This is a genomic window from Gemmatimonas sp., assembly GCF_027531815.1.
GTDB lineage: Bacteria > Gemmatimonadota > Gemmatimonadetes > Gemmatimonadales > Gemmatimonadaceae > Gemmatimonas.
Map to the genome: position 1 here is coordinate 283,677 of NZ_JAPZSK010000004.1, position 56,720 is coordinate 340,396.

Here is a 56,720-nt window from a genome sequence, read left to right on the forward strand (position 1 = left end):
GTCGTAGCCGGTGTGCCGCTCGCCATCGAGGCGTTCCGGCAGCTCGACTCCGGCATCACTGTCCGCATCGAGGCCGAAGATGGCACGCGTATTGGTGCGGGCGGCACCGTCCTGGCGCTCACCGGCCACGCGCGCGGCATGCTCTCGGCCGAGCGCACGGCGCTCAACTACCTGCAGCGCCTGTCGGGGATTGCCACGTTGACGCGTCGCTTCGTCGAGGCGGTGCAGGGCACGGGAGCACGGATTCTCGACACCCGCAAGACGACGCCCGGATGGCGCACGCTCGAGAAGTACGCCGTCCGCGCGGGCGGTGGCACGAACCACCGTCTCGATCTGCGCAGCGGCGTGCTGATCAAGGACAACCATCTGGCGGCCATCGGGGGCGATATCGCCATGGCGGTGCTGCGCGCGCGTCAGCTCGCGATGCCGGGCACCCCCGTTCAGGTCGAATGCGACACCCTGCTGCAGGTCGAGGCGGCCGTCGCCGCCGGTGCCGACGGGGTGCTGCTCGACAACATGACGCTGGACGCGTTGCGCGAGGCGGTGGGAATCTGCCAGGGGCGCGTCATCACGGAAGCCTCCGGTGGGGTGACGCTCGACACCGTGCGCGCCATCGCCGAAACGGGGGTGCAGTGCATCTCCGTGGGCGCGCTGACGCATTCGGCGCCGGCACTCGACCTCGGCCTCGACTTCGACGGGCTCTGACCACGCGCGCCACTGTCACCACTGCCCCCATGCCTGTTCGCCTCCCGCCTCTCACCGAACGCCCTGCCCGCCTGTTGCTCGAGGGCATCGTGGACTACGCCGGCCTCTTTCCTCCCGCCGGGCTGGGGATGACGAAGGCCGTGCGCAACTTCGCGCATTATCGCGCCGGCGGCACCGGCTGGATGCTCGGGCGCTTCGTCTGTCCCGCGGCGCGGTTGCCCGAGTTCTCCGCGGCGGCCGATCCCCTGTTGCCGCGTGATGCGGGCGCCATCCCGTGGCGCCTCACGGTCACCGGCAGCGGACACGTGGAGGCGGATCTCGAGGCCATGCGGGCCTTCAACGAACGGCACCGTGTCTGCTTCGACGAGTGCGGGGCGACGGCCGACAGCTACGAGGTGCGGGTGTCCGGTGTCGAGGAGATCGTCGCGCTCCATCAGCAGGTGCCGGCCACGCTCACCACGTGGATGGAAGTCCCGCTCGACGAGCAGTGCGGGCAGTATGTGGAAGCCATCGCGCGCACCGGTCGCCGTGCCAAGATGCGAGCGGGCGGCGTGACGCCGGACGCCTTTCCGTCATCGGCCAGTATCGTGACCTTTCTCCGGGCACTCCTCACCTGCAATGTGGTCGCCAAGGCCACGGCCGGCTTGCACCATCCCTTGCGCGGCGTGCATCGGCTGACCTACGAACCCGACGCGCCCACCGGCCGCATGTTCGGCTTTCTCAACGTCCTCCTGGCCGCCGCCGTCATGGCGGACGGGGCTCGCGATGTCGTCGTGCAGCAGGTACTCGAGGAGACCAACCCGGCCGCCCTGCAGGTCAATGACACGCATCTCGCCTGGCATGGCCCCGACGACGCGGTAACCATCACGCGCGCCACGCTGCAGCAGGTACGCGAGCGCATGATCGCCAGCATCGGCTCCTGCTCCTTCACCGAACCGGTGGACGAGAGTCGCGCCCTCGGATGGGTGTGACGTGACCTCCAACTCCGCCGGGATCGGCATGACCTCAGGACACCACGGCTTCGCCAGCAGTTGGGTGGCGTCGGCCAACGGCCACACCGACTTTCCGCTGCAGAACCTCCCCTTTGGCGTCTTTCGCCGCGCCGGCACCACGGAACTGCCGCGTGTGGGCGTTGCCATTGGCGACGAGATCCTCGACGTGTCGGCGTGTCTGGCCGCCGGATGCTGCGATGAGGCCGAGCCGCTGGCCCGGGAAGCGATGCGCGCCTGTGCGTCGCCGGCGCTCAACGCCCTCATGGCCATGGGCACGGCAGCCCGCCGCGCTCTGCGCCGGGCGCTGCTCGACCTGCTGGACGTGAACACCGCCGGACATCGTCAGCTCACCGCACGGCATGCCCTCGTGCCGCAACGGGACGCCGAGCTCCTGCTGCCGGTACAGGTCGGCGACTACACCGACTTCTACGCCTCGGTGCATCATGCGACCAATGTGGGCAGCATGTTCCGCCCCGATCAGCCGCTGCTGCCGAACTACAAGTGGATCCCCATCGGCTATCACGGCCGGGCCTCGAGTCTGGTGCCGTCCGGTACCCCCGTGGTGCGACCGCGTGGACAGCGCAAAGGGCCGTCGGACGCCGAACCCACCGTGGGCCCCTCACGCTCACTCGATTATGAACTGGAGCTCGGTGCCTTCGTGGGCACCGGCAACCCGCTCGGGAGCGGCATCGACGTCCACCAGGCCGAGGACCATTTGTGGGGCCTGTGCCTGCTCAACGACTGGTCGGCGCGTGACCTGCAGGCCTGGGAGTACCAGCCACTGGGCCCCTTCCTGGCCAAGAACTTCGCCAGCACACTCGGGGCCTGGGTGGTGACGCTCGAGGCCCTCGAGCCCTTTCGCGCCCCACTGGCTGCACGGGCCGCACATGATCCCGCGCCGTTGCCGTACCTCGCCAGCGAGCACGATCGCCTGTACGGGGGCTTTGCGATCACGGTGGAGGCGTGGCTGCGCACGGCGCGCATGCGCGCCGCCGGCGAACCGTCGCACCGCCTTTCCCACGGAACCTCGCTCGATCTGTACTGGAGTTTCGGGCAGATGCTGGCGCACCATGCCAGCAGCGGCTGCAACATGCGACCCGGGGATCTGCTGGGCAGTGGCACGATTTCCGGCCCCGCGCGCGACAGCCGCGGGTGCCTGCTCGAGTTGACCTGGCGCGGGGCCGAGCCCATCACCCTCCCCAACGGTGAGACGCGCGCCTTCCTCGAGGATGGCGACGAACTGACGCTCACTGCGTTCGCGGAGCGCGACGGGGTGCCCCGTATCGGCTTCGGGCAGTGCAGCGGTGAGGTTCGCGCCGCCCTCGCGTGAGGTCGAGCGGCTGATTCGCGGGATGCCAGGCCCCGAGGGACCGGCGGAACGCGACTCCTGCACCAGGCATTAGTCTCGTATGCCGTCCGACTTGATGTTCGCCCGCTCGCAAATGGCGATGTCGCTGGCCTTCCACATCGTCTTTGCCGTGGTGGGCATCGGCATGCCGGCCCTCATGGTCATTGCCGAGTGGCGGTGGCTTCGCACGCGCGACACCGTGATGCTGGAATTGGCCAAACGCTGGGCCAAGGGTACCGCCATCCTCTTTGCCGTGGGCGCCGTGTCCGGCACCGTGCTCAGTTTCGAGTTGGGGCTGCTCTGGCCCACCTTCATGGAGCACGCCGGCGCCGTGATCGGCATGCCGTTCTCCCTCGAGGGGTTCGCGTTCTTCACCGAAGCCATCTTCCTCGGCATCTACCTGTACGCGTGGAAGCGGATTCCCCCGCGGGCCCATCTCGCCGCCGGCGTGGTGGTGGCCGTGAGCGGCGCACTCAGCGGGGCGTTCGTGGTGTGCGCCAACGCCTGGATGAACGCGCCGGCCGGCTTCACAATGGTGAACGGTGAGGTCACGAGCGTCGATCCCATCGCCGCCATGTTCAACGCGGCGGCGCCTGCCCAGATCGTGCACATGACGCTCGCCGCATTCGCCGCCACGGGCTTCGCGGTCGCCGGCATTCACGCCTATGCACTCTGGCGTGGCACGCTGCATCGGGCCTTCCATCGCGCCGCGCTGCAGATCGCGCTCATGATCGGCCTGCCGACGGCGCTCCTTCAGCCGCTCAGCGGCGACTGGAGTGCCCGTGGCGTCGCCGAGCGCCAGCCGGTGAAGCTCGCCGCCATGGAGGGACACCTGCGGACCGGGCCGGCGGCGTTCGTGATCGGGGGGTGGCCCAATCCCGAAACCCTCGAGCACCGCGGGGCCATCGAGATTCCCGGGGCTCTCTCGTGGCTGCTGCACGGCGATCCCGCCGCGGTCGTGCCTGGGATCGACAGTGCGCCGGCCGATGAGCGGCCGCCGCTCGCCATTGTGCACCTCGCCTTTCAGATCATGGTGGGCTGCGGGACGCTCATGGCGCTGCTCGCGCTGTGGGGCGCCTGGCGCTGGTGGCAGCGGCGCGGCGGTGGTGGGGTCGCGCTGCCCGACGATCGGCGTTTCCTCCTGGCCATCATGCTGGCCGCACCCTTGGGGTTCATTGCGCTCGAAGCCGGGTGGACTGTCACCGAGGTGGGACGGCAGCCGTGGATCGTGCAGGGCATCCTGCGCACCGCCGATGCCGTGACGCCCATGCCGGGACTCGGAGTGACCTTTGCCCTCTTCACCGTGCTGTATATCGGGCTGGCGATTGCCGTGGTGTTCCTGCTCTGGCGGCAGATCCTCAAGACGGGCGTCACCCCTGTGCCGTTGGGCGTCACGAGCGAGCTCCCGTTGCCCTCGCGACTCTCGGGCACGCATCCCACCCCACGTTCGTAATGAACCCGGCGGAACTCACCTGGACGCTGCCGCACATTGTCGCCGGGGTCATGGTGCTCTCCCTCAACGCCTATGTGCTGCTGGGCGGAGCGGACTTCGGCGGCGGGGTCTGGGACTTCTTCGCGCGCGGCCACCGACGCGACGAACAGCGGGCGCTGATCGCCGAGGCGATCGGTCCCATCTGGGAGGCCAATCATGTGTGGCTCATCCTCGTGGTGGTGCTGCTCTTCACCTGCTTTCCCAAGGCCTTTGCGCATCTGGCCACCGAACTCCACGTGCCCATTACCATCATGCTGGTGGGCGTCGTGTTGCGTGGGTCGGCCTTCACCTTCCGCACGTACGACAGCAAGCGCGATGCGGTCCAGCGCCGCTGGGGGCGTATCTTCTCCATCGCCAGCCTGCTCACGCCCGTTGTCCTCGGCGTCTGTCTCGGCGCTGTGGCGGGAGGACTGGTCCCCATGCGTCCGGCATCGCAAGCCGCCACACTGACCTTCATGGACCGCTTCGTGAACCCCTGGTTCATGTCGCCGTTTCCGTGGGCCGTCGGCTTGCTGACCTTGCTGCTCTTCGCCTTTCTGGCCGCCGCCTATCTCACCGTGGAGGCACCGGAAGGCCCGCTGCGGGATCTCTTCTGTCGCCGCGCGCAGCAATCACAGGTGGCGCTGCTCATCACGGCGGTCGCAACGCTGGTGGTGGCACGGGCCGAGGACCCCCAGCTGTTCGCCGGGCTCACGCGCGGAAGCACGGCGCTGGCCATGCTCGGTACCACCGCGCTGGCCGCCGCCACCACGCTCTGGGCGCTTGCGACGCGTCGCTTCCAGCTGGCGCGCCTTGCCGCCGCCGCCCAGGCGAGCTTCATCCTCTGGGGCTGGGCATGGACGCAGTTTCCCTGGCTCCTCCCTCCCGATCGCACCATCACCGCGCTCGCCGCGCCTCGCATCACGCTGCAGCTCACGCTCGGGGCCTTGTGCGTTGGCACCGCCATCCTGCTGCCGAGCTTCGTGTATCTGTTCCGCGTCTTCAAGAGTGGCGAAACGGTCTTCGGCGCTGATCAGCCCTGAGCCCCCGGCACGACGGGCCTTACCGGAACTCCGGTTGCGGCCGTAACTTGCGGCCCATGCGCCCAGACCTCATTCGCGTGGTCCTCGTCGACGACCACCAGATCGTCCGCTCGGGACTCAAAGCCGTTCTCGCTACCGCCAAGGACATCATCGTGGTAGGCGAAGGCGGGAGCGGCAAGGATGCGCTGGTCCTCGCCGAACGGCTCGATCCGCACGTGATCGTCATGGATCTCTCCATGCCCGACATGGACGGCCTGACCGCCACCCGCGAACTGCAGAAGGCCAACGCCACGCGGACGCCGAGCCCCGACGAGCCAGCCACCCGACGTGTACTCGTCCTCACCATGCACACGGAAGACGAGCACCTCGTGGCGTTGCTGGAAGCCGGCGCCGGGGGGTATCTGCTCAAGTCGGTCGCCGATCGTGAACTCGTGGATGCCGTGCGTACCGTTGCCGCAGGCGATGTGTACGTGCAGCCCACCGCGGCACGTGCCCTCGCGCGCGGGCTGGCGAAGCGCGACGGCAACGCCGAGGAGCGAACACGCTTCGAGAAGCTCACCGACCGCGAGCAGGTGGTATTGCGCATGGTCGCCGAAGGGTACACGGCGCCGGAAATCGGTGAGCACCTCACCATTTCGCCCAAGACGGTCGACACGTACAAGCAGCGCATCGGCGAAAAGCTGGGCCTCACGCATCGCACCGACTACGTGAAATTCGCCCTCAAGCTGGGGTTGCTCAAGAACGACGCCTGATCGTCGCGCGCGCGGTCAGTCCGGAAGGCGGTCGACTGCGCGCTGCTGCGCGTCTCGGGTGAGACTCCACGCCGGGAGCGGCGGCACGGCGACATCCATCAGCGCATCACTCGACGCATAGCCGCGCTCGTCGCGCACGCGCGCGGCGATGCGGCGGCGCAGGTCGTCGATGCCCTCACCGGTCTTGCCGTCGAGTTCATCGCGATGGGCGCTGAAACGACGGCCGCTCTGCAGGCAGAACAGCTCCGTCAGGGCGATCTCGCGTGCGCACGCATCCACCCCGCGCTCGTCGATCAGCTGCTGCGTGCGTGAGATGGTGGTGCAGCGCGCGTACAGTTCGATGGCCATGTCGGCCAGGCGCTCCACCACCAGCTGCCGCTGCAGTATCTCCTTGCGGTGCGTCGTGATGGCCTGCTGCGTGGCCTTGGCGAGTTCGGCGACGTGCCGTTCCACATAGGTGGCATGCGTGCGCAGGGAGGCGTGCAGCGTGGCCTGGAAGCGATCACGTCGGCCGAACGCGCTGGCCACCTTGTCGGCCGCGTAGCCCGACACCAGTACCCAGTTCTGGATGGGGTTCTTGAGCGCACCGGCAAGCTCCTTGAGCTCCTCGGCCGGCCCTTGGATGCCGTTGAGTCCCACGAACAGACGCAGGATCTCGTTGGCGCCTTCGAAGATGCGATTGATGCGGGCATCACGCAGGTACCGCTCGTACGGCCATGGCTTCACGAAGCCTCGGCCCCCGGCCAGCTGCACCAGCTCGTCGGAGCTGCGCCACACCAGCTCACTCGCAAACACCTTCACGCAGGCGGCCTCCAGCGACGCGTCCACGGTCGTGCTGTCCAGCGCTGCAGCGAGTGCGCCCACCATCGCATCGGCGGCGTACGTCTCGCTGGCCATGGTGGCCATCTTGCGCTGCGTGATCTCGAAGCTCGCCAGCGGACCGCCGAACTGCGTGCGCGCCTCGGCGTAGCGGGTGAATTCTCCCAGCAGCTTCTTGCAGGCCGCCGTGCACCCCGATGCCAGTGACAGACGACCGGCATTGAGGGCATTCACCGCCACGCGGAAGCCCTTGCCCACCTCTCCGAGCACGTGGTCGTCGGGCACGAAGAGATCCTCGAACACGAGCTCCGCCTGCGTGGACCCACGGATGCCGAGCTTGCGGATCGTGCCATCGACGCGAAAGCCGGGCATGTCGGGACGCACGATGAAGGCGGTGGGACGCCGCACCGTTTCGCCGTTCCGCTCGAGCGGCGTCTGGGCAAAGGTGGCCACCACGCCAGCCCGCTGGCCGTTGCCAATCCAGTGCTTGCGCCCGTTGAGGACCCAGCCGGTGCCGTCGGGGTGCCGGTCGGCGCGTGTCACGATGTGCTGCGCATCCGATCCGGTTTCCGGTTCGGTCAGCGCATACGCGGCCAGCGTCTCGCCCCGCGCGAGCGCCGGCAGGTACCGCGCCTTCTGGGATTCGTTGCCGGCAATGACCAGCGCCTTGCTGCCCAGTCCGCAGTGCACGCCAATGAGTACCCCGAGCGACGCATCGATGGACGCCACGGCGCCGAACACCCGCGCATACGCGCTCGCCGACAGCCCCAGACCGCCGTACGCCGTGGGAATCGTGAGCGCCAGCAGCCCCGCGGCGGCAAAGCCCCGGATGACTTCTTCGTCGATCCCTTCCTGCTCATCGAAGCGCCGCGGGTCGATGAGCCCCGACGCGACCATCCCGTTCACCGCGTCCACCAGCCGATGCACCGTCCGCGCCTCCTCGGGATCGCGTACGTCCAGCGTGACCGGATACGGGAAGAGCAGCGATTCGTTGATGTCGCCGGCGAACAGATCACGCAGGAACGACGGCGTGGCAGCAGTGGTGGTCATGAGAAAGCCTGGAGGAATGCACACCGGGGCCGCCACATGCCGTGGCGGCCCCGGTGTGAAAGCTACTGCCTGGTACCGGGCCCGTGTGGGTCCGCGGCGGCGACCGCCTATTCGCGCCGTATCGGCACCGGCACGGGCAGCGTCACCGTGACGTTCACGCGCGTGGCCTTGCCCTGCGCCTGCCCGTTTGCGTTCAGCGCCTGCAGTGTCAGCGTGGCCGTGCCGAGCTGCAGCCCAGCCACCGACACCTGCGCTGTGGTCGTGACCGACTGCGCATTGGCCACCGCCGGATTGTCGCTGCGGATCTCGACGGTGCGGTTGCGCAGCACGTTCCCCTGGGCATCGCGCACCTCGATGGCAAAGGGCAGCGTCGCCCCCCGCGGGAGCGAGAAGGAGAGCGGGGCCACGATCGTGTCCACGGCAATCTGCTGAATGAGCAGCGACGCCTGAGCCGACCGATTCTCCGAGGTGGCGAAGATATTGACGACGCCAGCGGACACGGTGGTGACGAACCCGCTCTGGTTCACGCTGGCACGCGTGGGGTCGGAGCTGAGCCATTCCACGGGCCGATCGGTCACCTCCGTCCCCGCCGAGTCGGTGACCGTGGCCCGGAACTGCACCGTCTGCCCTTCGATCACGTTGGCCTGCAAGGGCGTGACCTGCACGGTGGCTACCGGGATGCGCGTCACCTGCAGCGTCACCGTGTCGGCGACGTTGTCGGCGCGGGCAATGATGCGCGCCGTACCGAGCGAGAGGCCGGTGACGATGCCGGCCTGCGTGACCTGGATGACCGTGGGGGTGTTCGTGCTCCACACCGGTGCCCGGCCGGTGATGGCCGTGTTGGCGGAGTCGAAGAGTGTGGCCTGGAAGGCGCGCGGGACCGCCAGCCGCAGCGAGCCGATACGCGGCGCAATCACCACCTGCGCAATGCGCGGATCGACCGCTTCTACGGTGGCGCTGCAGGTTACCGCCGGGAACTCGACCGACGACGCGGTGATGGTGGCGGTACCGGAGCGACGGGTGGTCGCGAAACCGGTCGCCGACACCGCGGCCACATTTTCATTGCTGCTCGACCATGCCACGGCGCGGCCGAGGGTGGGCACGATGTTGTTGGCGGTGTCGCGCAGCGTGAGCGTGGGCTGCACTCCCTGGCCCGTCGTCACCCGGAAACTGGTCGGCGACAACGAGCATGATCCAATCGGAATTTCCGTCACGATGACCTGCGCCTGGCCCAGCGTCTGGTCGGTCTCGGCGGTGATGACCACCGTGCCGGTACCGACGGCCGTGACGAGGCCCGCCTGGTCTACCGAGGCGATCGCCGTATTGCTCGACGTCCATCGGAAGGTGCGCCCCTGAATGATCAGGTTCGCGGCGTTGCGTGCCGTGGCCGCCAGCTGGCGCGTATTCGTGCGGCGCAGGGTGATTGCGGCCGGGTTGATGGTCACGGTGGCCGCCGCTTCCGGGGTTACGGTGACGGCCACGGCGGCGCTCTTGCCGTCGGCCACCGCCGACACGGTCGCCGTTCCCACCGACACGGCAATCACACTGCCTTCGGCCGTTACCGTGGCGACAGCCGTGTTGCTCGAGGAATAGTTGATCCGCTTGTCGGCGATGGTGTTGCCATCACAGTTGAACGCGGTGCCCACGATCGTCGCCGTGCCATTCACCGGCAGCGTCAGCGTTGCCGGCGCCACGCTGATCGTGCAGGCGCTGGGCGGCCGCAGATCGAGACAGGCGGCGGTGGTACCCAGCGTCGCCACCAGGGCGGCGGCGCCCAGCCGGCGGGCGCCACGGGAGAAGGACACAATGTGCGCTGCGACCCGCATGCAGGTCCGTCCTGGAACAAAGGAGGTGGAAAACGACGGTGCCGAAACGGCACACACCGGGAACTACTACACAAGACGCCCAGTCTCGGAACGCCGTAACCCTCACAATTGCGGCTCACCGGGCGCGTACGCTCCACTGCAACCTGACCAGACAGGCATTCCGCAGCAAGCGGCGTCAACGGCGCGCCGTAGCCATCCCTGGCTTCATCGGTCAACTTTCGCCCCCGATGCCGATTGCCCCTCTTTCCACCGGAACGAACTCTGCCCCCGCACGGGAGCGGGTAACCCATTGGGTGCTCGTGGGGGGCTGGGTCCTCGCCGCAGCGCTCCTGCGCGGGGTCCTCTCGGCGTGTGTGCCGCTGCTCCCCGACGAGACCTATTACTGGGAATGGTCCCGGCGCCTCGAGGCCGGCTACTTCGACCACCCGCCCGGCATCGCTGTGCTCATTCGTGCCGGAACCCTGCTGTTGGGCGACCGCTCTGCTGGTGTGCGGGCCGGACCGGCGCTGGCCGCACTTGCCACCCACATGGCGGCGGTCTTGTGCGCGTGGCACCTGGCCGGCCGCGGTGACGCGGGACGACTGGCCGCCCGTCGAGCGGCCATGCTGGTCACCCTGCTGCCCATCGCCACGCTGGGACTCGTGTTGGCCACCCCCGATGCCGCGCTCTTCACGACCGCCATGATTGCGCTGCTGGCCGTCGAACGGGCGCTGGCCACCCCGGTGCGCAGTTGGGCCAGCTTCCTCTGGTGGCTGCTGGCCGGGGTGGCCCTTGGTGGCGCCTTCGTGGCCAAGTACACGGCCGTACTGCTCCCCATGGGGCTCGTGATCGCCTGTCTGGTGCACCCGGCGCTGCGCCGGCGCTATGCCGATGCCGGGCCATGGGTGGCCGGAGCCGTCGCCCTTGCCCTGTTCGCCCCGGTGGTGGCGTGGAACCTGTTCAACAACTGGATTTCCTTCCGCTTCCAGTTGGGGCACGGATTCAACGCCGTGAGTCGCGGCAACCCCGTATCGCGCGAACTCGAGATGCTCGGTGCCCAGGCCGGGCTCGCCTCCCCCATCCTGTTCGGGCTCCTCACCATTGTCGTGTGGGTGGCGCTGCGAGACGGCTGGCGTACCCGCCGCACCGCCCAGCCCACCGACCTCTCGGCGCGGCGCTTCGCCCTGGCGGTGGTGGCGGTGGTGCCGCTCGGGTTCTTCGCGATCAGCGCCTGGCGGCGACCGGTGGAAGCCAATTGGCCGGCCATGATTTATCCCGCGGCCATGATGCTGCTGGCCACGAGCCCCCTGCCCGTGGCGCAGGGCGTGTGGTGGCGCCGCGGCGTCTGGCTCGCTGCGGGGCTGCTGGCCGTGGTGGCGGTGCAGGCGGCCACCCCCATCTTGCCCCTCGCGCCCAGGCGTGACCCCATTGCCCGCGCCCATGGCTGGCGCGCGCTCGCGGATTCCGTGGCCGCAGCGCGGCGGGATCCGTTCCTGAACGGCACGGTGGACCGCTGGGTCGCCGCCGATCGCTATCAGGACGCTTCGGAACTGGCCTTCCATCTCCCCGATCAGCCCACGGTGTTCTCGCTCAATCTCGGTGGGCGCACCAATCACTACGACGTGTGGCCAAACGCCTGGCAGCGCGTGCGCCCGGGCGACGGGCTGATCGTGGCCTTCGACGCCGATGCCAAGGGAGATTCCCTGGCCCGCGTGGTCGGTGGCTGGTTCAAGGCCATGCGGCCCGGCGCGCTGGTGCCGCTGCAACGCGAAGGTCGCACCGTAACCACCCGCCGGCTCTGGCTGTATCGCATCGCGCAAAACGTGCCCCGAACGAGTCCCACACACCCGGCGGTCCCGTGAACGGCGCCGTCTCCGCCGCGGCGCTCCTCGCGGTCGCCGCTGGCGGCGCGGTTGGATCGGTGGCGCGCTACCTCGCGACGCTCGCCCTCGTGCCGGCGACGGGCGCCTTCCCCGCCGGTACGCTGGTCGTGAACGTCGTGGGCTCGTTTCTCATTGGATGGTTCACCCGGTTCTTCACGGGTGACGCCACGCAGGACGTGGTTCGTCTGGCGCTTACCACCGGGTTCTGTGGCGGATTCACCACGTTCTCCACCTTCAGTGCCGAGACGCTGCAGCTGGTACAGCAGGGAAAGGGCGCCCGCGCCATTGCCTACGTGGCGCTCAGTCTCGCGCTCGGGCTGGGCGCGGCCGCCCTCGGTCTCGTGCTGGGACGCCCCCGTGCATGACGCCAACTCCCCCGACTTACCCCGAGCCTGATGCCATGACCGTCACGTCCATTCCCGCCGACCTGCTTGCGTGGTGCGATGCCAACGACGCGCGCGCGCGTGAGGAACTGTTCGCGTTCCTGCGCATTCCCTCGGTGTCGGCGCGCACCGAGCACGCCGGGGACTGTGTGGCCGCGGCGCAGTTCGTCGCCGACGCCCTGGCGCGGATCGGCTTCACCACCAGCATCGAACCCACGCCGGGACATCCCATCGTGCTCGGTGAATGGCGCGGCGCACCGGTCGGCGCGCCCACGCTGCTCATTTACGGCCACTACGACGTGCAGCCTGCGGAGCCGCTCGCGCTGTGGACCTCGCCGCCTTTCGAGCCCACGCTGCGTGACGGTCGCATCTACGCGCGCGGTGCCGTGGACGACAAGGGGCAGCTCTATCTCCACATCAAGGCGCTCGAAGCGCACCTCGCGACACGCGGCACGCTGCCCGTGAACGTGATTGTGCTCGCCGAGGGTGAGGAGGAAGTGGGGAGCGAGAACCTGGAGGCGTTTCTCGATCGTGAACGCACGCGTCTGGCCTGCGACGCCGTGGTGATTTCCGATAGCACGATGTTCGCGCCCGGCATCCCCAGCATACTCTCCAGCCTGCGCGGCATGGCGTATCTCGAGATTACCGTGCGCGGGGCCAGTGGCGATCTGCACAGCGGCATGTACGGCGGCGCCGTGGTGAACCCGGCCATGGCGCTCGCCCGCATGCTCAGCACCATGCACGATGCCGAGGGGCGGATTGCCATTCCGGGCTTCTATGACGACGTGCGCCCGTTCCCCGACCACGTGCGTGCGCAGATGCGCACCCTCCCCTTCCGCGACGAGCAGCTGATGCACGAGGTGGGGGTGACGGCGCTGAGCGGTGAGCCGGGCTACACCACGCTCGAGCGCCTCTGGACCCGTCCCACCTGCGAGGTCAACGGCCTGCTCAGCGGTTACACCGGTGAAGGCGCCAAGACGGTGCTCCCCGCCGTCAGCATGGCCAAGGTGAGCTTCCGTCTCGTGCCCGACCAGGATCCGCATCGCATCGCCGCGCTGGTGGAGCAGCATCTGGTGCAGGTGGCACCGGCGGGGGTCTCGGTGACAGTGGCGTATCTGCACGGGGGGCGCCCGTGGCGCGCCGACCTGCAGGGGCCCATCATCGACGCCGGTCGCGCCGCGCTGCAGGCAGCGTTTGGCCGTGAGCCTGTCGTCACGGGGGAAGGGGGGAGTATTCCCGTCGTGGGCGACTTCGAACGCATCCTGGGTGCGCCCGTCCTGCTCATGGGCTTCGGCCTGCCGGGAGAAAACGCGCATGCTCCCGACGAGTGGATGAGCGAGGAGAACTTCCGTCTCGGCATGCGCGCGGCGGTCGTGCTGTACGAAGCGTACGGCCAACGCCCTCGCTGAGGCTTCACCACCGCCTCCGCACACGCCCCCCGGAAACCGCGCGGTTTCCGGGGGGCGTGTGCGAACAGCTCGGACGACGGCGCCCAAGCGGTCAACTACAGTCCGTCGAGCAGTGAGTCGTTGTTGCTGGTGGCGGCAATACGCTTGATGAGCCATTCCATACCCGCCTGCGGTGGCAACTGGTGCAGACCGCGGCGCAGCAGGTGCACCTTATCGAGTTGATCCGGCCGGTACAGCTTCTCCTCGCGCCGGGTGCCACTGGTGGCGATGTCGAAGGCCGGGAAGATGCGTCGATCCGCCAGCGAGCGATCGAGCTTGATCTCGCAGTTGCCGGTGCCCTTGAACTCCTCGAAAATCACGTCGTCCATGCGCGAGCCGGTTTCCACCAGCGCCGTGGCAATGATCGTGAGTGATCCGCCCCCATGCTGCGGCGCAATCATGCGCGCCGAGCCGAAGAACGCCTTCGGTTTCTGCATCGCGGTGGCGTCGAGACCGCCGGACATGGTGCGTCCCGTGCCGCGATCGACCGTGTTGTGCGCGCGAGCCAGTCGGGTGATCGAGTCGAGTACGATCACCACATCCTTCCCCTGTTCTACCAGGCGGCGGGCGCGTTCAAGCGTCATCTCCGCCACTTCCACGTGCCGCTTGGGGGGCATGTCGAAGCTGGAGGCGACCACCTCGCCGTAGCCCCAGGTGATCATCTCGCTCACTTCCTCGGGACGTTCGTCCACGAGCAGGACCAGCAGCGCCGCCTGGGGATGGTTGATGGCCACCCCTTCGACAATGGCCTGCAGCAGCGTGGTCTTGCCGGCGCGAGCCGGGGCGACGATAAGTGCCCGCTGGCCGTAGCCGATCGGCGCGATGAGGTCGATGGCGCGACGCGTCAGCTCGGGGCCGGTCTTCGCCGGGCGTCCGGTCTCCAGCGTCAACTTCCGATCGGGGTAGCTGGCGATGAGCGTGTTGAAATCGGGGCGCTTTTCCAGCACCACCGGCGATCCATCGTTCAGTTGCTGCACTTCCACGACCACGTACCGTCCGCGCGGGTCGCGACCATAGGTGACCTCGAGCTTGTCCCCGCGACGCAGCTGGTGCAATCGCACCAGGGCAGGGGGCACGAAGGGATCGGTGGGGTCCGGCAGGTAGCTGTTGACCCCGCGGCGCAGGAACCCGCCGTCGCGTGAGGCGTCGAACCATCCGCCCATCGTGCCCTCGACCGCCACCGGGGTCTGCGGTGCCCGATCGTTGCCCCCTTCGACAGGGGCTCCACCACCACCACCACCACCACCACCACCACCACCACCGCCACCGCCGCGGCGGAATCGGTTGCGTCCGCGGCGGCCATTGCGACGGAAGCTCCCCTCGCCACCCTCGAACCGATCGGGGCGCTCGCCCCCCTGTTCGGTGGCCGGTCGCTCCACGCGCTCCGGCCGCTCCGCCGGCGGTGCGCCGGACCGGTCGGAACCCACCCGCTCACCCCGGTCGCGGTTGCGATGCCGCCCACGACGGCGGCCACCACGTTCGCGGCGATTGTCGAAGGGACGCTCCGGACGCTCCGTGCGCTCCGTGCGCTCCGGCCCATCCGTCCGATTGAAGGCGCGATCGTACCGGTTTTCCGTTTCGCGGCGGTCGTTGGTGACGCGTTCGGCCGGGTCGTATACCGGAGGCTGATAGCGCTCAACCCGCGGTTCCGCAGGCGGCTCCGCGCGGCTCTCGGTGGCGCGCTCCGGGCGAGACTCCGCGCGGGACTCCGCGCGACTCTCTGCACGCGGTGCCGCGGCCGCCTCGCTCCCACTGTCGGGGCGCGGACGGCGCTCGCGACGGGGCGCAGCGGCAGGCGCAACAGCAGGCGCAGCAGCAGGCGCAGCGGCGGGTACGGCCGGAGCGGCCTGCGGCGCCGCGGGGGCGGCACTACTGCCAACCTCGTCGGCCTTCCGCCGCGGGGTGCGCGGACGGCGCGGTTTGGCCGCATCGGCGCTGGGCACCTCGACGTCGGCCGGGGCGGCTGCGGCCGCCTTGGTGCTCTTCGAGCGCGGCTTGGGCGCGTCGAGGTAGGGATTGTCGTCTCCGGCGACTTCCGGAGTCGTCCGCGTGCGCGGGCGGCGAGCTGGGCGTTTCGGTTCGGTCATTCGACTACTGCGAGTGGTACTGGGTGCTCGCGTTCGAACGAACGGAGCACGGCTCCCCATGCGTCATGATTGGCGACGCCAGGAGGGGCCTGAAGGACAAACCCGGTGTGGGGCTCGTGGAGCGCGGAAGCGCAGAATGATGCGGGCTGCTGGGGGACGGATGTGCTGCCGTCGCACTGCCGGCGGCAACTGGCGCACGGGGATGCGTGCGTAGCGACGCCGGTACCGCTGGGGGGAACGCGCGGAGTGGTGACTCCGGTGTCTCTCGAAGATCGCCGATCGGAGCACCACGCAGGGCTCCGCTGACCGACTCGGCCACAACGCGTCATTCGGGCGCGGCAGCGTCGGGATGTCCTTCGAGTTCCTGTGAGTATTACGAGGCAGGGGCAATCGCGCAACCCTTTGGCCCGATGCGGAGTTGTATCGGCAGCCCCGATCGGCCCCATTCCGCCCCTCTCTACGTTTGTACCATGATTGCCCCTCTCCTCGACCTTCCCGCCGCACTCGCCGAGGCCGTCAACGCCTACGAGGCCTCCGGCAACGTGGGTGCCCTCATGGAACGGCTCCACCATGTGCGCGAGGGGGCCACCCCCGATGCGCTCGTGGCCGCCGCCGAACCCTGGCTGCACATGCCGGAGGTGGCCGGCCCGCTCTATGAACGGGTGGTCGACCACCAGCCCAACAACGCGCGCGCCCTCGTCATTCTTGCCAACGCCTATTGGCTCTCGGGGCGCGGCCCCGAGGTCGTGGGGGAACTGGCCTCGCGCGCCCTGGCCGCCGACCCCGACAATCGCGGGGCCTGGCACATGTGGGCACTCACCGAAGGCAACCAGCGCGACCGCACCATTCGCTGGGTGCAGGTCACGCAGCGGTTCCCCGATGACATGCTGGCCAAGGCGGCGCTCGCCGACAACGCCGCCTCGCTGGCGGCGGCCGAGCACGACCGGGAAGCGCTCGCGCTGGCCATCGGGGCCTACGAGGAGCTGTGGAACAACTCGCCCAACGCCCAACAGCGAGCCGCACTCGAGACCGCGCTCAACACGTTGCGCAACTACCAATTCTGAGTAGCCGATGACCGAGCCCACCACCGGCGGTCCGCCGCACGATCACGCCGCCGCGCGCCCGGCCCCCCCGGGGGAAAGCGCCGCCCTCACCGAGTTCCGGCAGTTCCGCGAGCGCATGAACACCCGCATCCTCGGCGAGAACAATCTCGTCATCAACCGGTTCTTCAATCTCGACGGCCGTGCCTACGAAGGCGGCGCGCTCGACGTGAAGACCAAGGAACTGCTCGGCCTCGTGGCCTCGCTCGTGCTGCGCTGCGACGACTGCATCACCTACCACGTCGTGCGCTGCGCCGAAGAAGGCGTGACGCGCGATGAGATGTTCGAGACGCTCAGCATCGGACTCATCGTGGGCGGCAGCATCGTCATTCCCCACCTGCGCCGCGCGGTGGATCGCTGGGATGACTGTGAGCGCCTGCGGGGCTAGGGCTTCGCAATCGTCTTCGGATTTCCATCCGACACGAACCGCGCCCACTTGCCCCCCACCTTGTCCATCTCGTTCAAGGTGGTCGTGAGGTTGGTTCCCCCCTGCAGGGGGACTCGTGGCAGCGCGCGGGGATTGAACTGGGGGTCGAACGGGCTGCGGGCCGGACCCCCAGCCACCTCGAACACCGCCTCGTGGGCGTACGACACCGTACGCTTCGCCTTCGTGTCATACCACGACCCCTTCAGCGTCAGGGCCCGATTCTTCGGCCACAGCCCGTAGGGCAGCGCCATGCCGCGTACCTGGTAGCCGGGCACCGCACTGTCGATCGCCAGCACGCCGCGCGCCAGCTGCTCCTGGACCACCGCGTCGCTGTACTTGCTGAGCTTCGCGTGCCAGAGCGTATGGTTGCACAGTTCGAAGCCCTGCTGATGGAGGAACTGCACTTTCTTGAAGCGCCACGCCGACTGCTGCCCCTGAATCCCCTTTTCGCCGAAGAAGGCGTGCCCGGCCTCCGCCGCGGGCAGCATGCAGAACAGTCCCTTGGGCTTCCAGTCGGGATGGGTGCGAATGAAGTCGAGCAGGATGCCCACCGCGCTGGTCGGGTCCACCACCAGCTGGCCATTGCGCTCGAGGTACCGGAACTGACTCGGTGAGGCGTCGTCGAAGGTGAACAGGACCGGCGTCTTTCCGGCGGGCACATCCAGTGTCTTGTCCAGGATCTCCGACAGGTTCACCGGCACGTAGCCGCGCCGGTGCAACTCGGCCAGCTCCGCCCGGAACCGCTCGCGCGACACCTTGTAGGTGCCGTCCTTCTCCACCACCTGATGCCACTCCACGATGGGGAACCGGCCGAGCTCGTTGGGCACGCGCGTCGCCGGCGGCGTGGCACTTTGTGGGGGGTGGGTCCGTAGGAGGGGATGAGCCGACGCCAGGGTCGGCGCCAGCACGGCCGCGGCAACCACCGCCGCGGCAACCACGGCCGCGCCACGGCGTGTCAGTATGTGGACGATACGAACGGTGCGGGGAACGGGAAACGGGCTGACCATGACAAGCGTGCGGCAGGTGCGGAGACCGGTGAGGCGATGAGCGAGCAACCTAACGAGTCGGTCTCCGCGCCGGTGACTGGTGCTGGCGATGCGGGGGGGCCCGCGCGCACCGCGGGGTGGCGGGTGTACTGGGAGGCCGTGCGCCCGCGCCTCAGCCGCCTCGCCTGGTACACGGCCGTGCTCGCCGTCGTGGGGGGGGTGGCCTCGACCTCCTGGTGGTGGTCGTGCGGATGGGAGCAGTGTCCCACGCCGGCACAGCTGCGCGCGTGGCGCCCGACCGAAGGCGGTGCCCTGCTGGCGCGCGACAGCGCGTTCGTGAGTGCACTCTCCCCGGTGCGCCGGGTCAACGTCCCGCTGGCCAGTGTGCCGTCACATGTCACCGCGGCGTTCATCGCGGTGGAGGATCGCCGGTTTCGTGCCCATCATGGTGTGGACTGGTATGGCGTGGGGCGCGCCATGGTGAGCAACCTGCGGGCCGGGGGCGTGCGCGAGGGGGCCAGCACCATCACCATGCAGCTCGCGCGCAACGTCTTCCTCGGCAACCGCGCCGCCGAACGCAGCTACGCCCGCAAGTTCCTCGAATGGCGCTATGCCACGTTGCTGGAGCAGGCACTCACCAAGGACGAGATCCTCGAGCGCTACCTCAATGCCATCTATCTGGGCAACGGTGTGTACGGGGTGGAAGCGGCCAGTCGCGATCTCTTCGGCAAGCGCATTGGCGCCGTGACGCTGGCGGAAGCGGCGCTGCTGGCGGGACTGCCCAAGGCGCCCACCAGCTACACGCCGCGCAACAGCCGGCGGCGCGCGCTGGCGCGGCGTGCCGTGGTGTTCGACGTGCTGGCCCGCGAGGGCATCGCCGGAGCGGACGAGCTGGCGCATGCACGCCGCGCACCGCTCACGCTGGCAAAAAAGGAATTCGTGCCGGCGCGCGCCGCGGATTCGTGGGCGGTTGAGGCCGCGCGTGTGGTCCTCGACTCGTTGCGCGCCGTGGGGGTGATTCCGCGCGCCCTCAACGATGCCCAGCTGCGGGTGTGGACCACGGTCGATCGGCGCGCCCAGCTCGCGGCCGAACGGGCCGTCGCCGCCGGTGCCGCCGCCATCGACAACGATCGGGAATGGGGCGGATTCAACGTGCGCGGGGCCAACCGCACGCAGGGCGCGCTCGTCGCGCTCGACCCAGCCACCGGTGCCATTCGCGCCATCGTCGGCGGGCGCCGGGTCGAACGCAAGGGATTCAACCGGGCGCTGCGTGCCCAGCGGCAGCCGGGCTCCACCTTCAAGCCGTTCGTGTATGCCGCTGCGCTGCAGCAGGGATTCACCGCCGCCAGCATGGTGGAGGATGCGCCGGTCGAAATCCAGGCGGGCAACGATGTCTGGCGTCCCGCCAATTACGGGCACGAGTACGCGGGGCGCATTACGCTGCGTGAGGCCCTCCGGCGCTCGGCCAATACGGCCACCGTGCGCGTGAGCCGCGAGGTCGGCATTTCGCGCATCGCCGCGCAGGCCGCGGCCCAAGGCATCCGCAGCGACCTGCCGCTCGTGCCAGCGCTGGCGCTCGGCGCGGCATCGGTGACACCACTCGAGCTCACGAGTGCCTACGCACCCTTCGCCAATGGCGGCGCGCGCGTGGCGCCGTTCCTCATCGAACGCATCGAGGATCCGTTCGGCGTCGTGCTCTGGCAGCGCACCTCCCCGCCGCCGGTGCAGGTCCTCTCGCCCGCTGATGCCTTCCTCGTCACGTCACTGCTGCAGACGGTGGTCGACCGCGGCACCGGACGCCCGGTGCGTGAAGCCGGCCTCGAGGGACCCATTGCCGGGAAGACGGGCACGACGAACGAGGGGGCCGACGTGTGGTTCGTTGGCTATACCCCCACGCTGCTGGCCGGCGTGTGGTTCGGAGCCGATCGCCCGCAGCCGCTGGGGTGGAACGCCAGTGGCGGTCGCCTGGCGGCGCCGACATGGGCCCGCTTCCTGCGCGAGGGCTGGCACAGCCCCACGCAAGACGCCGCGTGGGCGCCGCCCCCGGGCATCGAGACGCGCCAGGTGGACATCGGCACCGGGAAGCTGGCCAGCGATTGGTGCGGCCCCTCCCGTCGCGAGTACTTCAAGACGGGTACGGCACCCGTCACCTCGTGCGAAAGCGAGGTGCAGTGGTCCTTGCGCGATCTGCTCCCGCCGGACTGGCACGACGCCAATGCCGACGCCGATCGCCTCGCCGCCGAGCAGCTCGGCGACGCCGTCGAAACCGTCCTCGAGGCCACGCCCGCCGGCGAACGGCTGCGCGCGGTGTCCAGCGGCATCCTGCGAGTGGTGCGTCGCGCCACACGGGCCATGCCGCGGGAGCGTGCCCGAGATGAGACGGCGCCCCCTCAGCCCAGAACGCCCAACCAGCCGCTGCCGCCGCTGCCGCCCCGATAACCGGGGTGATCGTGATTCCGCGATCGACGCGCACGCGGCCGGTGTGCTACACCGATGTGTTTCCCAATGGCCGGCGCTGCGAGCCGCGATCGACCACGGCGACGGTGCAGGCCAGCATTCCCGAGTAGCGTGGAAGTGACCTGGCGGGCTGTAGGCAGGGCATGATCGGACGGAGTGCCTCGCGCGGACCGAATGCTCTGGCCAACGGGGCCGTGCAATGCCGTGCTGCGGCCACCGTTCCGACGCGGTTACGCACCGCTCACCGCACGAAACTGCCGGTCATCGTCACCGGTTGCCGCTTGGCGACGTGTGCTGCCGCTGGTCAGGGCCGCGCGGCATACTCCAACGCGTCATGACCGATCGCCACGCCCGACGTCTTCCGCCCCGTGGTCATTCCCCTGGTTCTGGAAGGCACAGGGAGCCCGGTGGTTGCTGTACTTCACGGGTGCGCTCGTCAGCGCCCTGGCGGCCGAGGAGCAAGGTGGCGACGCGATTCTCGCGACCATGCCGTTCCGGGTCGTGCGCGTCACGCTCGGGTTTCTCGTCAGCAGCGGCCTCGCGGTCGCCTTGCAGCGGCTGCCGAGCGTGCGCAGCCACCCGCACCGGTTCGTTGGGCTCGCGCTCCTCGGTGCAACCCTGGCCGGCACGGTGTGGTATCCGTCGTACCGCGTGGTGAGCCACCCATGGCCACCGGAGGGTACGGGGCTTCTCGATCTGGGGTGTGTTGTCCCGTGCCTGCTGGAGCACATCTGGCTGATGCTCACGTGGAGCATCCTGTTCCTCGCCGCCACCGAGCGCCGACCGAGGCCAACCGCCGTTGGGCGAAGGCCCCACGGTGGCGCTCCTCCAGCAGATCTTCGAGGTGGACCCGCTGGCGTGCCCGCGCTGCTACGGCGCGATAGGCATTGTTGCCTTCATCACCCAGACGTCGGTGATCGACCAGATCCTCGCCCACCTCGACGCCCGCCCTGCGCCGCCGGCCCACGCTGGCGCAGGGATCCCCCCATCAACGCGGGCCCGCCCGAGTCGAGACACGTCATGCGCCGCGCACCCGTCCACAAAAGGCACGCCGCCGCCCGTCAGGAGGCGCTGGCAAGGTCGGCGATCACGCTCTACGCTCGACGGAGAGTCGACCCACCTCGATTGAAGTCCTTATCCCGGTCGACCTGTGCGTGACCGTCAACACCGCCGTGGCACATCTCGCCGGTGCCCTTGGGACCCCGACCCTGCTCTGCCTTCCGTTCTCCCTCGACTTCCGGTGGGGCGTGAGCGGAACGCGTACGCTCTGGTACGACAGCCTGACCATCCTTCGCCAACAGGATGTATCAGCATGGGCTGGCGTGCTCACCGCGGTGTGGCACGCGGTGCAGCGGTTGCACGACGGCATCGATCACGCGTGACACCTCGTCGTCGGTAAGCGCCGGGTAGATGGGTAGGCACAGAATCTCGCGTGCCGCCTCGACGGCCACCGGCAGATGGCACGGGTCGGCGCTCGGCAGGTCGCGGTAGGCGGCGAAGTCGGTGATCAGCGGATAGAAGTACCGACGCGCGAGGATCTCCTGCGACTTCAGCATCTCGTACAGGCCGTCACGGGTCAGTGGGTAGGGTGACCGTACGCGAACGGGGAAGTACGAGTGGTTTGGAGCGTCCTGAGCCCCGTCGGGCAGACATTCGATCCCCGGCACATCGCGCAGCGCTTCGCGGTAGCGTCGGGCCACTGCGGCACGACGTGCGATGGCATCGTCGACGTATCGTAGCTGCAGCAGACCGAACGCGGCATGCACTTCGCTCATCTTGCCGTTGAGCCCGATCTCCTCAATGGTCGTTTCATTTTTCATGGCGAAGTTCTTGAGCTGGTCGATGCGCGCCTTCGTGGCAGCATCGGGCGCGATGATCGCGCCGCCCTCGAACGTGTTGAACACCTTCGTGGCGTGCAAGCTCAGGACCGACAGGGCACCGGCGTGGAGAATGCTCCGGCCCTGCATCCGCACTCCGAAAGCGTGCGCGGCATCGTAGAGCACCTTGAGCCGATGCCGATCGGCGACGGCCTGGATGGCGTCGATGGCGCACGGATTCCCGTAGCAGTGCACCGCCATGATCGCCGAGGTCCGCGGCGTGATGGCGGCTTCGATCAGATGGGGGTCGATGTTCAGCGTGCATGGCTCCACGTCGACGAACACCGGCTCGAGGTTCCGCTGCCGCAAAGCGTGGGCACCGGCCACGAAGGAGAACGGCGTGGTGATCACCTCACCATCGAGATCGAGGACCTGGACAGCCACCATCAGCGCCGTTGTGGCGTTGGTGAAGAGCGACAGGTGTGCCACCCCCAGGTACGTACACAGCGCAGCTTCGAGCTCCTGATGGAGTGGCCCGCCATTCGTGAGGATCCGACTGTCCCATATCCGCTGCAGATACGGAATGAACTCCTCGAGCGGGGGCAGCAGTGGTTGCGTGACCGTGAGGCGCGTCATCTTGCCGTGAGGCTCGACGGTGCCAGCGGGCCGTGCGCGAGTCGCACGAGATACCGACCGTATTCGGTCGCCTCGAGCGGTGCCGCGCAGGCGAGCAACGGATCGACGGTCATCCACCCGTGCCGGTAGGCGATCTCTTCGGGACAACGCATCTTCAGCCCCTGACGGCGTTCGAGCGTGGCCACGGACGAGCCGGCCTCGCAAAGTGAGTCGGAGGTGCCAGTGTCGAGCCAGGCCATACCGCGTCCCATGACCGGCATGCGCAGATCCCCACGCTCCATGTACACGCGAGTGAGGTCGGTGATTTCCACTTCGCCGAGGGCAGACGGTTGGATGTCGGCCGCGCGGTCCACCACGCTATTGTCGTAGAAATACAAGCCGGTCACCGCGTAGTTCGATCGCGGTACCGCCGGCTTCTCCTCGGGGCGCAGCACCCGGCCGCGCGCGTCCGGTTCCGTCACCCCGTCGCGCAGCGGATCGGTCACGTGATAGCCGAAGATCGTGGCCCCCTTGGAGCAGCGCGCGGCGCGCGCGAGCAGCTTGGTGAGCCCCTGCCCGTGGAAGATGTTGTCGCCGAGGACGAGCGCGACGGGGTCGTTCCCGATGACTTCACGGCTAAGCAAGAGGACCGATAGGGGATAACGCATCATCGGCGTGTGGTAGACCGGCAGGAGGTGCTTGCTGATCGCGCGCGTCACGGGGGCAGCCGAGCGCCCGATCTTCCGGGCTACTCATCCACAAGATCGCAGATGGCGCGCACGACGGATAGGTTGCCGCGCCCGGCGCAGGCCCCGATCAGGAAAGTGCCGCCGGGGCGGCCGCGCTCGAAGGCGGCCACCAGCGCGTCCACGTGGTCTTCCATCTACATCCAGTCGGGCCCGTTCTGCCCCCGGCCGTAGACCGGCAGCGGCTTCCCCTCGATGGCCTTGAGGATCATGAGGGGGATCAGCTTCTCGGGAAACTGATACGGCCCGTAGTTGTCGGAGCAGGTGGGGACGTCTGGCGGTGATTGCATCGGGACTCCCCTGGCGGTCATGACCTCGGTGCGCCGACGGCGGTCTGCGTGTGTTGGTCCGCCGGCACGTCTAGCGCAGCGCCCGCAGCTGGATGTGCTGCTCGATGTGCTCGAGAAACACGTGGGTGGGAAGTGACAGCTCCATGAGCGCCGCCCCAAAAGCGGCACATCGTGCACGGTGCGCGGCAGGATCGCGCCGCACCACGTCGACCTTCCGCACGAGCTCCACCGGATCGCCGCCGAAGAACAGGTCTCCAAAGGTGGCTTCGAGCGGGGTGCCACGATGAAAGGAGGAACTGAGCAGGAATCCGGCTCCTGCCTGAAGAGCACGTGACGTTCGATCGTGCAACATATCGTTCGATGCCGCGACGTCGAGAATGCCGTACGCACTCTGGTACTGGTACCCCGAGCGCTTGGCGGTATCCGCGGCAAAGAACTCGTGATTGGGGTTTCCCCGTGCCTGGAACCGCTCCCAGCCCCGACCGTATATGCGGATGGGCACCTCCGGCAGGGCATCGAGAATGAACGTCGCCGCCACGTTGCGATGCACGCGATCGAGTTCACGCGTCAGTCGCCACATGATGTCGGAGGCCTCGGGATCCGGATCAGTGCTCAGCATGCGTGCGCGCAGGGGCGCAGGCGCAAACACAAAAATGACATCATGGTGGTTGATGACATTGCCATCGCGGTATGCCTGATCGATCGCATCCGCAATACCATTCAGCAGCGCAGCCGTCGGGGCATCACAGCGCGCCCGCCACTCATGCCGGATCGATTCGGGATCCTGAATATTCTTGGCGAGTACGAAACATTCGCCATCGAACGGAGCCGTCTCAGAGGCCAGTTCGAAGAGGGTGGGGTAGATCCCCGCGATTGCTGGCCATTCTCGCTGCATGAGACGGTTCGCGGCATTGGCAAAGGACGCCGGGCCGTACAGGTGCAGGATGAACGCTGAAGACTGCTGATGGTTGAGTGGGTTGTAGCACGGATGATCGGCGTGCAGACACACGAGCGGAATGCGCAGCAGCTCCCAGAGCGTCTGCGTGAATCCGTCCGGCACGAGGGCACTTCCCACTCCCTGCCAGCAGAACGCCAAGTCGATCGGCGCATCCTGATGCATCTCCGCGACCGCCAGGATGGTCTGCACATCGAGAGGAATCACGTGCACGTCGTGTCCGAGCGAAGCAAGCCGCTGCTGCCACTCTCGACTGAAGTACGTGAACGGGTCGTTCTCACCTCCGGACCAGTTCAGAATTGCGATACGCATGGATACGGTGATCGGCGTGACATCCCGGAATCGCGCTAGGCGAACGATTGATGATCCGAGAAAAACAGGGTCGTGTCGTAGAGGCTCAGGCCGAAGTGGCGCAACGCCACGTACCGGTAGTCGTGCATCGTGAGCACGGTATCGAGAATCTCGAACATGTCCTGCGGATAGTGGTAGCACGTCACGGCAAGGTCCGGACGCGACGCCCGAATCAGACGCTCCGCCCCGCGCAGCACCCGACACTCGAAGCCTTCCACGTCCATCTTGAGAAGGGTGCAGTGCTCGACCACATCGTCGAGCCGCACACAGGACACCTGCCTCGGCGTGTCCGTCTCACCGAGGGTAATGGCATTGCTCCCGAACGGATTGTTCGTGTTCTCGAAGAACCCGATCGATCCCGATGATTCGCCGACCGCAGCCTGATGGACTCGAATGCGGGGATCCGCACTCGCCAACCGCTGCAAGTCCGCAAACTGCGTCTCGGTCGGCTCGAAAGCTTCGATGGCCTGAAACTGCCCCCCGACAACAGACATGAACTTCTCGACCGTGTCTCCGCCCGCTGCCCCGACATCCACGTAAATCGCGTCAGTCCCGGGCGTGAGACTCCACTGCGAGCTCATCGTGTTGAAGTACTGGTGCTCCGTGCCGATCGCGACGGCAAACAGCTCGCGGCGATCCCCCGTGGCGAGCGCCGCACACTTCGCTGCCAGCGTCCGTCGTGAGCGATCATCAGTGAACCGGGCCGCCACACACTCCATCCGCTCGCGACTCTGCCGTGCCCACCATTCCCGTTCCTCCCTCACCGGAACATACGTGTGGGGAAGGCCAAGGCGGTCGAGCGTGTCGAGGAAGTCAGTGACCTGTACGTTCGCGGAACGCTCGATGCCCGCGAGCGCCCAGAATTGATCGGGGGTCTCGAAAAACTGTACGAACGTGAGCGGTTCGCTCTCGGCGCGCCGGAGCGCGTCCTGCAAGGTGACCAGTGGGCATGGCTGCCCCCACAACAGCATGTGCGAGTGATCACGCACGAAGGTGTCGCTGATCACTCCGGCAACGCGCCCTCCGAACGCATGGAAGATCCGTGGCGCGAAGAAGCGGAAGAGCCACCCCGGATACCCGATGAAGTAGACGTCCCCGGGCCCGGCAGGCACCGCGACATGGCGGTACTCCTCCGTTCGTGCAACGAGATTTCTGGTCAGACTTCCTGTGGCGGACATGCGGTGGGGGCTGAGGACGGACGAACGCGCGACCGGTGCACTGGCTATCCGCCGTACACGATCAGCGGCTCCTCGTAGCGCGGATCATAGACGGTCTTGGCTGCCACGTCGGTACGGTACAGGCCCGGGACGCCGATATCGCAGAGACGACCGATCTTCACGGCGGGCGCCACGGCGACCCCCATTCTGAGGATGCAGTGGGCCCCGATCTCCGCCCGGCGCCCGATCGTCACACCGGTATCGATCCAACAGGAGGCCTTGAGGCGTACGCCATGGTCGATCACGGCTCCGGCATGCACGACGCTGTTGAATTCGACGACGCTCCCGCTGCCCACCACGACACCTGAACCGATGAATACGTTGGGCCCAACCTTCGCATCCGGCGCAACGATTGCCCCCGGCGCGGCGATGGTGGCGAGCTGGAAGCCACGGGCCATTGCATCGCGCATCAACTCGGCTCGCTTGAAGTTGCCGAATCGCTCATCAAAAGCAGCGAAGAGGACAGTCGTGGCCGGATCATGCGCGTCGAGGGGGCTGGTGTCGAAGGCATAATCGGCACGCTGAGGAATCTCGACGCCCATCACCGGCTCACCGGTGGCAGCAGCCCATGCACGGACCACGAGATCGAGCATGTCACCCGCGCCGGCAACGACCTTAGACGTCATGGTCGGTGTCGATGATATCGACATACCATCGCTCCACGAGTTTGTTGAACCCCTCGTAGTCACCCTGGTGGGCGACCGGTCCATCGGCATGCAATGCGGCTTGCACCTCTTCCATGATCTGGATGTCCTCGCCAACCACGAGCTTGCTGCCGTGCATCTTCGACGTCAGGACCGCGCTTGAATAGGCATACGGGGCCCGCTTCCTGGCGGTCATCCAGTAGATCTCCATGTCGGTGCGCCCGGGAGAGACGGGAACATGGTGCTCGATGCTGAATGAGTAGCCGCCATCGCCGGTGGAGATATGGAGATTGGGATACGCCAGCCAGTTGAAGTACGCGTCCTGATTCCCCCAGCGCTCGACATTGGCCTGCCAATCGTAGTGGACTTCCCCCTTGAAGGTCCCCTCAGGTCCACCGACGCTGAATTGCCGAAGCAGGGCACGGCGGGCCGCCCGATCCAAGTCCGGCGGCAGATCGCGACTCCCCTCGTGGTTCAGGCGTTCGTCGACCGCCGTACCGAATGACACGCTACGGGCCAGAGACTTCGCGTGCACGAAACCCACATGATTGGGATCGCGCAGGTTCTCGTAGCCGATTTTCCAGTTGAAATTCGCACGGAACGTGGTCGTCATGACCTCGCTGTCGTATGCGTTCGAGCTTGAGGCAAGCAGCTCGAGAAAGGCGGCATCGAACTGTTCTTCGATGGGGAGCGGATCGTCCGCAAGGTTGATGAACAGGACGTTGCCGACCGGTCGAAGGGCAAACTGACGCAGTCGCATGCCCTGTCGCTCCTGCTCGGGGTAGCGATACAGCTCATCGTGGAGCGGAATCTTCGAGGGTGCGCCTGTCGAGTCGTACTTCCAGCAATGATAGGGGCACACCAGCGGACGGTTCCCCGTCGGATCACACTGCAGTCGCGCACCGCGATGCAGGCACACGTTCTCGAAGGCTCTCAGCGCGCCGTCGAAATTCTGGATGACGATCGGAATGCCGGCGATCTTCCTCGTGAGGAAATCATTGGGCTTCGACACCATCGTGCGCAGACCGGCAAACACCCAGAGCGTCCGAAACAACTTGCGCTGCTCACGATCGAACACATCCTGCGACAGGTAGTGCCGAGGCACCATCCGAGATTTCATGTCCTGGTTCCCTCGCGATGTGCGATCAGGAGATTCGCCTGGCGGGATTGCCGAACACCGTGGCACCGGGCGGCACGTCGTTCAGCACGACACTTCCCGCACCGATGGTTGCCCCATCACCGATCCTGCGCCCCGGGAGAATGGTCGCATGTGGAAACACCGTCACGCCCGTACCGATCTCCGCCCCCCCACCAACGAAGCAGAAGCAGCTGATCTGCGAATAATCACCCACGACGACATCGTGGCCGAGTACGGACAGCGAGTGCAGCACCACGAAGTTGCCAAGGCGGCAATCGGGGCCGATGGTCACACGGCGTTCCATGAAGCATCCCTGCCCGATCGTGACGTTGCGGGCGATGTACGCTTCCGTCAGGATGTTGATGAAGTGTGCGCCTTTGGCCAGCAGGGGCAGCACATAGGTCGGACGAAACGAGGGCTGGCCGATGGCGCACACGAAGACGTCCTGCCGCCGGGGCACATACGTCAGTGGATCGCCGATGATTTCGCATCCGGTGACATACCCGTCGAGCACATCGCGACGACTGTCCAGAAAGCCGGCGATCCGCCATTCCTTGCCGTAGGCAGCATCATCAAGCATCTGACTGAGCGCAACACGACCGTATCCACCGGCCCCAACGATGCAGACTTCGGTCATCACGAGATGTCGCTCCGGATCATGAGACGGCGACCGCGCCGCCATCCATCACGAGCTCGGTGCCGGTGATCCAACGACTTGCGTCAGCCAGCAGGTAGATGGTGGCGTTGGCCACATCACCGGGTGTACCCACGCCAAGCGGATGACGCGCCGCCTGTGCAAGCAGGCGATCATCCCACAACGGGGTTTCCACGGCCGAGGGCACGAGGCAGTTTATGCGCATACGCCGCTTGGCTTGCTCAAGGGCGAGGCATCGCATCATGCCATGCAGGGCCGCCTTGCTCGCGGCATACGGTCCGACGCCTGCGGTTCCGGCGATGGCCGAGATCGAGGTGATGAAGACGATCGAACTCCCCGCGACCAGCGTCGAACGATAGAGCAGCCGCTGCGTCAGCATCACCGGCGCAACAAAATTGATGTCGAGCACTTCGCGCAACAGCTTCTCCGAGAGCATCTTCACCGGAGACAGCCGCTGCACCCCGGCCGCATGGACGACACCGTGAAGGGCCGGCATGCCCGCAACGAGCGCATCGAGTTCGGTCGCGACCGTCAGGTCGGCGCAGACCGGCAGATGCCCGGCACCGTCGAGTTCAGCGAAGGTCGCCTGCAGTCGGGCCTCGTTGCGACCGGTGATGACGAGCTGCGCGCCCATTCGCGAGCACGAGATGGCGATCTGCCGCCCGAGTCCCGAGGACGCCCCCGTGACCAAGACCGTCTTGCCTGCCAGCGAGAACGCGCGTGGTGATTCGAGTTCGGCCATCAGATGCTCATCCGTGAAGTCAGTCCCCCGTCGGCGATGAACAGCGAACGGGTCATCCAGCGACTGGCGTCCGAGAGCAGGAATACGGCCGCATGCGCCACATCGATCGGCTCACCCAAACCGAGAGGGGTGATATCGAGCAGCTCGTCGATCTTCGCGCCGTTTCTCCCGAGCGCGTCCAGAAGCGGTGTGCGCACGTAGCCGGGCGACAAGACGTTCGCCCGCATCTTGTGTTTGGCCACTTCGAGCGCAAGCGTGCGCGCCGCCCCGAGCAACGCGGCCTTGCTGGCGGAGTAGACGGCGGTGGCCACGGGCCCAACCTCCGAGGCGACGGCCCCCACAAAGACGATGGACGCTCCCTGCTGCAGCGATCGCTTGGCCAGTAGCGCCTTGGTGAGCAGAAGCGGGGCGTGCACGTTCAGTCCGAGGACATCGTCGAGATGCGCATGGGAGATCATGCGGAACGGGACCATCCTTGCGATACCGGCGGCGTGCACCACGCCATCCAGTGCCCCTGCTTCCGCGACCACACGATCGATGGCGCCGGTCTCGAGGAGATCGGCAGCAACAGCGCTGTGCCCCGATCCAGCGAGATGCCCCAGCGTGTCGTGGAGGCGCTCGCCATGACGGCCGGTGAGCACCACGGTGCCACCCATCTCGGCGCAACTGATCGCAATCTGACGGCCGATCCCCGACGAGGCGCCGGTAACGAGCAGGCGGCGCCCAGCCAGACTGAACGGGTTGAAGCTCATGCTTCGATCAGCTCGGGAAAGACGGCCCCTTCGATGTCAACAAGCGCAGTCCCCCATGACAGGCCGATCCCGAACCCGGACAGCAGCACCCGATTCTTCCGGGACGCCAGCTCCCCGCGAATCCGGGCCGTCATCGTGACCGGAATCGATGCGCCACTCGTATTGCCAAAGTCCTGCAGCGTGGACGGCACCTTCTCGGGCGGGAGGCCAAGCTTCTTCCGGATCGTCTCGTTGATCATCCGGTTGGCCTGGTGAAACACGAAGTAGTCGATCGAGTCGGGGCTCGTGCCCGCGTACTCCATCAGGCGCTTGACCGCCGGCGGTACGCGTTGGGTGGAGAAGCTCAGGACCGCGGCACCATCCAGCTGGAGATCATCAGGCCGACGCCACTCACCGTCTGCATCCTTGTACGGAATGAAGTGCTGGAGGCCGGCCGGCTCGCGGTGACCGCCGACCGGCAACATGATGGCGCGAAAGCCACTACCGTCACTGTTGAGGTCAAAAAAGATCGGTGGCGCGGACACATCGTACTCGAGCGCCGTGGCCGTTGCTGCATCGGAGAACAATGGCTCGCGAACGGATCCGGATCGATCGCCCACCAGCACCAGCGCCTTCTTGACAGTACCGGCGGCGATCATCGAGCCGACCAGATGCAGGGCGAACGGATAGGCCGAGCACCCGAGATTGACGTCGAAAGCGATAGTGGCATGAGACAAACCCAGCCGGTCCTGCAGGATGATCGCCGTGGACGGGATGAGATAATCGGGCGATTGCGTCACGACGATGAGGGCATCGATCTCGTCTCGCTGCCATTCCAGCGCCGCCAGAAGCCGCTCGGTCGCGTCGAAGGCGAGGTCGGAGAAGCACTGCCACTCGGGACACAACCGGCGCTCGTAGATCCCGATGTTTCGGGCGAGCCGCTCACGCTCCGCTTTCCTGGACGGCGGGCAATCGAGATTGCTGACCTTGTGCTTGGGTACACACGTGGCCATCCCGCGGTACCGGACGTTGCGCAGCGTCGAGAGGCCCATGGCCCTACCCGATCAGCGCAAAAAGGTCATTGATGGTCTTGCAGGACATCAGCGTCTCGCCGGTGATCGTCTTGCCGTACTCCATGTCGAACATCACGATCACGCCGAGCGCGGCGAGAGAGTCCCACTGTGACAGGTCGGCAAAGACCGTGTCCGGCGCGATCTCCACGGGTTCCTGGAAGTCCACGGCCGTGGTGAACTTTTCAATGAAGTCACCGATCGAAGCCATCACCACCTCACATCAGGGTAGAGCGTGCATCACCAAGGATCTGCGCAAGATACTACAGGGGGTATGGACCTGCCATGGAGCACGCCGCAGAGCGTCACCGGCCACTCGTTTCGACGTGCGCGCACCGGCGATGATGGACCAGGGCCTCCTTCGCCGCTGCCCCGAAACCGCCCCACGACCCCACGCCGAATACCTCCCGGCTGGAGACCGGCACCGCGATCCCGTTCTCGCGCAACACGTCGCGCCCACCCCGTGCACACGAGTCACCGCCCGTGATGCCGCAGATGATGCCGCGCCCGCGCCGTGAAGCGATCGGACTCGACGATCGGGAAGCCGATGCACGCCGATGTCGAATCGCCGTTGGCCACCCGCACCAACAGCGCGCCAAGTCCGGGGGCTCCCGCCAGTCGCCCGGAATCGATCGCCCCCGACGGCAGGTCCGTGCTCGCCACCTGACCGAACGCTCCTTGCTCCCCACGATGACCCGCGGCAGCGGCGGGAGTTGCCGGGAAAGATCGTCCCTGCCGGACTAGGCCGTGCGTTTGCGCATGAACAGGCTGTCGCTCCACGCGAACGCACAATCGAAGTGACCGGTCTCCAGCAGTTCATCGCCAACACGCGTGGGCCCGTCGCCGAAAGCCCACTGGTAATCGTCGAACACGATCCAGCCCCCCGGCATCACAAGCGGCTCCCACGCGTCCACATCGCGTCGCACCTGATCGTAGCGATGATTGGCATCCACGTGCAGCAGTGATACTGCACCCGTCAGTGACACTTCGCGCAGTTCGGGCACGGTGAGCAGGCCGCGTCGCCCAGCCGCTTGATATGAGCGCGCGGCATCGACGGCTTCCTCACGGATATAGCTCATGTTCGGCACTTCGCTCGCCAAGGCGAGAAACGCTTCGAACACGTGCTCCTGATCGTACGCGGACTGTGTCGCGTTCAACACGCCGGCGGCCGCCCCCTGATCCGTGATGCGCGCCCTCCCCCACGAATCCACACACACGGTGCTCCCCAGGCCATGCGCATGGGCCAGGCGCGCCAGCGCGTACGCGGAGCGCCCGTAGAACACGCCCAGCTCCACCACGTCGCCAGGCGGCGTGACCCGAGCGAGCGCACAGAGCGCCTCGAGCTTGGTCACGTCGCACTGCCCGTACGTGCGGAGAAAGCCGCGATGCAGCGACGCGTATTCGGCGACCGACAACGGCGGCGCCACCTTGCCATCCGGGGCGGGAAGACTGCTGGCCACATGGTCCGCCCGCTGCCGGCGCGCCCACGACAGACTTGGCGCGAACACCTGCCACTGCTGTTGCACGGGGTGTGCGCCACGGAAGGCGGCGCGTATCATGGCATCCATTTCGGCGAGACGCGCCAAGTGCGCCCACACCCCCACGTGCATCGTCACGAGGTGCGTCACGCCATGCGTGTGCATCGCCGCGCGCAGCGCGTCATCGAACCCGTCGTCCGACACGTACGGCAGGTGGATGGAAGCGTCGCATCCGTCGACCGGCTGCAGTGGCATGACCGAACTTGCCGCGACCACACGCATGCCGAGCATGCGGGCCGTGCGGACGATCGGCATTACGCTGTCGACATCGACCGGGAATACCAGCAGCGTCTGAGACATCGTGCAAACTACCGCGATGCGCGGTGAATCTTCAGGTGCATCACACCGCGCACCACGATCCGCACCGGCCACGTCAGGCCAATGGCTCGGCCTCGATCGGACAGGCAGGCAGGTCGACCACCTGCGACAAAGAGACGCTGGCCGACGCTGCGGAATCCTCCGGCGTGGTGGTGCGCGACGCGGGCACCGCCATGGGCGCGATCGCGAGGTCGGCCCGGGAGACGTGCGAGACATGCTGTTGTGTTCCGCTTGAACCGGCCCGACTACCGGGACCGGATCACGCGGCATCGGTGGGCAAGTGCCACCGATTGACATATTGGAGCAAATGGTCTAATATATTCCTGTGCGCCCCAAACTCTTCGATCCCGACGCCGTCATTGCCAGCGCGCTGCCCCTATTCTGGCGGCAGGGCTACGAGGGGACGCACATGCCCGAACTCCTGGACGCGATGGGGCTTGGCAAGGCGAGCTTCTATAACGCGTTCGCCTCCAAGCATGCGGTGTTCCTCACCGTCCTCGACCGCTATTTCCGCGCGGTCGATCTCGTACTCGCCAGAGCGCTCGAGGGCGTGAAGCATCGGGACGAAGCGGTTGCCCGCCTGCTGGACGCGATCTTGACCGTGGCACGCGATCCAGAAGGAAGGACAGTCGGCTGGCGCGGCTGCCTGATTGGCAACACGGCCCTCGAGATGGGGGCGCAAGACGAAACCGTGCGCGACCGCCTCAACCGGGGCGTGTGTCTCCTGCGACGCCATTTCGCCAAGGCGCTGAGCCTCGCCGATAGCGACGGACGCGTCCTGCCGGATAGCGCCGTATCCGCGCTCGCCTTGCACGCCGTTGCCGGCATCCAGGGCATCCTGGTGCTGGCAAAGGCCGGAATGCTCGAGGAGGAGATCAGGGCAGCGAGGCAGACGCTGTTGCTCACGCTTCACGCATCCCCACCGATCTGAACACCGGGGACGGCCTTAGGGAGCGTAGAGCCGTGCCCAGTACTGTACCAAACGCTCCACAAAGGAACGACGACTTATGAAGATCCTCAACGCCTCGATCCACGGCATTCTCGACTATGCCACGGTAATCGCCTTTGCTTCCGCACCGACCCTCCTCGGGTTCTCGGGCGCACCCACCATGCTGGCCTACCTGCTCGCAGCTGTTCACCTGGCCATGACCGTCCTCACCGACATGCCGCTTGGCCTCGTGAAGATCATCCCCATGCGCGTGCACGCCCTGGTCGAAATGCTTGTCGGCCCCACGCTGATTGCCGCAGCCTTGTTGGCCCCCTCGCTGGTCGTGGGAGCCCAGGGGTTCTTCGTCGCGAGCGGTATTGCGATTTGCGCCGTTTGGTTGCTCAGCGACTATGCGTCGGCGACACAGTCCGCCTGAATGCTGGCGCGGCGCGATTGTCCCGCCGGTGCGTGCAGCCAGATCATCGGCGTGATCGACGAGATCGCCTTCCAGCCCAACCTGCTGGCTCTCAGCGCCGGCCTCGAGGCGGCCCGCGCCGGCGAGGCCGGCTGCGGCTTCGTCGTGGTGGCCACCGAGGTGCGCGGCCTGGCCCAGCGCCGGGCGATAAGTCGGCGCCCCGTCAGCCCAGAACGCCCAACCAGCCGCTGCCGCCGCTGCCGCCGCTGCCGCCGCTGCCGCCCCGATAACCGGGGAACACGGCGCTGGTGTCGGCCACCCCGAGATGCCGCGACGTGATCTCGGAAAAGACCGACCGGAAGTCGGTGGTGAGAGCCAGGTCGCGTCCTTCGTACAACTGCTCACGCGCCAGTCCGGGCCAGCGTCCGTGCACCGTGCCGCTCCTCACGCGGCCGCCGATCACGAACATCGCGCCCGCGTGTCCATGATCGGTGCCTCCCGTGCCGTTCTGCCGCACCGTGCGGCCGAACTCCGAACAGGTGAGAATCACCACGTCGTCCATGCGGTCGCCCAGGTCGGTCACCAGCGCGCCCACCGCATCGCTGAAGTCGCGCAGGCGATTCGCCAGCTGTCCCTGGGCGGCCCCCTGGTTCACGTGCGTATCCCATCCGCCCACATCGGCGAACGCCACTTCCAGCCCCACGCCGGCCTTGATCAGCTGCGCGATCTGCAGCAGACGCTGGCCGAACGGTGAGCGCGGATACACGGCGCCAGGCGCCGGACGGTACTGCTGGGGGTTCGCCGCGCGCAGCACCTTGAGCGCCTCGAACATGTCGCGCCCACTGCCGTGGACGACATCGCTGCGTCCGGTGCGGTAGAGCGCCTCGAGCCGCTGCTCGGCGTCACCCCCGTTGGCACGAATCGAGAACTCCTCGATCGCATTCATGGCCACCACCGCCGATGCCCCCTCGAGCATGCGGGGCGTCTGCGCCGACATCGCCACCGCGCGAAACGGCGACCCACCGGCAGGGGCGCCCGTCGGTGCACACGACTCGCAGGTGCCCTTCACCGCGAGATAGCGGTTCAGCCAGCCGTCGGGCGTCCCCTTGCGATCGGGGGTGCCGGTCTCCATGTAGTCCTGCGCGTCGAAGTGCGATCGGGTGGCACTGGGGCTGCCCACGGCGTGAATGGGCGCCAGCAGCCCGCGCTCCCAGAGCGGCTTGAAGCTGGCCATCGCCGGGTGTAACCCGAAGAAGCCGTCGAGATCGATGGCGCCCAGCGCGCCATTGCCGCGCGCCGGGGATCCGATCGCCAGCTGAGGCCGGGCGCTGTAGTAGCCCGGGTCTCCGAATGGGACGAGCACATTGAGGGCGTCGGCGGCCCCGCGCTGGAAGAGCACGATCAAGGTCTTGCCCGTATCGCGAGCGGGCAGGGCCATGGCGGCCGCGGTGCGTCGCAGGAAGCTCGGCGACAGTCCCAGCGTCAGCAGCGAGAGCGCGCCACCCTTGAGAAATACGCGTCGGTTCATCGACCGGTCTCGGGAGAAGGTCAGCGCCGCTGGAATTCCGGCGCGCCAAGGGCCAGCCCAACGATCTGGGCCAGTCCGGTGGGCGTGCTGGCGGAGCCGGCAAGGTTGCCGCGCCGCCGTGGGCGCATGGCGGGCGTCATGGGGTCTGGTGCGTCGGTGCTGTCGGCACCGTCGAGCGCCATCAGCGCGTCGGCGCCGCCGCGCGCGGCAAGAAACGGGTTGCGCCCCAAAATGAGGACCGCGCGCGTGTCGCTCGATACCGCTCCGCCGAGCAGGGCGCGAATGACGCCGTCCACCTGTGCGGGGCGATCGAGCGTGCGCAGCGAGTCATACAACGGCCACTGGGCGAGCCGCACGCCGGGCACCCGATCGCCTGCCACCGTCAGGCCGAAGTTGATCCGGTTGAGGATGGCACCCGTGTTCATCCACGCCTCACCGGTCTCCGGATACCCATTCGGCGCCTGATGGCCGAACAAGGGCTGCCCCAGGCGACTCACCAGCTGCGCGGTGCGCGCCGTGACATCGGGCGCCGCGTCGAGGGCGCGCAGCGCACTGACCACCAGCTCGAACGGCGACTTCACCTTGGCGCGATAGGCGTCGGCACTGAAGAACTCCGGGCTCGTGACGATCGTGCGCACCGTCTCCCGGATGTTTCCCCGCGACAGCCGAAAGCGCTCCGCCGCCCGGGCCACCAGGGCCGGCGGCGGCGAGTCGCTCACGAATCGCTGCACCAGCTTGCGCGCAATGAACTCGGCGGTGCGGGGGTGATACGCCAGCAGATCCAGGACCGCTTCGCCCTCCTCCTGACCGCGGCCGGCCGGGAAGCGGACGCCCAGAATGGTCTTGGCGCCAGCATCATGCGCCTGCGGGCGAAAGACGAATCCTCCCCCCTGCGCCCCACGCTCGAGCGTCCACCCGGTCAGGGCGCGCGCCACCTCCACCACATCCTGCTGGGTATACCCGCCGTCCACCCCCAGCGTATGCAGCTCCATCAACTCGCGCGCGTAGTTCTCGTTCAGTCCACGCCGCCGTCGCTGCAGCGCCTCCACCCGCGCCATCTGCTCGGATGTCGCCCCACGCGGCTGAACGGCGCGGCGCACGGCCTGCGCCCGGCGCGCCGCGCGCTGCGGGGGAATTGGCTGGAGCACCGGCCGGCCACTGTCGGCGACGCTCTGCCAGTTGTCCAGGTAGTACAGCATGGCCGGACTCTTCGCGACGGCCCCGAGCAGTGCCCGGAAATCCCCCATGGCATGCTGCCGAACCGTGCGGTCGAAATCGTTGAGGAAGTACCGCGTCCTATCCTTGCCGGCAAACACATTGAAATGGTTCTCCCAGAAGTCGACGAGCACCTCCTCCAGCTGCCGTTCGGTGAGCACGGCGCGCGCCACCCGGCTCGAAGCCAGTTCGCCGAGGGCCTGCCCCGACTGCCGCGCCTGCTGGCGCAACCGTTGCGAGTCGACGGCCGTCAGGGGGCCGTCACCCCGGCGCACCGCCGCGGCCAGGGCTACAGCCGGCGGCGGAAACTCAGCCAGCAGCCGATCCGCCGAATACGCCAGCGTGCGATACCGACGCAGCAGCGAATCGGTGGCGTGATCGGCAAGGCGCTCCGGCTGCAGCTGCTGCGCGATCCAGCGGTCCACCCCCAGGCGGCGTACCGCGTCCACATCCTCCGGCCGTGCCCCGAACGCCAACCGGTTGAGTACGTGCTGGACCTGCTGGTCGACCGTCTGTTCCCGCAGGGCGCTGGGGGGTGGCGCGGTTTCGGCTGCCGGCCCGCTCGCACGGCGGTGGCCCATCCCGCCGGCACATGCCGCAAACGCGCATGCCGCAAACGCGCACGCCGTCACGGCGACGCCGGCGGCCCTTCGGCTGCCCCGCCAGCCTGTGCCTCTGGTGCGTCCCTGCCCCATGCGAACTCCCGGAAGTAGTCGTTCGTTTGGACGCTGCGCGGGCGTTCCCGTTAAGCAAACGTCGACACCCTCCCGTGATGTATCTTTCCCGCATGGCCTCCACCGCTACGTCGAGTCGTTTCGAGCGCTTGCTCGACGCGGCGTTCGCCACCGGCACCCTCACCGCAATCGCCACCGGCGGCGCCTTGCTGGGACTCGGCTGGCGTGAAGGCGAAGTGGGACGCGTCTTTCGACTGGCCGGACGCGGGCTGCTCGAGCGCCTGGGGGTCACGTCCTCGGCGGCGCCACTCACGTCGGTCGCGCTTGGCTACCTCCACCACCTGGTGATCGCCACGAGTTGGGGGGTCGCGCTGGCGCTGCTGGTCCTGCCGCTGCGCGGCATCGTACGCCCGCTGGCGGCACTTCTGGCCGCGGCGGTGTACGTCACCCTGGCAGCCGCCATGCTGCCGGCCCCACTGCGCATCGGGTATGCGGTGACGGCCAGCATACCGGGCGCTGTTCCCATTGGAGCGGCGTTGGCGTTGGCGCTGCTCGGGGGCTGTTGGCTCTACGCCACCGACGAAGAGCGCTGACCGATCTCGGCCGCCGTGCGGCGGGATCGTGACGCAGTCGCGACGTGGGCGGTGGGCTGCTCGCCATGGGCACTTCGTACGCTTCCACAACGTTGCACAGCATCGGGTGGGACGTCATTCCCACGTGGACGGCGCACGCCGGCGGCCGACCACCCGATCCTTCACTCACCCTTACTCAGGAGGCAACCCATGGACGTCCTCGTTCGACTCGAGGCGCGTCCGAGCGATTCGCCGGTACTCGCGCACGTGAATTCGATTCCCGTGCTTCCGTTCGGAACTCGCTCGCGGCGTGAAGTCGTCACGCTGTACGGACAGGCCGATGCGCAGGCGCTGGCGCTGGCGCTGGCCGCGACATTTGAGAGCGAGCGCACGGAAGCGGCGGCGTCGGGTGTGGTGCGACACCTCGGTGTCTGGCCGGACCGCGGGGCAGTGGGCGACTCGGCGTGGCGCGATGGCGCGACGGGCCGCCTCATGACGCAGGATCACGACATTCCGCTCCTTACCCTCGAAGCCCGTGCGTCCGAGCTGCTCGGGGCGTGTGGCACGACGTTGCGCCGGGTGGCTGCGGGGCTCGCCATGCCCGACTGGCCGGAAGGCACCGAACGGGCGCTCAGCTTCTCACTCGCCAGCGGGAATGCCGCCAGTGGGGGCGGCCCGCTCGACGATGAAGCCGGCGTGGAGAACTGGCTCGACTCGCTCCGGCAGGCGGACGCCTACTCGTACGATGAAACGGAGGTCGACTGAACCCTGTTCTGTCAGAATCGGTAGCAAGAGGCGGGCGGGTCACTGCGGTGATCCGCCCGCGCTGTTTCTCCGGAGCGCCCCAAGCGCATGTTCCGCACCATCCCGCTGCACGCCACGGACGACGGGCCCTTCGCGGCGCTCGTCTTCAAGACGCTGGCGGAGCCGAGCGCACGATCATTCGGGCCGTCGTCCCGCAGTCGGAGCTGCATCTGTTCGCCACCCAGCTCTTCTCGCTGACGCACGGCTTCGGCTAATCGGGACCGAGCAACCGCCGCCGCCAACGGGTTCGCGAGGCGCTCAGCCACGGGGGCGCCAACACGCCCCCGACTCGATGGCGTCTGCGCCCTACACCTTGTGGTAGGTGATACGCGCAGCCTCGCGACGATCGCTGGCCGCGTAGATCTCGAAGTCGCTGAAGAAGGCCGGCGCCTCCTGCTGCAGCACCCGCAGCGTCAGCACCGCCAGCCGGCGAATCTCGAGCTCGGCGGCTTCGCTCGAGCGCAACTCCAGCATCGTGCGCCACGCGCGGGCATTGCCCGTGACCACGATCTTGGTTTCGGTGCTGTTGGGCAGCACGCCGCGCGCGGCCTCGCGCGCCATCTTGCGGCGATGGACCTTGTCGTCGACCCACGCGTAGCGCGACATCAGCTGCTCCACGAGTCCCACGTAGCTGTCGAGCGCCGAGCCCACCTGCGCCGTCCACGCGTCCTCGAGCGGCGCGTCGCCGATGATGGCCGGCGGCATCACGAACTGCGCATCGCTTTCGTCCACGTAGCGCTGCGACAGCTGCGAGTACGCAAAGCCGGCCCGATGCCGCACCAGCTCGTGCGTGAGTGACCGGCTGATCCCCTCGAGCAGCAGCGAGTAGTTGGCGTGCTCCAGCACGCTCCCATGCCCCTGCTTCTTGATATTCTCGAGGTACTCGCGCGTGTCACGACCGGCCGGATTGCGCTGGCTCATGTAACACAGGCGCCCGGCGTATTCCGCCAGCCGTTCGCCATCGGTGGCCTCGCCGATCCACTGCACGGGCAGATGCCCCGGTTCGCTGAACTGGGGACGCGCGAGCACCGTGACGGTTGGCTCGCGGAGAATGGCGCGGTCGGAGAGCGGCATCGGGAGGGGAGACGAAAGAAGGTCGGCAAACGCGGCCGGGCGCACCCGTTCCAGCGGCGCGGCCCCGAGGTAGTTTAACCGCATGCCTTCGGATCGCCCCAGCTCCCGCTCCGTTCAGCAGGAGATCCAGCAGACCCGCCCCTTCCGGTCACGGACCCAGGAAGCCACCATCGCCCTGCTGCGTACGGCCTCGGTGGTGTCGCGGCGCTACGCCCGCCTGGTGGAGCCGCAGGGGCTGAGTCTGGCGCAGTACAATGTGCTCCGCATTCTCCGGGGGGCGGGGAGCGAAGGGCTGCCCACGCTGGCCATTCGTGATCGCATGATCGACGAAGGCTCCACGGTCACTCGCCTTTTGGACAAGCTGGAGCAGGCGGCGCTGGTCACCCGCGACCGCAGCCGCCCCGATCGGCGGCAGGTGCTCTGCCGCATCACCCCGCACGGCGAGGCGCTGCTGGCTCAGCTCGATCCGGCCATGGATGCCGCCGACACCGAGGTCATGTCGGTCCTTGCCCCGGAGCAGCTCGCCGACTTCATCGAGCTGTTGGCCTCGGTACGGACCGGGGGCGGCTAACCGGCCGTTGGCGCGAGCGCCGTTCCCAACCGGAAACGGCTCCAGTCTCGCGTGCGCTCGATGTCGGCCAGCGCCGCCGCCGCCTCGGCGGGCAGGGCAGGAGCGGCCGGGTCGTGGCGCAGCACCTCGAACGGTACCGCCCCCGGCGTGGCGACCTTGCACCCGGGGTTCAGCACACCACTCGGGTCCGCCGCGTCCTTCACGTGGGCGAATGCGGCGCGCGCCTCCAGCCCCCACACCCGATCCAGCAAGGGCGCCCGCAGGCGGCCGTCGCCGTGCTCCCCGGCCAGCGTCCCGCCCAGCCGCGCCGTGAGATTGCACACGTCCAGCAGTACGGACTCCACCGTCTCCCGCCAGCCGGGACGGGTCGTGTCCACCAGCGGGTTCACATGGGCGTGGGCATCGCCGGCGTGGCCAAAGATCACCCCCATTACCCCGGCCCGATCCAGCAGGTCGCGCACGCCGCGTACATAGGCCGGAAAGTGCGACGGGGGCACACAGCTGTCCTCAATGAACTGCATGCTGCGCAGCTGCGGAGCCAGCTGCGAGAGGATCGGGCTTGCCGCATGCCGCAGTGCCCACAGGCGCTGCTCCGCTTCTGGATCAAGTCCAGCGTGCAGCTCCATGGCGCCACTTGAGCGCCATGATTGCATGAGTGATGACAAATAGCCTCGGCAAGAGTCGGTGGTGTCACCCTCGACCTCGGCAATCAGCACCGCCTCGGCGTTGGTTGGCACCCCGGTCGCGCGGCCGCGCGCCGCCACCGACAGAAAGGTACGGTCCAGTAGCTCACAGGCGGTTACCCCCAGGGCGGCGGCCCGTCCGGCGCACTCCGTGGCCGCTTCGAGCGAACCGAAGGTGGCCAGCACGGTGGCCGTGCTTGTCGCAACCGGCAGCAGCGCGACCTCCACTTCCGTGAAAAAAGCCAGCGTGCCCTCGCTCCCCACGAGCAGGTCCACGAGGTGCCCGCCGGGGGCCAGGGCCGCCGCGACCCCGTACCCCGACGACTCCTTCCGCACACCAGCGTGCACCAGCAGGTCGGCCGGCACGCGGCGGCCGATTTCCTCGAGCGCCCGCACCAGTCGCCGCACCGCGGGCACATGCAGCGGGAGCAACCGATCCCGGTGCACCCACGCGTCCGAGCCATCATCGAACACGCACCGTACCCCCACGATCCACGGACGGGTGGCGCCAAAGCGGAGCGTGCGGGCGCCGGCCGCATTGGTGGCCAGCATGCCCCCAATCGTGCAGAAGGCCCCGCTCGACGGGTCCACCGGAAAACGAAGGCGCTGGGTACGCGCCGCCCGATCGATGACGCCGCGCAAGGCCCCTGTTCCGGCGCGCACGCGTTCCAGCTCCGTATCGACGGTCCCGAGCCGGTCGAGACGTGACAGGTCCACCACCACGCCCGGCCCCACGGCGCCGGCGGCCATACCGCTCCCGGAGCCGCGCGGAATGAGCGCCGCCCCCGTGCGCTTGGCCCACGCCACCAGCCCGCCCACGTCATCGGCATCGGCCGGCACCGCCACCGCCGCCGGCAGGCAGCGCGCAATACCGGCTCCCTCGGCGTAGAGCGCCCGCGCCAGCAGGTCCGTGCGGAACTGCCCGCGAAATCCGGACGGTGCATCGGCAGCGGTGAGGTGGCTCAGGTCAGCGGGCACGGGGCAGCAGGCGGGAAGGGTGCCGGAACGGCCGTGACTCGGCACGTCCGGACTCGTATCTTTCACGGAATATGCCCCTTCCCGCACCGGTTTCCGAGGCGCTCGCGCGGCGCGATGCCGCGCGTTTCTGCGAGGCCATTCTGCCCGCGGTCTCGCGCACCTTCGCCCTGGGCATCAAGGCGCTGCCCGGGGATCTGGGACAGGCCGTGCTCGATGCGTACCTGCTGTGCCGCATTGCCGACACCGTCGAAGACGCCCCCGGTATCGACCCGCAGGTCAAGGCGGCGCTGTTCGACGACTTCCTGGCGGCCTTCGACGACGCTGCCGCGCTCGCGCGCTTCACCAATGGCGTGCAGGGGCTGACCGGTGATCTCGCGCACCTCACGCTCACCAGGAACACGCCGCTGGTGTTCGCGCACTTCGCACAGCTCCCATCCAACACGCAGCAACTGGTGCGAAAGTGGGTGGCCGAGATGGCGGTCGGCATGCGGAAGTTCGTGCTGCTCTATCCCGACGGCATCCGCATCCAGACCATCGACGAGTACAAGGAGTACTGCTACTACGTCGCCGGCACCGTGGGGTACATGCTCACCGATCTCTGGCATGAGCACTCCCCCAGCATCGGTACCCAGCGCTACGCGATCCTGCGCGAGCGGTGCCGCGCCTTCGCCGAAGCACTGCAAACGGTGAACATCCTCAAGGACGTCGCCGTGGACGCGGAAAAGGAAAACTCGGTGTACGTCCCCGAGGAGCTGCTGCGGGCACATGGCAGCACCCAAAGCCGCATCCTCGCGCCGGAGCTCATCGCCAGCAACCGCGAGGCGCTCTCCCAGCTCATCAAGCTGGCGTGGCACGACCTCGAGGAAGCGCTCATCTACCTGCTCGACATTCCCCGTCGCGCCGTCCGCATCCGACTCTTCTGTATCCTGCCGCTGCTGCTCGCGTATGCGACGCTGCGCGATCTCGTGCAGAGCAACGCCATGCTCACTCCCGGCGGTAGCGTGAAGATCACGCGTCGCGAAGTGAAGAGCCTCCTCATGACCGGCAGCATGCTCGTCATGAGCAACGCCGGCGTACGCTGGCTCGTGGCCCGCGTACGCCGGCGCAGCTTCGAACTGGCCTTCGCCGGCTGACGCGCCGGCACCGATCCGCTAGCGTCCCGAGAACCAGCCGGACGGGGTGAAGCCCACGGGGTTGACCTCGAAGATCTGGCTGCGCGACCACCGTCCCGTGGTCGGGAAGTACGGGGGCGGGAACGGCAGCGCGCACCGGTTGAACGACAGGTCCTCGTTCACCCCGTGCAGATTCGCCCCGCTCATGGTCCCGGTCTGGCCGATGAAGTTCGAGATCAGCCCGCCGATCACGCGCACCGTGCCGCGATTGACGTACTGCGCCGCCGGCAGGCCGGCGGGCGGGTTCGGACGCTCCGCCCCGTACGTGTGCAGCGCCATCATGGCGGCGTGGACCGCCATGTCGGGGCGACGCGGGGAGTGATCGAAGTCCTTGCGGGCCATCCAGGCTGCGCCGGTGTTGCTGTTGTCCCGGCGCCGCTGGGGAGCCTGCAGGGAGTTGTCCGCGTACAGGATGTACCGCCCCGCGAACAGCCCCACGATGTCGTCATCCGCCCGGCAGTTCCCGTTGGCCGTGGCCGGGCTGGTGGCCTGCACCAGATCGTGCGCAATGATGATGTTCGTCCGTGCCGAGATCGTCACCCGTCCGCGCACGACCCCGCTCACCGCCACGCGCCCCTCGGCGAAGATCACGCCGCGAAAGTTGGGGTTGAGCGCGGGACTCAGCGGCCAGAGATACGCCCCATCGGCGCGCGCCGCGACGGCGGCCGGCACCGTTCCTGACGTCCGCAGCATCCAGCCGCCCGCCGAGTCGGTTGGCTGGAACACGCCGGTGGGGGAGAGGCGGTCGTCACCCCCCAGGAAGCATCGCGCGTTGACGTTGTCGAAGGCCGTCTGCTTGTTGATCATGCGCCCGCGATAGTTGGCGCCGCTGGTGACCGCCGGAATGCTGCGGAAGGTCTGGGTAACGGCCTGCAGCGCGCCCACCGTGGTGACCACGCCGCAGTTCGGCGAGAACAGCAGACTGTCCACGACCGTTGTTGCCCCGCCGGGTATCAGTAGTGGATCGACCGGGGGTACCGGTACCGCCCCCATGGCGTAGCCGAGTCCGTACGGCGCCGTGCTCGTCTGCTGATACACGCGGAAATACCCTTCGTCGGCGCCCGTCGTGTTGCCGTCGCCGTTGACATCGATGGCCACGAACTCGATGCGCATCGTGGCGTTCGCGCTGTCGCCCACCGTGAGGGTTGGTGTGAACACGTACCCGGCCCGATTGGCGATCGACTTCACCCGATCCAACTCGGCCGTGGTCGGCAGCGGAATGATGGCCACCCGCTCGCGTGGCGGATCGCCGCGATACTCCGCGGAGGCCCGATTGCGGATGATCCGCGCGGTCGTGACCTGATCGTGGAACACCGCCTGTGGCCATGGTGTGGCATTCCACACCCAGATCGTATCGTTCGAGTGCACCGGCCCCTGCGCCTGCGCGCCCAGCGCCCACCACAGTGTCGCCCCATTGGCGCCTCGGCCCACATTGGAGAAGCTGGCGTACCTGGCGAAGGACTCCTGAAATACCTCCGAGCGACGGATGGCGACGTTCCCGAAGCCATCCGAGACGCGCGTGACGATCTCGGCCTGGACGCCGTACTCCCCGGCGCTCGCGAGGCTGTCGGTGTTGCCCAGGCGCGAGACCCACGTGCTGCGCTTCACGCCGGGCATGCCTGCGATCGCGAGTTCCGACTCGATGGCGCTGAAGCCTTCCGCCGGAACGCTGTCCTGGCGGGCGTTGAGGCGGTCGCGCGTCAACTCCAGCCCAGTCAGGGCAACGTCATCCAGTCTGGAGGTGCGTTCCGATCCGTTCTGGATGATGCGTCCGGTGGTGGCCTGGGTGGCCGAGGCGAGGGCCAGCGTGACGGCGACGACCGTCACCAGCAGCACCAACAGCAGCGCATAGCCGCGACGGGATCGGGTCGACGCGGCGGCCCGGCGTCGACGGGTTGACCGAGGAAACAGCGTCATGGTACCACCACCGTGGCAGATGTGGTCAAGGAAGACACGTTCGGCGTGCAGTCCTGCACGGCCAGCGCGTACCGGTAGGAGCGCCCGAGCCCCTCTTCCACGCCGCCGTCCCGGTAGTTGTATGTGGTGCTGCCGGCGACCGTGCTGATGCCGGCGAGCGATTCCCCCCAGCTGCCCGCCCCCACGATCTGTCGCCACAGGACATAGCGCACCGCGTCCGACTCGCCGCCGCCGTCATCCGTCGCTTTCGGCCACGAGAGGAACACGGCACCGCTGTCCACGTTCCACGTGGCCGTAACGCTGGCGGGGGCGATTGGGGGGCGGCCACAGGCGCGTGACTGACGCGGGGCCGCCGTATTGGGCATGGCGACGAGATAGCGCACCGGCTCGGCTTGCGAGCCCGCGACGCGCCCGAGCTGGTAATTCACCTCCACCGCGCGCACCTGATCGATGCGTGCCGTGACGGCCACCCCCGTATCGGGAGCCACGCCCCGCGCCGCCACCGTCTTGGCCAGCGGCAGCCACGCCCGGGGCACGGTATCGAGGCCCACGGTTACGTTGGTGTACCGGTTCGGATCGTACCAGTAGCGCAAGAAGGGCGTGGTCCCCGATCGCCGGAGCCCGGTGGCGATGATCTCCGGCGGGCGATTGTTCACCTGCCGGGTAATCATCACGTCGCTCGCGTTCGTCGACGTGGTATCGCGCACGAACCGGAAGATCACCAGCTCCGCCGGCCCGAACGTCCCCTCGACCGCCGTGTAGTCCTGCAGCGGATACGTCACCCCGGGGCTGGTGCCGGGAATGGTGATGGCGGAGGAGGCGGGAAGGGCACCGACGTCGGCGGACGAGGCGTAGGTGTCCACGTACACGGCGCCTGTGAACGCGGAGGAGTCGAGGTCGTTGGTCAACAGGTCGGTGTTGAAGGCGATGACGCTGTCGTTCGCCGCCACCACAATGGGCTGCACTTCCGTCACGTTCGTGCCCGCAGTGCGCAGCTCCATGCGCAAGAGGTCCCGCGTGAAACGTCCGCTTTGGACTTCGGTCTGCTGGGCCGAAATCGCGCGATAGCCGCGCGTTTGGGCGAGCAGGAAGGCGACGGCAGCACCGCTGACCACCCCGAACAGTACCAGGGCAATCATGACTTCGGCCAGCGTGAACCCACGGCGGCGCTGTACGGGGAGGGTGGTCATGGGGCGGCAATGGTGATGGACCGAACCACGGGCACGGGCAGCCGCCCGGGCACCGACGACGTCACGTTGACGACCACGGAGGTGCGATTGCGGCCGCTCAGGCTGTCAACACTGACCGTCGTGGTGAGCGCGTAGCCATCGATGGTGCCGTTGTAGCCGGCGCCAGCGAGCGAGGTGAGCGTTCCGTAACTGGGCCAGACGAGCGCCCGATTGATCTGCATGTCGGCGATCGCCTGCGCACGGGCGCGGCCGCTGCTGTCTACGACGGCACGCGAGAACAGCACGGTGCTCATGGAGAGCCCGATGACGAGCGTCGCCAGCAGCGCCATCGCCACCAGCACCTCGACGAGCGTGAAGCCGCCACGGGGACGGCGGACCGTTGGGGGGGTCATGGGGCGCGCTTCCACTGACTGCCAGTCCATGTGTACCACGCCGAGCGACCCGTCGCGCGCGACACCTGCACTGCGCGCACCTCCCGGACTGTTTCATCGGGCAGCATGCTGCGGGTGGTGGTGAGGTAGAACGTGGCGGCGCGGTCCGTCGATCCGGATCGTTGCACGAGCAGCATGGGGCCTCGATCATCCGGCACCCCCGCCAGCGCCGACGTGCTGTCGCCCGCCAGCGCACTCACCCCGGGGGGCCGCGCCACCTCGATCTGATCGGGCAGCGGGGAGACCCGTGTACGTTCGGAATCTTCCGCACGCTGATTCTGATTCGCGTCCCACACCGTCCGCAGTATTCCCCCGGCCGTATCGAACACCACCAAGACGTTGTGCTGACGGCTCACCGCATCGCGCTGAGCGGCCATGATGACCAGATCGATGGTGCGCGCGGCGGTATCCACGCGCGCATTGTCAAAGCGTACCCGTGGCAGCACGAGGGTTGCCGTGATGCCGATGATCGCGATCACGAGCAGGATCTCGATCATGCTGAAGCCAGGGCGGTGTGAACGGACATGGGGCATGACGCAGTACTCTCCCGGTGGACGACACCGAAAGACGCGGGGCTCTGCGCCGCCGCAACACAATCGTCACGCGTGGCGACACCAGCATCACGACCTGACAACCGTGCCCGGACGGAGACGGCGCTGCGGTGCGGTCCGGGCAGGCAGGAGACCGCCCCACGCGGGACCGGCACCGACCGCTAGAACGGACTCGGCCCCTGCAGCATCTTCTCCAAGAGCGTGGGCGACGCCTGCAGGCGACCCTGCTGCGCCTCGTCGAGCAGCGACTCGATCCGCTGCTGCACCCGGCCCGCCATCGTACGGAACGTGCGGGCCATGGTGCGCCAGCACAGCCACGTCACGCCCCCGGCGATCGCCGCCAGCAGAGCCATGATGACCACCACCACCTGCGGCACGACCGTCAGGAAGAGCAGCGGCACGGCCGCGAAGCCCAGCACCAGCACCCCCGCCCCGGCCGCCCCCACCGTGGCCGTCCGTACCGACCGGCGCGCGCCATCCACCACGGCGTCGAACCGCAGTACCGAGCGCGTGTCGTCCACGCGGGTGGCACTCACCACGAGTTGATCCACGCGCACCAGGTCGAAGCGTCGGCCACCCGAGCCCAGCGAGCGGAAGAAGTTCCCCAGCGGGTCCCGTCGCGGCTCCCAGATCACGCGATCGGCGGTACGGCGTACCGCGACCATGTACTCGTTGCGCGGCAGAAAGGCATCGAGATCGCGCAGCAGCTGCTCGGGCGTCCCCGGGACCGTCCGCTGCGCACTCACGACGCCGGGGCCGATCCCCGCGAGCATGCCGCCACTCCCCGCGTCCGGCATCGTGATCTGGGCACGCTCCTCCGCAATGGCCTGTCGCACGTGCTGCACGTCCAGCCCCACTTCCTTGGCGATCTCCACCAGCCGCGCTTCGCTGATGGTGTCGCCAGGCTCACTGGGCTCGGTGTTCTGCAACTCAGAGGCGCGGGCGAGCACGCGCTCGAGCGCCGTACGCGGAAGGTCACTCATGTCAGATGCCGCTGAGCACGATGTCGATCTGTCTTGCCAGCGCCTCGCGAATGATGGCGGGCAACGTGAAGGTACTGTCGAAGAGGGCGCGCACGTCACCGGTCACGCGCTGTCCGCTCTGCGTCAAATAGTAGCGCTGGTAGCCGTCGAGCAACTCGGGCGCGATGCGGGCCAGCAGCATGGCCCCTGCCTGAACCTGTCCCGACGAAATGAACTGTGCGGCCACGCCGGCGCGCTGCTGCGCCGGCGTGGTGTTGTCGCTTACGGCCGGACCCACGAGCGCGCCTGTGGCCTCGTGGGCAAATACGTACAGCACCTGTGCGGCATCGGCGGGGCGCGCGGGATAGGTGACCGCCACCATGACGCGTCCCGTGTACCCGGGGCCGGTACGCCCCTCGCCGCCAATCGGCAACGACAGCACGAGGTCGCCCTGCCGCTGCCCGGTGTTGTTCAGGAATCGCTCGAACTTGTCGCGATAGACCTGCTGCCATAGGCTGTCCACTGCCGTGATCGTGGGGGAACGCTCGCGCAGCTGTCGCTGATGTTCGACCAGCAGGAATCGCGCGCCCTCGTCGTCCACGCCGGTGAGGAACAGCCGCAGCCATTCCCGGTCACTGCTCCCCGGAAAGAGCGCCGCGAACGGCTGCAGGCGCAACGCTACCTCGCGGCTTGGCGCGCGTCGTACGTCTCCACCCAATTGCAGAAACTGCTCGGCCGTGGCGCGCAGCTCGTCCCATGATCCGTAGGCAAACGGGAGAAACTGCGCATCCAGGTAGCTGCCGCGCTGCAGTCCGCGCCGCAGCACCTCGCGGTTGCCGTCGAGCGCGGTGAGCAGGTTACGCTGATTCTTGAGGACCGTGATGGAGTCCCGATAGCCACGTCGGTAGAGTGGCACCGACGCGGTATCGTCGCTCAGCATAGCGAAGGCGTGCAGCCACAGGTCCACGTGCGGGACAGTGCGAACGGGCCACCGCAGCGGCGGTGGAGCCACTGCCGCCGTTGCCGGACCGGCGCCGCTGGCGGGCAGGGGGGCAGGGGCCGCGTCGGTTGGTACCCCTGACCGGGCGGATGCCGACGCACAGCCCAGCAGCAGGGCCATGCCAAACGCGACGGAAACGCGGAGCATCATGCTCTCAATACACGCCGACCGGGTCACGGGATTCAATCCCGTCCCCTGTCGTGCCGCCTCCGCCACGCGCCAGCGTGGCCTGATGGACGGCGGCTACCCCTGTCGACCGCAAGTCACGCAGTAGCGCCAGTGCACCGCCAGTTCCGTGCTGCACGCCGCACAGTGACGCTTGGTCAGGTCCATGCCACAGTACGGACAATAGGTCACGGGGCGCCCCTGGGGCAGCCTGTTGTCGCAGAAGCGACAGCACGGAGGGACGGCGTGCGCGGCACGCTCCGGCGTCCGGTCGCCTACGGTTGCCGCGAGGTGCCCGCGGCCGACAACAGCCGCGCCATCTCGGGGTGCTGGAAACAGCTCGTGCTCCGGGTCGTAGGCGGGCTGTGTCGGTACCGCTCCGGAGCTGCTGCGTCGGCCAACGGGGGGCTCGGTGCAGACGCCAGGGCCGCTGTCGGTCGCTGCGCGCGCCGACTGCTTGAGCTGCAGCGTACTCGTGGCCCAGGCCCGTACCATGGACAGGGTGGGCGACGGAAACGTCAGCGCCAACCGGCAGGCGCTCTGTAGCGCCGGCTCCGCCATCACGTAACCGCGATCGCCGGCAACCAGACGCAGCAGCGCCGCTTCAAAGGCGTCGGTACCAGCGTCGGCCATTTCGCGGCGGACCTCGCGGAACGGCAGCAGCCGTTCCTCGAGATCACCCAGCGTGAACCCGAGCGCGAGCAGCTGCGGATACTGGGTGCGGATGGTGCGGGACAGACGGAATGCCAGACGATCCAGATCGTCGAGCGAGCGGGCCACGACACTCACTTGCCGCCGGTTCCGTGCCGGGTGTCCACCTGAGTGTCCATGCGCTCGCGCGTTTCCTCACTGATACGCGCGATCATGCGCTCGGCCACGTTCTTGTCGTGCTCCTGCGCATCGTTCCAGCCGTAGCGGTACCCAATGGCAATGCCAACGGCCAGGGCAAAGAGAAGCTTGTACATGGGCACCCAGGGTGAGTCCCGGCGCCCCAGCGCCGGGATGCAAATCACCCTATGGACGCACCGCGGAACGCGCTGGTAACGGCGGCGCTGGAACGAACCGTTCCGCCACCGGAAATGGCGACAACGCCTGTGCCCGCACCTTGGGCCCCTGCGCCTGCAGCCAGGCGTTGAACTGCGACGCCACGAGCCCGTCGGAGGCATCCTGCGCCGCTGCTGCCCGCGTCGCCAGATGGTTGGCGTATTCGTTCTGCGGATGCCCGGCATGTCCCTTCACCCAGCACCATTGCGTCTCGTGGAGGGCGATGGCGTCGACGGCCTCCTGCCACAACTCCACGTTCTCCACCGCGCCATCCTTGCGCTTCCAGCCGCGCGCCATCCAGCCGCGTACCCAACTGGTCATGCCATCCACGATGTAGCGGGAATCGGTCGTGAACTGCACGGAGAGGCGGTTCCCTTTCCTCGACATCGCGGCATAGCTGTCGATCACCGACCGCAGCGCCATGCGGTTGTTGGTGGTCGTGGGCTCCGACGCCCACAGGTCAAAGCGGGACACGGTGCCGTCGGCCTTGCGAAACTCCACGAGGGCGCCAAGACCGCCGGGGGTGGCACCGCTCTGGCCGTTTCCCAGGCATGATTCGTCGGCGTAGACCGCCACCAGCGGATAGCGCGCCGTCATCGCACGGCCTCGAGCGAATCGATCTCGTCCACGATCAGCTCCAACCGATGCCCGGTGCTCGGGTGCCGTGCCATGATCACTTCGCGGCCACTCTCCACGCGCAGGCGCTCGGGAATCACGACGTACTCCGTCCCGCGCCGCATGATGGTGAGGCGCGACCCATCGATGATGGCTCGCTCGAGCAGATCGTATTGTGCGGTAGTCGGTTGCATGCGGAGGAACGTCGTGCGGCAGAAAGGAAGACGATGGGCAGCAAAGGCGGAAGGACGTCCGGTCAGGAGGTGATCACCCTTTGCAGGATGGCTGCCGCCTGCTCGAGCTGCTCGAGTTCCACCCATTCGGTGGACGAATGCGCCCGGGCAATATCGCCGGGGCCAAAGCAGAGCGCCGGGATGCCGGCCTCGGCGAAGAGCGCGGCGTCGGTCCAGCAGGACAGCCCGTCGATGGTGCCGGCAAGCCCGTGCGCGCGGCACGCCTGCACGACCGACGTGACGAGGGCATGCGACGCCGGCGTTTCGAGAGGCGGTTGGGCTCCACCCAGCGTGCAGGTGGCGCGGAATGCGGGGTCCGTCGCGTGCAACTGGTCGAGCAGCGCCTGCACTTCGCGCAGGACCGTGTCCGGCTGCTCACCCGGCAGCGTGCGTCGTTCCAGTTTCACGGTGCATTCGTCCGCATAGGTGCTCCACCCCGTACCGCCGGCAATCAGCGGCGCGTGCACCGAGGCGCGCCCCAGCAGCGGATGGGTGCGCCGGGTGAGCTCCTGTTGCTCGAAGGCCTCGAGGGCCATGAGAAAACGCGCGGCCAGCCGGTTGGCATCGATCCCCACATCGTAGCGGCTGCCGTGCGCCGCCCGCCCCTGCAGGTGCACCGTAATCCAGGCGAATCCCTTGTGGGCCGGGACCACGGCGAGGCGCGTGGGTTCCGTGATGATGGCGGCGGCAGCCGTCAGGCCGTCAGCCAGCAGGGCGCGCGTGCCAATACTGGCAAACTCCTCGTCGCACACGGCCGCGATCACGACTTCGCGCGACAACGGTCCGGCGGCCGCCGCGCGCGCCGCCGCTACACACATGGCGGCAATGCCGCCCTTCATGTCCGTTGCGCCGCGGGCATACAGATTGCCGTCGCGCATCTCGGGGACGAAGGGAGCGTGGCTCATACCGTCGGTGCCTACGACATCGAGATGCCCGTTCAGCACCAACGGCGCCACCCCCGTTGGCCCAATGCGCGCCACCACGTTGCTGCGCCCCGGGGCGACATCCGCAACGTGCACCGCGAAGCCCCACTCCTCGAGGACATTCGCCAGCAGCAGCGCCACCTCCCGCTCCCCAGGACCATCAGGTACCAGGCTCGGATTGCGGGAATCGACCGCGACCAGCGCTCTGGTCAACGCGAGGGGAGAAAGCGGGAAGGGCACCTTGGCAGTTTAGCGATGCCGCCGCAGCGGGGTCAGTGCCGCGTGATAACCACGCCCTGCGTGGCCACGCGCCAAGGCAGCACTGCACCAAGCGGTGCTGCCGCCGCGCGCACCGCCTCCATCTGTCCGACGCGTGTGAGTGCCACGACACAGCCACCGCCGCTCGCCCCCAGCGCCTTGAATCCTTCCGCTCCCGCCGCCCGCACGGCCGCTTCGATGGCGGCCATGCGAGGCGTCGTGATCGCCGGGTGCAACGATTGCTGATGATGCCAGTGTTCGTCCACCAGGCCAGCCAACTCGCTCACGTTCCCTGCCTGCAACGCCTCGGCCATGCCACGCGCGAGGTCGCGCATACGCTCGAGCGCCGCCACGACGGTGGGAACACGCGTGCGGTAGGCATCGAGCACGGCGGTGATCGTTTCCGCCGAGATGCGGGATTCTCCGGTGTAGATGACGCATACCCGGGATTCCAGTGATGCCACAGCGCTGCTGGTGAGCGGCAACTGCTGCACATGTCGCCGGTGCGTCAACGTCAGGCCGAGCGCCCCGCCAAAGGCCGCCGCGTAGTGGTCCTGATATCCCCCGGCAATGGCGAGCCCGTCCACCTCGGTGGCGCGGCTTGCCTCGGCCAGCTGGCACGGGTCCATGGCGTCGCCACGGGCCGCGGCGATGGCAGCCTGCAGCGCGACACCGGCAGCCGAGGAGCCACCGAGGCCGGCGCCGACCGGAAAGTCGCTGGTCAGTTGAACGCGGGCGTGCGGCAACCCGGCGCGGCGCAGTGCGATCGCCACGAGGGCATCGTCGGGGGAGGGGGCGTCTGCTCCCTCGGTCACGAGTCGAACGGTGGCGCGGCGTTCGATGGCCAGATTGCATACGAAACCGCCTCGCTCCTCGGGGAAGGGCGGGACATCTGTCCACCCTCCGCCGAAGTCGAGGCGGGTTGGCGCCGACGCGACGATCACGCGGCGTTACTTCTTCTTGCCTGCGGCCTTCTTTGCGGGAGCCTTGGCCGGGGCCTTCGCGGGAGCCTTTGCCGGAGCCTTGGCGGGAGCCTTTGCCGGCTTGGCCGGAGCCTTGGGGGCCGGCTTGGCCGGGGCCTTGGCCGCCGGCTTTGCGGGCGCCTTGGCGGCGGGCTTCGCGGCCGGTGCCGGCTTGGCGGGCGCCTTGGCGGCGGGCTTGGCCGGTGTCTTGGCGGCGGGCTTGGCCGGAGCCGCTTCCTTCTTGGTGGCCGGCTTGGCTTCGCTCTTGGGCTCCGCCTTGGCCGGCTTCGCTTCGGGCTTCGGTTCCACCTTGGCTTCGGGCTTGGCTTCGGCCTTGGGCTTGGGGGCCGGCTTGGGCGGCAGCGGGGCGAACGTCACCTTGTCGGACGGCTTCTGCGGCTCAATCCGCATGGCCGCGCGCGCCTCGAGGGCGGCCTCGGCGGCAGCCGCCGGCGCTTGCACGGCCTTGGGCATCTGTCCGAGCGGCACCGGTTTGGGCGGGGCGGCCTTGGGCTGCGGCGCGGGAAGCGCCCCATGCTTGGCAATGTACGCCGCTTCGGCCTGACCAATGAGCGAGTCGGCCTCGTCCTGATTCATCTGGCCGCGCCGGACCATGTAGTGAATGAGGTCACGCGCGCTCTCGATGACAAAACCGCTCAGCCCGGCGGCCGCTCCAACCACGTCCCGCATGGCGCCCGCCATCCGGCTTCCGGCCTCGAGGCTGATCTCGTGCGCCCGGGCCGCCATTTCAGCGGCTGTGTCGCGCGCATCGGCAGCCCGGTGTCCCGGACCTCGGCGTGGCGCGGGAGCGGTTGGAGGCGCATCGCCTTCCGTGAGCGTATCGTCGTCAGCCTGCGGCAAATCGGCCATAGGTGGAGCGCACTCCTTCCGCCATGCATGAAAAAAGGGTGGTCGAGTCACTCGGCGGTGATGATGCCGTTCCCGCCGAGGGGCCTACGTCCACCGGAACGCGGGTAACTATATGATTTCCAGTGATCTATGCAAGGTATCCGCACGTGCTTTCGGGCGTCGGGGCGCATATTATTGGCGTCAGTCCGGCACCGCTCCTGGGCGCGCGCAATCACGAAACCTGCCAGAATACGTCAGAAAAGCACAAAGAGTAGTTGCCTAATAACGCCATTAACGGATCATTATGGAGCCACTTCCGCTCTCGGGTATTCGTGTGCTCGATCTCTCGCGTGTCCTCGCCGGTCCGCTCTGCACCATGATGCTCGGCGATCTCGGGGCGTCCGTGCTCAAGGTCGAGCGACCCGGACTGGGCGATGACACGCGTGGCTGGGGGCCGCCTTTCGCCGACGACGGCCAATCGGCCTACTTCCGCAGCGTCAATCGCAACAAGCTGTCGCTGACGGCCGACTTTGCGCTCCACGACGACCGCGACCTCGTGCTGGCGCTCATTGCCGAGGCCGATATCGTGGTGGACAACTTTCTGCCCGGTTCGCTCGCTCGAAGCGGTATCGATGCTGACGCCTTGCTGGCTGCATGTCCGCGGCTCATCTGGTGCACCATTGCCGGATTCGGGGTCGACAGCCTGCGCCCAGGATACGACTTCGTGGTCCAGGCGGAGTCGGGCTGGATGGCCATTGCCGGCGAACCCTTGGGGGATCCCATCAAATCCGGGGTGGCCATGGTCGATGTGACCACCGGCAAGGACGCGGCGATCGGCATTCTGGCCGCCTTGGTGGCGCGCGAGCGAGCTGGGGGGGTGGCGCTGCCGCCCGAGCGCAGGCGTGTGCAGGTGACCCTGCAGTCGAGCGCCGTGGCGGCGCTGGCCAACGTGGCGCAGAACACGCTGGTGAGCGGTCGTGAGGCCGAGCGGTGGGGAAACGCCCACGCGAACCTCGTGCCGTATCAGCTGTTCCGCGCGGCCGATCGCCCCTTCGTGCTGGCCGTCGGGAGCGATGCGCAATGGGTGGCCGCGATGCGGGCGGTGGGGCGCTCGGAGTTGGCGGATGACCCGACGCTGCGTACCAACGCCGGGCGCCTGCAGCAGCGCACCGCTGTGGTGACCCGGCTCGCGGAGCTCTTCGCGACCCGGCCTGCCGATCATTGGATCGCCGCGCTGACCGCGGCCGGCGTGCCGTGCGGCGTCGTGCGATCGGCGCGGGAGGCGGTGCTGGAGCAGCTCCGGGCACACGACCTCGGCATCACCGAGGCGGCCCGCACGGGCTTGCCACCATTGTGGAATGGCCGAGTTCGCTTCGCGCCACCGCAGCATGGCGAACACAGCGTTACCGTGCGGGAAAACGGG

Annotated in this window: 53 protein-coding genes and 2 pseudogenes (2 of these 55 cut by a window edge); 20 read left to right on the plus strand and 35 right to left on the minus strand. The window is 67.9% G+C overall.

Annotated elements, in window-relative coordinates:
* From nadC to O9271_RS05110, 6 genes are all read left to right on the plus strand, one after another.
* A protein-coding gene (nadC, locus tag O9271_RS05085; RefSeq protein WP_298266688.1) for a carboxylating nicotinate-nucleotide diphosphorylase crosses the window boundary here: on the plus strand, positions 1-705 show its 3' portion. It extends 255 nt beyond the left edge of the window; 705 of the gene's 960 nt are visible here — the last part of the coding sequence; the start codon falls outside the window, past its left edge; the stop codon is at positions 703-705.
* A 29-nt stretch (positions 706-734) separates the two neighbouring features.
* On the plus strand, positions 735-1,676 hold the full coding sequence (locus tag O9271_RS05090) for a hypothetical protein (protein ID WP_298266690.1): 942 nt from the start codon (positions 735-737) through the stop codon (positions 1,674-1,676).
* 28 nt (positions 1,677-1,704) lie between these two features.
* Positions 1,705-3,027, plus strand: coding sequence for a fumarylacetoacetase (gene fahA / locus O9271_RS05095; RefSeq protein WP_343213870.1), 1,323 nt, complete (start codon positions 1,705-1,707; stop codon positions 3,025-3,027).
* Between the two features lie 79 nt (positions 3,028-3,106).
* Positions 3,107-4,498 carry a cytochrome ubiquinol oxidase subunit I gene (locus tag O9271_RS05100; RefSeq protein ID WP_298266694.1) on the plus strand — a complete coding sequence of 464 codons (1,392 nt, stop codon included), beginning with the start codon at positions 3,107-3,109 and terminating at the stop codon, positions 4,496-4,498.
* Positions 4,498-5,559, plus strand: coding sequence for a cytochrome d ubiquinol oxidase subunit II (locus tag O9271_RS05105; RefSeq protein ID WP_298266696.1), 1,062 nt, complete (start codon positions 4,498-4,500; stop codon positions 5,557-5,559). Before O9271_RS05100 ends, O9271_RS05105 begins: the two co-directional genes overlap by 1 nt.
* A 56-nt stretch (positions 5,560-5,615) precedes the next feature.
* Positions 5,616-6,311, plus strand: coding sequence for a response regulator transcription factor (locus tag O9271_RS05110; RefSeq protein WP_298266698.1), 696 nt, complete (start codon positions 5,616-5,618; stop codon positions 6,309-6,311).
* 15 nt (positions 6,312-6,326) lie between these two features.
* Here O9271_RS05110 and O9271_RS05115 read toward each other — a convergent pair whose 3' ends face one another.
* Both O9271_RS05115 and O9271_RS05120 read right to left on the minus strand, forming a co-directional pair.
* Positions 6,327-8,180, minus strand: a complete 1,854-nt coding sequence (locus O9271_RS05115) for an acyl-CoA dehydrogenase family protein (protein ID WP_298266700.1) — start codon at positions 8,178-8,180, stop codon at positions 6,327-6,329.
* 107 nt (positions 8,181-8,287) lie between these two features.
* Positions 8,288-9,985, minus strand: a complete 1,698-nt coding sequence (locus O9271_RS05120) for an Ig-like domain-containing protein (protein ID WP_298266702.1) — start codon at positions 9,983-9,985, stop codon at positions 8,288-8,290.
* A 248-nt stretch (positions 9,986-10,233) separates the two neighbouring features.
* Between O9271_RS05120 and O9271_RS05125 the strand changes: the two genes are divergently transcribed.
* Genes O9271_RS05125 through O9271_RS05135 form a run of 3 tightly spaced genes read left to right on the plus strand, consistent with a single transcriptional unit; the run spans position 10,234 to position 13,660 of the window.
* A complete protein-coding gene (locus tag O9271_RS05125; protein ID WP_298266704.1) occupies positions 10,234-11,847 on the plus strand; it encodes a glycosyltransferase family 39 protein in 1,614 nt (537 codons plus the stop codon).
* On the plus strand, positions 11,844-12,233 hold the full coding sequence (gene crcB / locus O9271_RS05130) for a fluoride efflux transporter CrcB (RefSeq protein ID WP_298266706.1): 390 nt from the start codon (positions 11,844-11,846) through the stop codon (positions 12,231-12,233). Before O9271_RS05125 ends, crcB begins: the two co-directional genes overlap by 4 nt.
* Positions 12,234-12,268: 35 nt before the next feature.
* On the plus strand, positions 12,269-13,660 hold the full coding sequence (locus O9271_RS05135) for a dipeptidase (protein ID WP_298266708.1): 1,392 nt from the start codon (positions 12,269-12,271) through the stop codon (positions 13,658-13,660).
* Between the two features lie 95 nt (positions 13,661-13,755).
* Here the strand turns inward: O9271_RS05135 and rho are convergent, their stop codons facing one another.
* Positions 13,756-15,786, minus strand: a complete 2,031-nt coding sequence (gene rho, locus O9271_RS05140) for a transcription termination factor Rho (RefSeq protein WP_298266710.1) — start codon at positions 15,784-15,786, stop codon at positions 13,756-13,758.
* Between the two features lie 470 nt (positions 15,787-16,256).
* On the opposite strand from rho, the gene O9271_RS05145 reads away from it, so the two are divergent.
* Both O9271_RS05145 and O9271_RS05150 read left to right on the plus strand, forming a co-directional pair.
* Entirely contained in the window at positions 16,257-16,850 is a 594-nt protein-coding gene (locus tag O9271_RS05145; protein ID WP_291262981.1) for a hypothetical protein, read from the plus strand.
* A 115-nt stretch (positions 16,851-16,965) separates the two neighbouring features.
* Entirely contained in the window at positions 16,966-17,274 is a 309-nt protein-coding gene (locus O9271_RS05150; protein ID WP_343213622.1) for a carboxymuconolactone decarboxylase family protein, read from the plus strand.
* Here O9271_RS05150 and O9271_RS05155 read toward each other — a convergent pair.
* On the minus strand, positions 17,271-18,140 hold the full coding sequence (locus tag O9271_RS05155; RefSeq protein ID WP_298266712.1) for a polysaccharide deacetylase family protein: 870 nt from the start codon (positions 18,138-18,140) through the stop codon (positions 17,271-17,273). The genes O9271_RS05150 and O9271_RS05155 overlap by 4 nt on opposite strands.
* A gap of 216 nt (positions 18,141-18,356) precedes the next feature.
* On the opposite strand from O9271_RS05155, the gene O9271_RS05160 reads away from it, so the two are divergent.
* On the plus strand, positions 18,357-20,738 hold the full coding sequence (locus O9271_RS05160; RefSeq protein ID WP_298266714.1) for a PBP1A family penicillin-binding protein: 2,382 nt from the start codon (positions 18,357-18,359) through the stop codon (positions 20,736-20,738).
* A 1,325-nt stretch (positions 20,739-22,063) separates the two neighbouring features.
* Here the strand turns inward: O9271_RS05160 and O9271_RS05165 are convergent.
* From O9271_RS05165 to O9271_RS05235, 14 genes and pseudogenes are all read right to left on the minus strand, one after another.
* Positions 22,064-23,209: a DegT/DnrJ/EryC1/StrS family aminotransferase gene (locus O9271_RS05165; RefSeq protein ID WP_298266716.1), complete on the minus strand. Its 1,146-nt coding sequence runs from the start codon at positions 23,207-23,209 to the stop codon at positions 22,064-22,066.
* Positions 23,206-23,859: a sugar phosphate nucleotidyltransferase gene (locus tag O9271_RS05170; protein ID WP_343213871.1), complete on the minus strand. Its 654-nt coding sequence runs from the start codon at positions 23,857-23,859 to the stop codon at positions 23,206-23,208. The genes O9271_RS05165 and O9271_RS05170 overlap by 4 nt, the downstream gene beginning before the upstream one ends.
* An 80-nt stretch (positions 23,860-23,939) precedes the next feature.
* Positions 23,940-24,197, minus strand: a pseudogene (locus tag O9271_RS18440) (NAD-dependent epimerase/dehydratase family protein); the annotation flags it as partial.
* Positions 24,198-24,294: 97 nt separating this feature from the next.
* On the minus strand, positions 24,295-25,491 hold the full coding sequence (locus O9271_RS05185; RefSeq protein WP_298266722.1) for a hypothetical protein: 1,197 nt from the start codon (positions 25,489-25,491) through the stop codon (positions 24,295-24,297).
* A 35-nt stretch (positions 25,492-25,526) separates the two neighbouring features.
* Positions 25,527-26,642, minus strand: coding sequence for an FkbM family methyltransferase (locus tag O9271_RS05190; protein ID WP_298266724.1), 1,116 nt, complete (start codon positions 26,640-26,642; stop codon positions 25,527-25,529).
* Positions 26,643-26,752: 110 nt separating this feature from the next.
* Positions 26,753-27,373 (minus strand): hypothetical protein, encoded by a 621-nt coding sequence (locus O9271_RS05195; RefSeq protein WP_298266726.1) that lies wholly within the window; start codon positions 27,371-27,373, stop codon positions 26,753-26,755.
* Positions 27,363-28,511, minus strand: a complete 1,149-nt coding sequence (locus O9271_RS05200; protein ID WP_298266728.1) for a Rieske 2Fe-2S domain-containing protein — start codon at positions 28,509-28,511, stop codon at positions 27,363-27,365. Before O9271_RS05200 ends, O9271_RS05195 begins: the two co-directional genes overlap by 11 nt.
* A 25-nt stretch (positions 28,512-28,536) precedes the next feature.
* Entirely contained in the window at positions 28,537-29,166 is a 630-nt protein-coding gene (locus O9271_RS05205) for a NeuD/PglB/VioB family sugar acetyltransferase (protein WP_291266340.1), read from the minus strand.
* Between the two features lie 19 nt (positions 29,167-29,185).
* On the minus strand, positions 29,186-29,926 hold the full coding sequence (locus O9271_RS05210; RefSeq protein ID WP_298266733.1) for an SDR family oxidoreductase: 741 nt from the start codon (positions 29,924-29,926) through the stop codon (positions 29,186-29,188).
* The gene (locus O9271_RS05215; RefSeq protein WP_298266735.1) at positions 29,926-30,678 is read right to left on the minus strand and encodes an SDR family oxidoreductase; all 753 of its coding nucleotides are present in this window, start codon (positions 30,676-30,678) and stop codon (positions 29,926-29,928) included. The genes O9271_RS05210 and O9271_RS05215 overlap by 1 nt, the downstream gene beginning before the upstream one ends.
* Complete coding sequence (locus tag O9271_RS05220) at positions 30,675-31,709, minus strand: ketoacyl-ACP synthase III (protein ID WP_291262964.1); 1,035 nt, start codon at positions 31,707-31,709, stop codon at positions 30,675-30,677. The genes O9271_RS05215 and O9271_RS05220 overlap by 4 nt, the downstream gene beginning before the upstream one ends.
* A gap of 4 nt (positions 31,710-31,713) precedes the next feature.
* Positions 31,714-31,938, minus strand: a complete 225-nt coding sequence (locus O9271_RS05225; protein ID WP_298266737.1) for an acyl carrier protein — start codon at positions 31,936-31,938, stop codon at positions 31,714-31,716.
* Positions 31,939-32,201: 263 nt separating this feature from the next.
* Positions 32,202-32,390 carry a hypothetical protein gene (locus O9271_RS05230; RefSeq protein WP_298266739.1) on the minus strand — a complete coding sequence of 63 codons (189 nt, stop codon included), beginning with the start codon at positions 32,388-32,390 and terminating at the stop codon, positions 32,202-32,204.
* A gap of 77 nt (positions 32,391-32,467) precedes the next feature.
* The gene (locus O9271_RS05235; RefSeq protein WP_298266741.1) at positions 32,468-33,565 is read right to left on the minus strand and encodes a class I SAM-dependent methyltransferase; all 1,098 of its coding nucleotides are present in this window, start codon (positions 33,563-33,565) and stop codon (positions 32,468-32,470) included.
* A gap of 343 nt (positions 33,566-33,908) precedes the next feature.
* Here O9271_RS05235 and O9271_RS05240 point away from each other — a divergent pair, with 343 nt between their 5' ends.
* From O9271_RS05240 to O9271_RS05250, 3 genes and pseudogenes are all read left to right on the plus strand, one after another.
* On the plus strand, positions 33,909-34,514 hold the full coding sequence (locus O9271_RS05240; protein ID WP_298266743.1) for a TetR/AcrR family transcriptional regulator: 606 nt from the start codon (positions 33,909-33,911) through the stop codon (positions 34,512-34,514).
* A 76-nt stretch (positions 34,515-34,590) separates the two neighbouring features.
* Entirely contained in the window at positions 34,591-34,947 is a 357-nt protein-coding gene (locus O9271_RS05245) for a hypothetical protein (RefSeq protein ID WP_298266745.1), read from the plus strand.
* A 24-nt stretch (positions 34,948-34,971) separates the two neighbouring features.
* Positions 34,972-35,127, plus strand: a pseudogene (locus O9271_RS05250) (methyl-accepting chemotaxis protein); the annotation flags it as partial.
* Positions 35,128-35,149: 22 nt separating this feature from the next.
* Here the strand turns inward: O9271_RS05250 and O9271_RS05255 are convergent.
* Together O9271_RS05255 and O9271_RS05260 are read right to left on the minus strand one after the other, a co-directional pair.
* Positions 35,150-36,454: a DUF1501 domain-containing protein gene (locus tag O9271_RS05255; RefSeq protein ID WP_298266746.1), complete on the minus strand. Its 1,305-nt coding sequence runs from the start codon at positions 36,452-36,454 to the stop codon at positions 35,150-35,152.
* Between the two features lie 20 nt (positions 36,455-36,474).
* Entirely contained in the window at positions 36,475-38,250 is a 1,776-nt protein-coding gene (locus O9271_RS05260; protein WP_298266748.1) for a DUF1800 domain-containing protein, read from the minus strand.
* A gap of 206 nt (positions 38,251-38,456) precedes the next feature.
* Here O9271_RS05260 and O9271_RS05265 point away from each other — a divergent pair, with 206 nt between their 5' ends.
* A complete protein-coding gene (locus tag O9271_RS05265; protein WP_298266750.1) occupies positions 38,457-38,936 on the plus strand; it encodes a hypothetical protein in 480 nt (159 codons plus the stop codon).
* Between the two features lie 189 nt (positions 38,937-39,125).
* A complete protein-coding gene (locus O9271_RS05270) occupies positions 39,126-39,680 on the plus strand; it encodes a hypothetical protein (protein ID WP_298266752.1) in 555 nt (184 codons plus the stop codon).
* Positions 39,681-40,025: 345 nt separating this feature from the next.
* On the opposite strand, the gene thyX is transcribed toward O9271_RS05270, so the two are convergent.
* On the minus strand, positions 40,026-40,793 hold the full coding sequence (thyX, locus tag O9271_RS05275; protein ID WP_343213872.1) for an FAD-dependent thymidylate synthase: 768 nt from the start codon (positions 40,791-40,793) through the stop codon (positions 40,026-40,028).
* Between the two features lie 82 nt (positions 40,794-40,875).
* On the opposite strand from thyX, the gene O9271_RS05280 reads away from it, so the two are divergent.
* Entirely contained in the window at positions 40,876-41,364 is a 489-nt protein-coding gene (locus tag O9271_RS05280) for a MarR family transcriptional regulator (RefSeq protein WP_298266756.1), read from the plus strand.
* Here O9271_RS05280 and O9271_RS05285 read toward each other — a convergent pair.
* Complete coding sequence (locus O9271_RS05285; RefSeq protein WP_298266758.1) at positions 41,361-43,025, minus strand: FAD-linked oxidase C-terminal domain-containing protein; 1,665 nt, start codon at positions 43,023-43,025, stop codon at positions 41,361-41,363. The two genes, O9271_RS05280 and O9271_RS05285, sit on opposite strands and share 4 nt — an antisense overlap.
* 71 nt (positions 43,026-43,096) lie before the next feature.
* Here O9271_RS05285 and O9271_RS05290 point away from each other — a divergent pair, with 71 nt between their 5' ends.
* Complete coding sequence (locus tag O9271_RS05290) at positions 43,097-44,158, plus strand: phytoene/squalene synthase family protein (protein ID WP_298266760.1); 1,062 nt, start codon at positions 43,097-43,099, stop codon at positions 44,156-44,158.
* An 18-nt stretch (positions 44,159-44,176) separates the two neighbouring features.
* Here O9271_RS05290 and O9271_RS05295 read toward each other — a convergent pair whose 3' ends face one another.
* The 13 genes from O9271_RS05295 to O9271_RS05355 form a co-directional block, all read right to left on the minus strand.
* Entirely contained in the window at positions 44,177-46,114 is a 1,938-nt protein-coding gene (locus O9271_RS05295; RefSeq protein ID WP_298266762.1) for a hypothetical protein, read from the minus strand.
* On the minus strand, positions 46,111-47,304 hold the full coding sequence (locus O9271_RS05300; protein ID WP_298266764.1) for a prepilin-type N-terminal cleavage/methylation domain-containing protein: 1,194 nt from the start codon (positions 47,302-47,304) through the stop codon (positions 46,111-46,113). Before O9271_RS05300 ends, O9271_RS05295 begins: the two co-directional genes overlap by 4 nt.
* On the minus strand, positions 47,301-47,696 hold the full coding sequence (locus O9271_RS05305; protein ID WP_298266766.1) for a prepilin-type N-terminal cleavage/methylation domain-containing protein: 396 nt from the start codon (positions 47,694-47,696) through the stop codon (positions 47,301-47,303). Before O9271_RS05305 ends, O9271_RS05300 begins: the two co-directional genes overlap by 4 nt.
* Positions 47,693-48,268, minus strand: a complete 576-nt coding sequence (locus tag O9271_RS05310) for a type II secretion system protein (RefSeq protein WP_298266768.1) — start codon at positions 48,266-48,268, stop codon at positions 47,693-47,695. The genes O9271_RS05305 and O9271_RS05310 overlap by 4 nt, the downstream gene beginning before the upstream one ends.
* A 179-nt stretch (positions 48,269-48,447) precedes the next feature.
* Positions 48,448-49,269, minus strand: a complete 822-nt coding sequence (locus O9271_RS05315) for a hypothetical protein (RefSeq protein ID WP_298266800.1) — start codon at positions 49,267-49,269, stop codon at positions 48,448-48,450.
* Between the two features lies 1 nt (position 49,270).
* Positions 49,271-50,398 (minus strand): hypothetical protein, encoded by a 1,128-nt coding sequence (locus O9271_RS05320; protein WP_298266801.1) that lies wholly within the window; start codon positions 50,396-50,398, stop codon positions 49,271-49,273.
* A gap of 93 nt (positions 50,399-50,491) precedes the next feature.
* Positions 50,492-51,193 carry a zinc ribbon domain-containing protein gene (locus tag O9271_RS05325; RefSeq protein ID WP_298266803.1) on the minus strand — a complete coding sequence of 234 codons (702 nt, stop codon included), beginning with the start codon at positions 51,191-51,193 and terminating at the stop codon, positions 50,492-50,494.
* Between the two features lie 5 nt (positions 51,194-51,198).
* Positions 51,199-51,378: a hypothetical protein gene (locus tag O9271_RS05330; protein ID WP_298266805.1), complete on the minus strand. Its 180-nt coding sequence runs from the start codon at positions 51,376-51,378 to the stop codon at positions 51,199-51,201.
* A gap of 49 nt (positions 51,379-51,427) precedes the next feature.
* Positions 51,428-52,054 (minus strand): ribonuclease H, encoded by a 627-nt coding sequence (locus O9271_RS05335; RefSeq protein ID WP_298266807.1) that lies wholly within the window; start codon positions 52,052-52,054, stop codon positions 51,428-51,430.
* Positions 52,051-52,266, minus strand: a complete 216-nt coding sequence (locus O9271_RS05340) for a hypothetical protein (RefSeq protein ID WP_298266808.1) — start codon at positions 52,264-52,266, stop codon at positions 52,051-52,053. Before O9271_RS05340 ends, O9271_RS05335 begins: the two co-directional genes overlap by 4 nt.
* A 62-nt stretch (positions 52,267-52,328) precedes the next feature.
* Positions 52,329-53,468: an ArgE/DapE family deacylase gene (locus O9271_RS05345; RefSeq protein WP_298266810.1), complete on the minus strand. Its 1,140-nt coding sequence runs from the start codon at positions 53,466-53,468 to the stop codon at positions 52,329-52,331.
* Positions 53,469-53,500: 32 nt separating this feature from the next.
* The gene (locus O9271_RS05350; protein ID WP_298266812.1) at positions 53,501-54,430 is read right to left on the minus strand and encodes a hypothetical protein; all 930 of its coding nucleotides are present in this window, start codon (positions 54,428-54,430) and stop codon (positions 53,501-53,503) included.
* A gap of 6 nt (positions 54,431-54,436) precedes the next feature.
* Complete coding sequence (locus tag O9271_RS05355) at positions 54,437-55,318, minus strand: hypothetical protein (protein ID WP_298266814.1); 882 nt, start codon at positions 55,316-55,318, stop codon at positions 54,437-54,439.
* Between the two features lie 283 nt (positions 55,319-55,601).
* On the opposite strand from O9271_RS05355, the gene O9271_RS05360 reads away from it, so the two are divergent.
* A protein-coding gene (locus O9271_RS05360; RefSeq protein WP_298266816.1) for a CoA transferase crosses the window boundary here: on the plus strand, positions 55,602-56,720 show its 5' portion. 27 nt of this gene lie beyond the right edge of the window; 1,119 of the gene's 1,146 nt are visible here — the first part of the coding sequence; the start codon lies at positions 55,602-55,604; its stop codon lies off the right edge, out of view.

Bases quoted from the DNA above. Each gene is read 5' to 3' on its own strand.
- O9271_RS05300 (WP_298266764.1), bottom strand. From the start codon at position 47,304: ATGACCACCCTCCCCGTACAGCGCCGCCGTGGGTTCACGCTGGCCGAA.
- rho (WP_298266710.1), bottom strand. From the start codon at position 15,786: ATGACCGAACCGAAACGCCCAGCTCGCCGCCCGCGCACGCGGACGACT.
- O9271_RS05165 (WP_298266716.1), bottom strand. From the start codon at position 23,209: ATGACGCGCCTCACGGTCACGCAACCACTGCTGCCCCCGCTCGAGGAG.
- O9271_RS05295 (WP_298266762.1), bottom strand. From the start codon at position 46,114: ATGACGCTGTTTCCTCGGTCAACCCGTCGACGCCGGGCCGCCGCGTCG.
- O9271_RS05335 (WP_298266807.1), bottom strand. From the start codon at position 52,054: ATGACGGCGCGCTATCCGCTGGTGGCGGTCTACGCCGACGAATCATGC.
- O9271_RS05110 (WP_298266698.1), top strand. From the start codon at position 5,616: ATGCGCCCAGACCTCATTCGCGTGGTCCTCGTCGACGACCACCAGATC.
- O9271_RS05105 (WP_298266696.1), top strand. From the start codon at position 4,498: ATGAACCCGGCGGAACTCACCTGGACGCTGCCGCACATTGTCGCCGGG.
- O9271_RS05305 (WP_298266766.1), bottom strand. From the start codon at position 47,696: ATGACCCCCCCAACGGTCCGCCGTCCCCGTGGCGGCTTCACGCTCGTC.
- O9271_RS05340 (WP_298266808.1), bottom strand. From the start codon at position 52,266: ATGCAACCGACTACCGCACAATACGATCTGCTCGAGCGAGCCATCATC.
- O9271_RS05225 (WP_298266737.1), bottom strand. From the start codon at position 31,938: ATGGCTTCGATCGGTGACTTCATTGAAAAGTTCACCACGGCCGTGGAC.
- O9271_RS05220 (WP_291262964.1), bottom strand. From the start codon at position 31,709: ATGGGCCTCTCGACGCTGCGCAACGTCCGGTACCGCGGGATGGCCACG.
- O9271_RS05090 (WP_298266690.1), top strand. From the start codon at position 735: ATGCCTGTTCGCCTCCCGCCTCTCACCGAACGCCCTGCCCGCCTGTTG.
- O9271_RS05255 (WP_298266746.1), bottom strand. From the start codon at position 36,454: ATGAACCGACGCGTATTTCTCAAGGGTGGCGCGCTCTCGCTGCTGACG.
- fahA (WP_343213870.1), top strand. From the start codon at position 1,705: ATGACCTCAGGACACCACGGCTTCGCCAGCAGTTGGGTGGCGTCGGCC.
- O9271_RS05185 (WP_298266722.1), bottom strand. From the start codon at position 25,491: ATGCGTATCGCAATTCTGAACTGGTCCGGAGGTGAGAACGACCCGTTC.
- O9271_RS05135 (WP_298266708.1), top strand. From the start codon at position 12,269: ATGACCGTCACGTCCATTCCCGCCGACCTGCTTGCGTGGTGCGATGCC.
- O9271_RS05260 (WP_298266748.1), bottom strand. From the start codon at position 38,250: ATGGGCCACCGCCGTGCGAGCGGGCCGGCAGCCGAAACCGCGCCACCC.
- O9271_RS05145 (WP_291262981.1), top strand. From the start codon at position 16,257: ATGATTGCCCCTCTCCTCGACCTTCCCGCCGCACTCGCCGAGGCCGTC.
- O9271_RS05215 (WP_298266735.1), bottom strand. From the start codon at position 30,678: ATGAGCTTCAACCCGTTCAGTCTGGCTGGGCGCCGCCTGCTCGTTACC.
- O9271_RS05355 (WP_298266814.1), bottom strand. From the start codon at position 55,318: ATGGCCGATTTGCCGCAGGCTGACGACGATACGCTCACGGAAGGCGAT.
- O9271_RS05160 (WP_298266714.1), top strand. From the start codon at position 18,357: ATGAGCGAGCAACCTAACGAGTCGGTCTCCGCGCCGGTGACTGGTGCT.
- O9271_RS05200 (WP_298266728.1), bottom strand. From the start codon at position 28,511: ATGAAATCTCGGATGGTGCCTCGGCACTACCTGTCGCAGGATGTGTTC.
- O9271_RS05170 (WP_343213871.1), bottom strand. From the start codon at position 23,859: ATGATGCGTTATCCCCTATCGGTCCTCTTGCTTAGCCGTGAAGTCATC.
- O9271_RS05195 (WP_298266726.1), bottom strand. From the start codon at position 27,373: ATGACGTCTAAGGTCGTTGCCGGCGCGGGTGACATGCTCGATCTCGTG.
- O9271_RS05290 (WP_298266760.1), top strand. From the start codon at position 43,097: ATGCCCCTTCCCGCACCGGTTTCCGAGGCGCTCGCGCGGCGCGATGCC.
- O9271_RS05100 (WP_298266694.1), top strand. From the start codon at position 3,107: ATGCCGTCCGACTTGATGTTCGCCCGCTCGCAAATGGCGATGTCGCTG.
- O9271_RS05330 (WP_298266805.1), bottom strand. From the start codon at position 51,378: ATGTACAAGCTTCTCTTTGCCCTGGCCGTTGGCATTGCCATTGGGTAC.
- O9271_RS05270 (WP_298266752.1), top strand. From the start codon at position 39,126: ATGGACGTCCTCGTTCGACTCGAGGCGCGTCCGAGCGATTCGCCGGTA.
- O9271_RS05265 (WP_298266750.1), top strand. From the start codon at position 38,457: ATGGCCTCCACCGCTACGTCGAGTCGTTTCGAGCGCTTGCTCGACGCG.
- O9271_RS05115 (WP_298266700.1), bottom strand. From the start codon at position 8,180: ATGACCACCACTGCTGCCACGCCGTCGTTCCTGCGTGATCTGTTCGCC.
- O9271_RS05210 (WP_298266733.1), bottom strand. From the start codon at position 29,926: ATGGCCGAACTCGAATCACCACGCGCGTTCTCGCTGGCAGGCAAGACG.
- O9271_RS05235 (WP_298266741.1), bottom strand. From the start codon at position 33,565: ATGTCTCAGACGCTGCTGGTATTCCCGGTCGATGTCGACAGCGTAATG.
- O9271_RS05310 (WP_298266768.1), bottom strand. From the start codon at position 48,268: ATGCCCCATGTCCGTTCACACCGCCCTGGCTTCAGCATGATCGAGATC.
- thyX (WP_343213872.1), bottom strand. From the start codon at position 40,793: ATGCCGCTCTCCGACCGCGCCATTCTCCGCGAGCCAACCGTCACGGTG.
- O9271_RS05315 (WP_298266800.1), bottom strand. From the start codon at position 49,269: ATGAGTGACCTTCCGCGTACGGCGCTCGAGCGCGTGCTCGCCCGCGCC.
- O9271_RS05205 (WP_291266340.1), bottom strand. From the start codon at position 29,166: ATGACCGAAGTCTGCATCGTTGGGGCCGGTGGATACGGTCGTGTTGCG.
- O9271_RS05280 (WP_298266756.1), top strand. From the start codon at position 40,876: ATGCCTTCGGATCGCCCCAGCTCCCGCTCCGTTCAGCAGGAGATCCAG.
- O9271_RS05320 (WP_298266801.1), bottom strand. From the start codon at position 50,398: ATGATGCTCCGCGTTTCCGTCGCGTTTGGCATGGCCCTGCTGCTGGGC.
- O9271_RS05150 (WP_343213622.1), top strand. From the start codon at position 16,966: ATGAACACCCGCATCCTCGGCGAGAACAATCTCGTCATCAACCGGTTC.
- O9271_RS05125 (WP_298266704.1), top strand. From the start codon at position 10,234: ATGCCGATTGCCCCTCTTTCCACCGGAACGAACTCTGCCCCCGCACGG.
- O9271_RS05245 (WP_298266745.1), top strand. From the start codon at position 34,591: ATGAAGATCCTCAACGCCTCGATCCACGGCATTCTCGACTATGCCACG.